Annotated in this window: 52 protein-coding genes (2 of these 52 cut by a window edge); 40 read left to right on the plus strand and 12 right to left on the minus strand. The window is 51.2% G+C overall.

Annotation, left to right across the window (positions count from 1 at the left end):
- The 10 genes from ebgA to ACFQZT_RS10480 form a co-directional block, all read left to right on the plus strand.
- Positions 1 to 2,904, plus strand: the 3' portion of a protein-coding gene (gene ebgA / locus ACFQZT_RS10435; protein WP_379299351.1) for a beta-galactosidase subunit alpha. It extends 237 nt beyond the left edge of the window; 2,904 of the gene's 3,141 nt are visible here — the last part of the coding sequence; its start codon lies off the left edge, out of view; it ends in the stop codon at positions 2,902 to 2,904.
- Positions 2,901 to 3,683: an SDR family NAD(P)-dependent oxidoreductase gene (locus tag ACFQZT_RS10440; protein WP_379299353.1), complete on the plus strand. Its 783-nt coding sequence runs from the start codon at positions 2,901 to 2,903 to the stop codon at positions 3,681 to 3,683. Before ebgA ends, ACFQZT_RS10440 begins: the two co-directional genes overlap by 4 nt.
- 28 nt (positions 3,684 to 3,711) lie before the next feature.
- On the plus strand, positions 3,712 to 5,133 hold the full coding sequence (gene gcvPA / locus ACFQZT_RS10445; RefSeq protein ID WP_379299355.1) for an aminomethyl-transferring glycine dehydrogenase subunit GcvPA: 1,422 nt from the start codon (positions 3,712 to 3,714) through the stop codon (positions 5,131 to 5,133).
- Entirely contained in the window at positions 5,130 to 6,689 is a 1,560-nt protein-coding gene (gene gcvPB, locus ACFQZT_RS10450) for an aminomethyl-transferring glycine dehydrogenase subunit GcvPB (protein ID WP_379299357.1), read from the plus strand. Before gcvPA ends, gcvPB begins: the two co-directional genes overlap by 4 nt.
- Before the next feature lie 446 nt (positions 6,690 to 7,135).
- Positions 7,136 to 8,170, plus strand: coding sequence for an agmatine deiminase family protein (locus ACFQZT_RS10455; RefSeq protein WP_379299359.1), 1,035 nt, complete (start codon positions 7,136 to 7,138; stop codon positions 8,168 to 8,170).
- A 283-nt stretch (positions 8,171 to 8,453) separates the two neighbouring features.
- Complete coding sequence (locus tag ACFQZT_RS10460; RefSeq protein WP_379299361.1) at positions 8,454 to 8,876, plus strand: hypothetical protein; 423 nt, start codon at positions 8,454 to 8,456, stop codon at positions 8,874 to 8,876.
- Positions 8,877 to 8,888: 12 nt separating this feature from the next.
- On the plus strand, positions 8,889 to 9,764 hold the full coding sequence (gene aguB / locus ACFQZT_RS10465) for an N-carbamoylputrescine amidase (RefSeq protein WP_379299363.1): 876 nt from the start codon (positions 8,889 to 8,891) through the stop codon (positions 9,762 to 9,764).
- A gap of 85 nt (positions 9,765 to 9,849) precedes the next feature.
- Positions 9,850 to 10,470, plus strand: coding sequence for a LysE family translocator (locus ACFQZT_RS10470; RefSeq protein ID WP_379299365.1), 621 nt, complete (start codon positions 9,850 to 9,852; stop codon positions 10,468 to 10,470).
- 94 nt (positions 10,471 to 10,564) lie between these two features.
- Positions 10,565 to 11,170: a LysE/ArgO family amino acid transporter gene (locus tag ACFQZT_RS10475; protein ID WP_379299367.1), complete on the plus strand. Its 606-nt coding sequence runs from the start codon at positions 10,565 to 10,567 to the stop codon at positions 11,168 to 11,170.
- 54 nt (positions 11,171 to 11,224) lie between these two features.
- Positions 11,225 to 11,656 (plus strand): YkvA family protein, encoded by a 432-nt coding sequence (locus ACFQZT_RS10480; RefSeq protein WP_379299369.1) that lies wholly within the window; start codon positions 11,225 to 11,227, stop codon positions 11,654 to 11,656.
- Positions 11,657 to 11,667: 11 nt separating this feature from the next.
- Here the strand turns inward: ACFQZT_RS10480 and ACFQZT_RS10485 are convergent, their stop codons facing one another.
- Positions 11,668 to 12,534: a LysR family transcriptional regulator gene (locus ACFQZT_RS10485; RefSeq protein ID WP_379299371.1), complete on the minus strand. Its 867-nt coding sequence runs from the start codon at positions 12,532 to 12,534 to the stop codon at positions 11,668 to 11,670.
- A 154-nt stretch (positions 12,535 to 12,688) separates the two neighbouring features.
- Here ACFQZT_RS10485 and ACFQZT_RS10490 point away from each other — a divergent pair, with 154 nt between their 5' ends.
- From ACFQZT_RS10490 to ACFQZT_RS10500, 3 genes are all read left to right on the plus strand, one after another.
- A complete protein-coding gene (locus ACFQZT_RS10490) occupies positions 12,689 to 13,780 on the plus strand; it encodes an oxidoreductase (protein WP_379299373.1) in 1,092 nt (363 codons plus the stop codon).
- Positions 13,781 to 14,195: 415 nt separating this feature from the next.
- Positions 14,196 to 15,104 carry an alpha/beta fold hydrolase gene (locus tag ACFQZT_RS10495; RefSeq protein ID WP_379299375.1) on the plus strand — a complete coding sequence of 303 codons (909 nt, stop codon included), beginning with the start codon at positions 14,196 to 14,198 and terminating at the stop codon, positions 15,102 to 15,104.
- Entirely contained in the window at positions 15,101 to 15,751 is a 651-nt protein-coding gene (locus ACFQZT_RS10500) for a TetR/AcrR family transcriptional regulator (protein WP_379299377.1), read from the plus strand. The genes ACFQZT_RS10495 and ACFQZT_RS10500 overlap by 4 nt, the downstream gene beginning before the upstream one ends.
- 100 nt (positions 15,752 to 15,851) lie before the next feature.
- Here the strand turns inward: ACFQZT_RS10500 and ACFQZT_RS10505 are convergent, their stop codons facing one another.
- Positions 15,852 to 16,922, minus strand: a complete 1,071-nt coding sequence (locus tag ACFQZT_RS10505) for a branched-chain amino acid aminotransferase (protein WP_379299379.1) — start codon at positions 16,920 to 16,922, stop codon at positions 15,852 to 15,854.
- A 133-nt stretch (positions 16,923 to 17,055) separates the two neighbouring features.
- Between ACFQZT_RS10505 and ACFQZT_RS10510 the strand changes: the two genes are divergently transcribed.
- Positions 17,056 to 17,925: a LysR family transcriptional regulator gene (locus tag ACFQZT_RS10510; protein ID WP_379299381.1), complete on the plus strand. Its 870-nt coding sequence runs from the start codon at positions 17,056 to 17,058 to the stop codon at positions 17,923 to 17,925.
- A 96-nt stretch (positions 17,926 to 18,021) separates the two neighbouring features.
- Positions 18,022 to 18,189, plus strand: a complete 168-nt coding sequence (locus tag ACFQZT_RS10515) for a hypothetical protein (RefSeq protein ID WP_379299383.1) — start codon at positions 18,022 to 18,024, stop codon at positions 18,187 to 18,189.
- 65 nt (positions 18,190 to 18,254) lie between these two features.
- Here ACFQZT_RS10515 and ACFQZT_RS10520 read toward each other — a convergent pair whose 3' ends face one another.
- The gene (locus ACFQZT_RS10520; protein ID WP_379299385.1) at positions 18,255 to 20,255 is read right to left on the minus strand and encodes a methyl-accepting chemotaxis protein; all 2,001 of its coding nucleotides are present in this window, start codon (positions 20,253 to 20,255) and stop codon (positions 18,255 to 18,257) included.
- 610 nt (positions 20,256 to 20,865) lie between these two features.
- Between ACFQZT_RS10520 and ACFQZT_RS10525 the strand changes: the two genes are divergently transcribed.
- The 5 genes from ACFQZT_RS10525 to ACFQZT_RS10545 all read left to right on the plus strand — a co-directional run bounded on the left by ACFQZT_RS10525 (position 20,866) and on the right by ACFQZT_RS10545 (position 24,236).
- Positions 20,866 to 21,420 carry a CcdC protein domain-containing protein gene (locus ACFQZT_RS10525; protein ID WP_379299387.1) on the plus strand — a complete coding sequence of 185 codons (555 nt, stop codon included), beginning with the start codon at positions 20,866 to 20,868 and terminating at the stop codon, positions 21,418 to 21,420.
- Between the two features lie 14 nt (positions 21,421 to 21,434).
- Complete coding sequence (locus ACFQZT_RS10530) at positions 21,435 to 21,932, plus strand: hypothetical protein (protein WP_379299389.1); 498 nt, start codon at positions 21,435 to 21,437, stop codon at positions 21,930 to 21,932.
- A gap of 63 nt (positions 21,933 to 21,995) precedes the next feature.
- Positions 21,996 to 22,592 (plus strand): TetR/AcrR family transcriptional regulator, encoded by a 597-nt coding sequence (locus tag ACFQZT_RS10535; protein WP_379299391.1) that lies wholly within the window; start codon positions 21,996 to 21,998, stop codon positions 22,590 to 22,592.
- 27 nt (positions 22,593 to 22,619) lie between these two features.
- The gene (locus ACFQZT_RS10540) at positions 22,620 to 23,249 is read left to right on the plus strand and encodes a VC0807 family protein (protein WP_379299393.1); all 630 of its coding nucleotides are present in this window, start codon (positions 22,620 to 22,622) and stop codon (positions 23,247 to 23,249) included.
- Positions 23,250 to 23,282: 33 nt separating this feature from the next.
- On the plus strand, positions 23,283 to 24,236 hold the full coding sequence (locus ACFQZT_RS10545; protein ID WP_379299621.1) for a TRM11 family SAM-dependent methyltransferase: 954 nt from the start codon (positions 23,283 to 23,285) through the stop codon (positions 24,234 to 24,236).
- A 14-nt stretch (positions 24,237 to 24,250) separates the two neighbouring features.
- Here ACFQZT_RS10545 and ACFQZT_RS10550 read toward each other — a convergent pair whose 3' ends face one another.
- Together ACFQZT_RS10550 and ACFQZT_RS10555 are read right to left on the minus strand one after the other, a co-directional pair.
- Positions 24,251 to 24,850 (minus strand): DUF3298 and DUF4163 domain-containing protein, encoded by a 600-nt coding sequence (locus ACFQZT_RS10550; protein ID WP_379299395.1) that lies wholly within the window; start codon positions 24,848 to 24,850, stop codon positions 24,251 to 24,253.
- Positions 24,851 to 25,104: 254 nt separating this feature from the next.
- On the minus strand, positions 25,105 to 25,266 hold the full coding sequence (locus ACFQZT_RS10555) for a hypothetical protein (RefSeq protein WP_379299397.1): 162 nt from the start codon (positions 25,264 to 25,266) through the stop codon (positions 25,105 to 25,107).
- A 294-nt stretch (positions 25,267 to 25,560) separates the two neighbouring features.
- Here ACFQZT_RS10555 and ACFQZT_RS10560 point away from each other — a divergent pair, with 294 nt between their 5' ends.
- Positions 25,561 to 26,133: a pyridoxamine 5'-phosphate oxidase family protein gene (locus ACFQZT_RS10560; RefSeq protein WP_379299399.1), complete on the plus strand. Its 573-nt coding sequence runs from the start codon at positions 25,561 to 25,563 to the stop codon at positions 26,131 to 26,133.
- A gap of 16 nt (positions 26,134 to 26,149) precedes the next feature.
- On the opposite strand, the gene ACFQZT_RS10565 is transcribed toward ACFQZT_RS10560, so the two are convergent.
- The gene (locus tag ACFQZT_RS10565) at positions 26,150 to 26,542 is read right to left on the minus strand and encodes an acyl-CoA thioesterase (protein WP_379299401.1); all 393 of its coding nucleotides are present in this window, start codon (positions 26,540 to 26,542) and stop codon (positions 26,150 to 26,152) included.
- A gap of 374 nt (positions 26,543 to 26,916) precedes the next feature.
- On the minus strand, positions 26,917 to 27,357 hold the full coding sequence (locus ACFQZT_RS10570) for an Lrp/AsnC family transcriptional regulator (RefSeq protein ID WP_379299403.1): 441 nt from the start codon (positions 27,355 to 27,357) through the stop codon (positions 26,917 to 26,919).
- 152 nt (positions 27,358 to 27,509) lie between these two features.
- Here ACFQZT_RS10570 and ACFQZT_RS10575 point away from each other — a divergent pair, with 152 nt between their 5' ends.
- Both ACFQZT_RS10575 and fumC read left to right on the plus strand, forming a co-directional pair.
- A complete protein-coding gene (locus ACFQZT_RS10575; protein ID WP_379299405.1) occupies positions 27,510 to 28,061 on the plus strand; it encodes a cysteine hydrolase family protein in 552 nt (183 codons plus the stop codon).
- Positions 28,062 to 28,456: 395 nt separating this feature from the next.
- Entirely contained in the window at positions 28,457 to 29,857 is a 1,401-nt protein-coding gene (fumC, locus tag ACFQZT_RS10580; RefSeq protein WP_379299407.1) for a class II fumarate hydratase, read from the plus strand.
- Between the two features lie 228 nt (positions 29,858 to 30,085).
- On the opposite strand, the gene ACFQZT_RS10585 is transcribed toward fumC, so the two are convergent.
- Positions 30,086 to 30,814: a hypothetical protein gene (locus ACFQZT_RS10585; protein WP_379299409.1), complete on the minus strand. Its 729-nt coding sequence runs from the start codon at positions 30,812 to 30,814 to the stop codon at positions 30,086 to 30,088.
- Positions 30,815 to 31,004: 190 nt separating this feature from the next.
- On the opposite strand from ACFQZT_RS10585, the gene ACFQZT_RS10590 reads away from it, so the two are divergent.
- The 7 genes from ACFQZT_RS10590 (at position 31,005) to dgoD (ending at position 39,625) form a co-directional block, all read left to right on the plus strand.
- The gene (locus tag ACFQZT_RS10590; RefSeq protein ID WP_379299411.1) at positions 31,005 to 32,348 is read left to right on the plus strand and encodes an ABC transporter substrate-binding protein; all 1,344 of its coding nucleotides are present in this window, start codon (positions 31,005 to 31,007) and stop codon (positions 32,346 to 32,348) included.
- Between the two features lie 248 nt (positions 32,349 to 32,596).
- Positions 32,597 to 33,478, plus strand: a complete 882-nt coding sequence (locus ACFQZT_RS10595; protein WP_379299413.1) for a carbohydrate ABC transporter permease — start codon at positions 32,597 to 32,599, stop codon at positions 33,476 to 33,478.
- The gene (locus ACFQZT_RS10600; RefSeq protein ID WP_379299415.1) at positions 33,475 to 34,290 is read left to right on the plus strand and encodes a carbohydrate ABC transporter permease; all 816 of its coding nucleotides are present in this window, start codon (positions 33,475 to 33,477) and stop codon (positions 34,288 to 34,290) included. Before ACFQZT_RS10595 ends, ACFQZT_RS10600 begins: the two co-directional genes overlap by 4 nt.
- A 111-nt stretch (positions 34,291 to 34,401) precedes the next feature.
- Positions 34,402 to 36,156: a sensor histidine kinase gene (locus tag ACFQZT_RS10605; protein WP_379299417.1), complete on the plus strand. Its 1,755-nt coding sequence runs from the start codon at positions 34,402 to 34,404 to the stop codon at positions 36,154 to 36,156.
- Positions 36,153 to 37,775, plus strand: a complete 1,623-nt coding sequence (locus tag ACFQZT_RS10610) for a response regulator (RefSeq protein WP_379299419.1) — start codon at positions 36,153 to 36,155, stop codon at positions 37,773 to 37,775. Before ACFQZT_RS10605 ends, ACFQZT_RS10610 begins: the two co-directional genes overlap by 4 nt.
- Positions 37,776 to 37,797: 22 nt before the next feature.
- The gene (locus ACFQZT_RS10615; protein ID WP_379299421.1) at positions 37,798 to 38,427 is read left to right on the plus strand and encodes a bifunctional 4-hydroxy-2-oxoglutarate aldolase/2-dehydro-3-deoxy-phosphogluconate aldolase; all 630 of its coding nucleotides are present in this window, start codon (positions 37,798 to 37,800) and stop codon (positions 38,425 to 38,427) included.
- Positions 38,428 to 38,476: 49 nt separating this feature from the next.
- On the plus strand, positions 38,477 to 39,625 hold the full coding sequence (gene dgoD / locus ACFQZT_RS10620; RefSeq protein ID WP_379299423.1) for a galactonate dehydratase: 1,149 nt from the start codon (positions 38,477 to 38,479) through the stop codon (positions 39,623 to 39,625).
- Between the two features lie 397 nt (positions 39,626 to 40,022).
- Here the strand turns inward: dgoD and ACFQZT_RS10625 are convergent, their stop codons facing one another.
- Entirely contained in the window at positions 40,023 to 40,223 is a 201-nt protein-coding gene (locus ACFQZT_RS10625; RefSeq protein ID WP_379299425.1) for a cold-shock protein, read from the minus strand.
- 73 nt (positions 40,224 to 40,296) lie between these two features.
- A complete protein-coding gene (locus ACFQZT_RS10630; protein WP_379299427.1) occupies positions 40,297 to 40,497 on the minus strand; it encodes a cold-shock protein in 201 nt (66 codons plus the stop codon).
- A 207-nt stretch (positions 40,498 to 40,704) separates the two neighbouring features.
- Between ACFQZT_RS10630 and ACFQZT_RS10635 the strand changes: the two genes are divergently transcribed.
- From ACFQZT_RS10635 to ACFQZT_RS10645, 3 genes are all read left to right on the plus strand, one after another.
- A complete protein-coding gene (locus tag ACFQZT_RS10635) occupies positions 40,705 to 41,931 on the plus strand; it encodes an NAD(P)/FAD-dependent oxidoreductase (RefSeq protein ID WP_379299429.1) in 1,227 nt (408 codons plus the stop codon).
- A 146-nt stretch (positions 41,932 to 42,077) separates the two neighbouring features.
- The gene (locus tag ACFQZT_RS10640; protein WP_379299431.1) at positions 42,078 to 42,548 is read left to right on the plus strand and encodes a CBS domain-containing protein; all 471 of its coding nucleotides are present in this window, start codon (positions 42,078 to 42,080) and stop codon (positions 42,546 to 42,548) included.
- A gap of 394 nt (positions 42,549 to 42,942) precedes the next feature.
- Positions 42,943 to 43,218: a hypothetical protein gene (locus ACFQZT_RS10645; protein WP_379299433.1), complete on the plus strand. Its 276-nt coding sequence runs from the start codon at positions 42,943 to 42,945 to the stop codon at positions 43,216 to 43,218.
- Positions 43,219 to 43,282: 64 nt separating this feature from the next.
- Here the strand turns inward: ACFQZT_RS10645 and ACFQZT_RS10650 are convergent, their stop codons facing one another.
- Together ACFQZT_RS10650 and ACFQZT_RS10655 are read right to left on the minus strand one after the other, a co-directional pair.
- On the minus strand, positions 43,283 to 43,600 hold the full coding sequence (locus tag ACFQZT_RS10650) for an LSm family protein (protein ID WP_379299435.1): 318 nt from the start codon (positions 43,598 to 43,600) through the stop codon (positions 43,283 to 43,285).
- A 369-nt stretch (positions 43,601 to 43,969) separates the two neighbouring features.
- The gene (locus ACFQZT_RS10655) at positions 43,970 to 45,535 is read right to left on the minus strand and encodes a copper amine oxidase N-terminal domain-containing protein (protein WP_379299437.1); all 1,566 of its coding nucleotides are present in this window, start codon (positions 45,533 to 45,535) and stop codon (positions 43,970 to 43,972) included.
- A 300-nt stretch (positions 45,536 to 45,835) separates the two neighbouring features.
- Here ACFQZT_RS10655 and ACFQZT_RS10660 point away from each other — a divergent pair, with 300 nt between their 5' ends.
- The 7 genes from ACFQZT_RS10660 to ACFQZT_RS10690 form a co-directional block, all read left to right on the plus strand.
- Positions 45,836 to 46,861: a LacI family DNA-binding transcriptional regulator gene (locus tag ACFQZT_RS10660; protein WP_379299439.1), complete on the plus strand. Its 1,026-nt coding sequence runs from the start codon at positions 45,836 to 45,838 to the stop codon at positions 46,859 to 46,861.
- A gap of 25 nt (positions 46,862 to 46,886) precedes the next feature.
- Positions 46,887 to 47,771, plus strand: coding sequence for a carbohydrate ABC transporter permease (locus ACFQZT_RS10665; protein ID WP_379299441.1), 885 nt, complete (start codon positions 46,887 to 46,889; stop codon positions 47,769 to 47,771).
- Positions 47,761 to 48,591 carry a carbohydrate ABC transporter permease gene (locus ACFQZT_RS10670; RefSeq protein WP_379299444.1) on the plus strand — a complete coding sequence of 277 codons (831 nt, stop codon included), beginning with the start codon at positions 47,761 to 47,763 and terminating at the stop codon, positions 48,589 to 48,591. Before ACFQZT_RS10665 ends, ACFQZT_RS10670 begins: the two co-directional genes overlap by 11 nt.
- Before the next feature lie 107 nt (positions 48,592 to 48,698).
- Positions 48,699 to 50,048 carry an ABC transporter substrate-binding protein gene (locus ACFQZT_RS10675; protein WP_379299446.1) on the plus strand — a complete coding sequence of 450 codons (1,350 nt, stop codon included), beginning with the start codon at positions 48,699 to 48,701 and terminating at the stop codon, positions 50,046 to 50,048.
- A 416-nt stretch (positions 50,049 to 50,464) separates the two neighbouring features.
- Complete coding sequence (locus ACFQZT_RS10680) at positions 50,465 to 54,301, plus strand: glycoside hydrolase family 31 protein (protein WP_379299448.1); 3,837 nt, start codon at positions 50,465 to 50,467, stop codon at positions 54,299 to 54,301.
- Positions 54,298 to 54,900, plus strand: a complete 603-nt coding sequence (locus ACFQZT_RS10685) for a thioesterase II family protein (protein WP_379299450.1) — start codon at positions 54,298 to 54,300, stop codon at positions 54,898 to 54,900. Before ACFQZT_RS10680 ends, ACFQZT_RS10685 begins: the two co-directional genes overlap by 4 nt.
- Before the next feature lie 154 nt (positions 54,901 to 55,054).
- A protein-coding gene (locus ACFQZT_RS10690; protein ID WP_379299452.1) for a TIM-barrel domain-containing protein crosses the window boundary here: on the plus strand, positions 55,055 to 57,671 show its 5' portion. Its footprint extends 665 nt past the window's final position; only the first 2,617 of its 3,282 coding nucleotides appear in the window; it begins with the start codon at positions 55,055 to 55,057; its stop codon lies beyond the right edge, outside the window.

Below are 57,671 nucleotides of genomic sequence, written 5' to 3' on the forward strand. Positions count from 1 at the left end.
GGCTGGGACAAAATAGAGGTGCCGGGCATGTGGCAGCTGCAAGGCTACGGCAAACCGCACTATACGGATTTGTTATATCCGTTCCCGGTCGATCCGCCGCATGTCCCTTCGGACAATCCGACGGGCTGCTATCGGAAAACTTTTCATATTCCACAGCTTTGGGACGGCAGGCAAATCGTGCTCCGTTTCGAGGGCGTGGATAGCGCATTTCATCTTTGGGTGAACGGGCAGGAGGTCGGCTACAGTCAAGGCAGCCGGCTGCCGTCCGAATTCGACATCACGCCATTTGTGCGAACCGGTTCGAATGTCCTCGCCGTGCGCGTCGTTCAATGGTCGGACGGCAGCTACATGGAAGATCAGGATATGTGGTGGCTGAGCGGCATTTTTCGCGATGTGAGCTTGTTTGCCAGACCGCTCGTGCAGATTCGAGATTATGCGGTGCGGACGGATTTGTCCGAAGCTTATACGCAAGGAAAGTTAACGGTCAAAGCTTGCATCGCTAATTTGCTTGACGGAGAGGCTAGCAGCTACAAGGTGAAAGCGCAATTACTCGATGCAAACGGTGTGGCCGAGATCGGTGCTGTTCAGGAAAGCCATGTGACGGTATCCCGGGGAACCGAGCAAGTTGTGGAGCTTTGCCTGGACGTGGCTGCGCCAAAACTTTGGTCCGCGGAAGACCCTCAGCTGTACGGGTTGCTGCTCACGCTTACCGATGCCGACGGGCGCGAAGTTGAGATCATTCCGCAGCGCATCGGGTTCCGCCAGATCGAGCTGAGGGACGGCAACTTTTATGTGAATGGCGTGGCAATCATGCTGAACGGGGTAAATCGGCACGACCATCACCCGGAGCTTGGGCGCATTACGCCTTACGAGACGATGCTGCAGGATGTGCTCCTGATGAAGCGGCATAATATCAACGCAGTGCGGACGGCGCATTATCCGAACGATCCGAGATTTTACGATTTGTGCGATGTGTACGGCTTGTACGTGATGGATGAGACGGATCTTGAGACGCACGGTTTTGAACCGCTCGGCAACATTAGCCGCATCAGCGACGATCCGGCGTGGAAGGAAGCGTATGTAGACCGTGTGGAGCGGATGGTGGAGCGGGACAAAAATCATGCCTGCATCCTCTTCTGGTCGCTCGGCAACGAGTCCGGCTTCGGCTGCAATTTCATGGCAATGGCCGATTGGTGCAGGGCGAACGATCCGACGCGGCTCATTCACTATGAAGAAGACAGGGAATTGAAAGCAGTCGATATCAGCAGCACGATGTATTCTTCGGTCGAGAAGCTGACCGCCATTGCCGAGGAAGAGGGTTACAAGCTGCCGCACGTCATTTGCGAATATGCGCATGCGATGGGCAACGGTCCGGGTGGCTTAACGGAGTATCAACAGACATTCCGCAAGTATAAACGATTGCAAGGCGGCTTCGTCTGGGAATGGATCGATCACGGATTGAAGCAGGTTAGCGAAAACGGCAAGACGTTTTATGCGTACGGCGGAGATTTCGGCGACGTGCCGAACAACTCGAATTTCTGTCTGGATGGTCTAATTTTCCCTGACAGGACTCCTTCACCAGGATTACTCGAGTACAAAAAAGTGATAGAACCTGTCCAGGTGACAGATGTTGATCTGAGCCAAGGTTTACTTGAAATAACGAACTTATACGATTTTATTTCACTTAATGAGTTTGAATTATTCTGGTCCGTATACGGGGACGGCAAGCTGCTGGACAGCGGTTCACAGCCATTGCCGCACATTCCGGCGCAGGGTAAAGCGGAGATTAAGCTGCCGCTTGCGAACGGGGCGCAGTATGGCGCAGCGTTTGGGGACTGCCAGCTGACGCTTAGCTTTTGCCTGAACAAGGACGTAATCTGGGCGAAAAAAGGGCATGAAGTGGCGACGGCGCAATATCAATTGCCGGCCGTGCAGCCCCGGGCGCACTTGAAAGGTCAGAGTGAGGCGGCGAGCCTAGAGCCGTTGACATGCACAGCGGATGGACAACGGTTAAGCATTGTCGGGCCGCAGTTTGAGCTCAATTTCAACTTGCTGCAGGGGACAATCCAGACCTGGCGCTACGAAGGAACGGATGTGATCGTGGCAGGTAAAGGTCCGAAGCTAAGCTTCTGGAGGGCGCCGATCGACAACGATATGTACATCGTCGAGGAGTGGCGTAAAGCTCATCTCGACCGGATGCAGCATCGGGTGGAACGAGTGGAATGGGAGCAAGCCGATTCATCATCCGTCACCGTCCGTACGACTGTAAGGATCGCTCCGCCTGTTCATGATTACGGTTTCCGCTGCACGTATGTTTACACGGTTTCCAGTGATGGAGAGGTCCGCATCGACGTTAAAGGCGAGCCGGTCGGTCCGGGCAAACTGCCGCGCATGCTGCCGAGAATCGGCCTCCGCATGGAGCTGCCGGGCAGTCAGGACCGCGTGAACTGGTATGGTAGAGGACCCGGCGAATGCTACAGCGACAGTAAGCGGGCGAATCTGATCGGACTATACCAAGCTTCCGTCGATGAGCTGTACACGCCATACATCTATCCGCAAGACAACGGCAACCGGACGGATGTCGATTGGGTGTCACTTACGAACGTTCGCGGCATCGGGCTGCTCGCGGTCGGTCAGCCGCAGCTTGAGTTTTCGGCATTACGGTTTACGCCGGAGGAGCTTGAACGCGCCAAGCACCATACGGAGCTGGTGCCAGGAGAGACGATCACACTGCATCTGGATTACAGACAAAATGGCTTAGGCAGCAACAGCTGCGGTCCGGCTCAGCTTCCGCCGTATGAGTTAAAAGCTGAACCGTTCCAATTCAGCTTCGCCCTGACGCCTTATCATAAAGAACTGATTTCACCAACAGCACTAGCGAAAAAAGGAGCGACGACACAATGAACCAAACATGGGATGCACTCAATTTGGCAGGAAAAGTAGCGGCTGTAACGGGAGGCGCTTCGGGTATCGGTCTGGCGACAGCCACTATGCTCGCTGAGTTCGGCGCGAATGTCATGCTGCTGGACATTAATGAGACCCAAGGGCAAACCGCAGCTTCAACCATCGTGACAAACGGCGGGAAGGCGTCATTTTACAAGTGCAATGTGACGTCGGGAGAAGATTGCAAGCGTGTCGCTGAAGCTATTATGCGTGACCATGGCCGCATCGATATTTTGTTCAATAACGCGGGGGTCATCCGCAGGAAAACGGTCGTTGAGCTGGAGGAAAAGGACTGGGATCTTGTTGTCGATGTCTCGTTAAAGGGAGCGTACCTGCTCTCAAAATATATCATTCCGTTTATGGCGCAAGGCGGCGGCGGAAGCATCGTCAACACCGGTTCCGGCTGGGGGCTTAAAGGCGGCGACAAGGCAGCCGCTTACTGCGCGGCCAAAGCGGGCGTCGTCAATTTGACGAAGGCGATGGCAATCGATCACGGTCCGGACAACATCCGCGTGAACTGCGTCTGCCCGGGCGACACGGACACTCCGCTGCTGCGGGAAGAAGCGAAACAGCTCGGTCAAGAGGAAGGCTCGTTCCTCGTTTCATCAGCATCGGGTCGCCCGCTGGAGCGTCTCGGAACACCGCGCGATATCGCAGGTGCTGTGCTGTTCCTGGCCAGCGACTTGTCCGCGTGGGTGACGGGAAGCGTATTGGTCGTGGATGGCGGCGGATTAGCTTAATACACATTTTAATCGGAGGTGACGATAAATGAGCAAGAGCGATAACAAACAAGCACATCCTTATATTCCAAACACGGTACCGGACGTTCAACGGCAAATGCTGGACGAAATCGGCGTGCAGCGTATCGAGGATTTATACGATATTATTCCCGATTCTTTGAAATTGAACCGCATGATGGATCTGCCGCCGGCATTGGGCGAATTCGAGCTTCAGCGCTATGTGGAAGGCATGCTGGCCAAAAACAAAAGCTCCAAAGAAGTCGTCAGCTTTCTCGGCGCAGGCTGTTGGCCGCATTTTATCCCGGCGGTGTGCGATGAGATTAATCAGCGTTCCGAATTCGTGACGGCGTATGCGGGGGAACCTTACGAAGATCACGGTCGGTTTCAGGCGCTGTTTGAGTACCAAAGCTTGGTCGCGGAGCTGATCGATATGGACGTCGTCAACGTTCCGACCTTCGACTGGCCGCAGGCGGCTTCGACTTCCCTACGGATGGCGGGGCGCATCACGGGGCGGAAGCAGGTACTGCTGCCTCGCAACATCGATGCCGACAAACTGATGGTCATCGCTAACTACATCACACCTGATTTATCTTACAGCTTCGTCGATTTTGCCGGCGAGACAGGCGAGCTGGACTTAGCCGACCTGCAAAGCAAGTTGAATGAAGACGTCGCAGCTGTCTATTTTGAAAATCCAACCTTCCTTGGCGTCATCGAGTCGCAAGGTCAGCAGATCGCAGACCTTGCTCATCGTGTAGGTGCGTTGTGCGTGGTCGGCGTCGATCCGAGCTCCCTTGGCGTGCTTAAGCCTCCTAGCCAATACGGCGCGGATATCGTCTGCGGCGAGCTGCAGCCGCTCGGCATGCATATGAACTATGGCGGCGGTCAAGCCGGATTCATTGCGACGCGGGACGAAGAGAAGTTCGTCATGGAGTACCCATCCCGTTTGTTCGGTATTGCGCCGACGATCGTAGAGGGCGAATATGGCTTCGGAGACGTAGCGTATGACCGTACATCCTTTGCTTTGCGTGAAAAAGGAAAAGAATCCGTCGGCACGCAAACTGCGCTTTGGGGGATCACGGCGGGCGTTTACCTCGCATTGCTAGGGCCATACGGCATGGAGGAGCTTGGCCAGACTATCATGCAAAAGTCACAATACGCGGCCAAGCTGCTCTCGGAAATTGACGGAGTCAGCGTGCGTTTCCAGTCTCCGTTCTTTAAAGAATTCGTCGTCGATTTCACGGCGACCGGGAAGAAAGTCGAAGACATTCATCTTGCGATGCTTGCGCTCGGCGTGCAAGGCGGTAAAGATTTATCAGCCGACTTCCCAGAGCTTGGTGAGTGTGCCCTATATTGCGTGACGGAAGTCCATGCACAGGAAGAGATTGAGCGGTTAGCCCGCGCGATTTCCGTGTGTGTGACAGGTTCGGCAGAAGGAGTGATGTCCAGATGAAACGCATTCGCAGAGAAAGCAAAGTGAGAAATTTCCATCAAGCTAAATGGGATGAGCCGGTCATTTTTGAGTTGCATAAAGAAGGGGAACGCGGCGTTCAGGTGCCAAAGGCCGAAGCGGCTGTCAGCGCGGCTGTAGGCGACGGTGTATCATCGATTCCCGCATCTATGCGCAGAACCGAGCGGCCTAAGCTGCCGGAGATCGGCCAGGCGAAGGTACTTCGCCACTATTTGCGGCTTTCGCAGGAAACGATGGGTTCCGACTTCAACGTGGAAATCGGGCAGGGTACCTGCACGATGAAATACATTCCGCGCATCAATGAAATGATGATCCGCACGCCGAAGCTCACGGAGTTGCACCCTTTGCAGGATGTAAGCAGCGTCCAGGGGATTCTGGAAGTGTTCTATAAGCTGGATCTCGCTATGCGCGAGATTTCCGGCATGGATAAATTCACGTTCCAGCCGAGCAGCGGTACGCAAGCGTTGTTAGCTATGGCTTCGATTGTTCGCAATTATCATGATTCGCGCGGTGAGGGAGATCAACGGGACGAAATCATCACGACGATCTTCTCCCACCCGTCTCAAGCGGCAACCGCAGCGGTAAAGGGATACAAAATCATCACTCTTTACCCGGACGCGGACGGTTTCCCGGATATCGAAGCGCTTAAGAAGGTTGTTTCCAACCGCACGGCTGGTTTTGTGGTGGCTAACCCGGAAGATACCGGGATTTTCAATCCGAAAATCAAGGAATTCACAGATATCGTGCACGCTGCTGGGGGCATTTGCTATTACGACCAGGCGAACGCGAATGGATTGCTAGGCGTGACACGCGCCAAAGAAGCCGGTTTCGACATGTGTTTCTTCAACCTGCATAAAACATTCGCAGCGCCTCATATGTGCGGCGGTCCGGCGACAGGCGCGCTGGGCGTTGTGAGCGAACTGATTCCTTTTATGCCGGGTCCGATTGTAGAGCATGAAAACGGCGAGTATGTGTTGAAACGGACCGGTGGCAACAGCATCGGCAAAGTGCGTATTTTCCATGGAGTTGCACAAACGGTACTAAGGGCTTATGCATGGATTCGTGCTCTCGGAGCCGAAGGCTTGTTGGAAGTGGCGCAGACGGCCGTGCTCAACAACAACTATTTGTATCATAAAATTTTGCAAATTCGCGGCGCATCAGCCCCGTATGTGAAGGGTAACCGCCTGGAGCAGGTACGCTACAGCTGGGAGCAGATGGCTCGAGAAACCGGCGTGACGACCGAAGACGTGACCCACCGCATGTGCGATTTCGGGCTCCACTACTGGACCAGCCATCATCCATATATCGTACCGCAGCCGTTTACTTTGGAGCCGACGGAGTCGTACTCGAAGGAAGACCTCGACGAATACATCAACGCGTTAGCGCAAATTTCGAAGGAAGCCTACGAGACACCGGAAGTGGTGAAAAATGCGCCGACCCGCAGCACCGTGCACCGCATCGACCATTCCAGTTTCGACGATCCGAAGGAATGGTGCATCACCTGGCGGGCGTATCTCAAGAAAACGCAGGCTGAATAAGGAAAATGCGCATGCATGGCACGGCCTTCGCCCATTTAGCGGGAAAACCTCCCTTTAATTTGTTTGGCGACAAGGTGTTACAACGATTTAGCTGGAATTTCTCCTATTAATTTAGGCCGACTTTATTGGAATTGAGAAGAACGATTCATTTTAGCGGTAGCTATTCCATGTAAATGCAACTATCAGGCCGCGGAGCTAGTATTTAGAGGTAGGTTTTCCTGTTAAGTGATTAGGTAGGTAAACGTGCTCGCGCATAAACGTATAGAAAGCACCGGTCTCTGACTATCAGAAGCTGGTGCTTTCTTCATGCCTGGCTGCCTGTTATTACATTCGCAAATTGCATTGAGACTGAGCGGCTTTTAGTATATGATGAAATACGGTGCTCGCAAAGGCAAAGCGATTGGCGTGAGCCCCCTCAAATATATAAATAAAGTGAGATGGATGAGATGAATGCAAAGGATTTACAATATAAAATGCCAGCAGAATGGACAACTCACGAGCGTACCTTCGTTTCCTGGCCGGTACAAGCGTCGATGGTTTATCCGGAAGATCACGCGGTAGTAACGAAAGGCTATGCGGATTTGGTCAAAGCGATCGCCGAATTCGAACCGGTGACGGTCATCGTTAACCCGGCAGATGCGGAGCAGGTTAAGGCTCTTTTTACAGAAGGGGACGTTACCTTTCTGACGATCGAGCATAACGATGCCTGGTTCAGGGACAACGGACCGACTTTTGTGCTGAATGAACAGCAAGAAATTGCCGGCGTAAACTGGAAATTCAACGCTTGGGGCGGTAAATATGCTCCTTGGAATCTGGATGACGAAGTGGCTCCGCAAGTACTCGAACACTACGGTGTTAAGCGTCTAGACGCGCCATTGGTTATGGAAGGCGGCTCCATTCATGTGGACGGAGAAGGCACGCTTCTGACGACAGAAGAATGCTTGCTTAACACAAACCGCAATCCTGAGCTAAGCCGCGAGCAAATCGAAGAACATGTGAAAAACTTCGTAAACGTGGAGAAAATCATCTGGCTGAACAAAGGTCTCGATGGCGACGAAACGGACGGTCACGTCGATAACATCGCTTGCTTTGCAGCGCCGGGCAAGGTGATCATTCAGGTTTGCAACGATCCGGCGGACGAGAACTATGCCATCACGCAAGAGAATTTGGACATTCTGCGCAGCGCAACGGATGCCAAAGGTCGAGCTTTCGAGATTATTCAAATCGAGCAGCCGCCTAAAACTTTCTTCGGCGAACAGCGTTTGACGCTGAGCTATTTGAACTTTTATTTCGTAAATGGCGGCATCATTTTACCGGTGTTTGGCGGCACGGCGGAAGAGACCGATCGCAAGGCGGAGCAGGTACTGAGCGCAGCATTCCCGGATCGCCGCATCCGCAAGATCGACGGTATGTCGATCATCAAAGAGGGCGGCAACGTCCACTGCACGACGCAGCAAATGCCTGCAAGCAAACGGGCGTAAGCGATCTGTAGCTGTAGCGCCCTTTTGGGGCGCTACGGGCAAGAATCGGCGCGAGCCTGCGCTTGAAAGTGCCGAAAAGGCCGTTACAGGCGAGAAGTCAAGCGGGGGATTTCGAGCTGTAGCGCCCTTATGGGGCGCTATGGGCAAGAATCGGCGCGAGCCTGCGCCCGAAAGTGCCGAAAAGGCCGTTACAGGGGAGAAATCCGCTCAAGCGGGGGATTTCGATCCGTAGCGCCTTTTTGGGGCGCTACGGGCAAGAATCGGCACGAGCCTGCGCCTGAAAGTGCCAAAAAGGCCGTTACAGGCGAGAAATCCACACTCAAGTGGGGGATTTCGATCTGTAGCGCCCTTTTGGGGCGCTACGGGCAAGAATCGGCGCGAGCCGGCGCCCGAAAGTGCCGAAAAGGCCGTTACAGGCTCGGAATCCACGCTCAAGCGGGGGATTTCGATCCGTAGCGCCCTTTTGGGGCGCTACGGGCAGAATCGGCGCGAGCCTGTGCTTGAAAGTGCCGAAAAGGCCGTTACAGGCGAGAAATCCACGCTCAAGCGGGGGATTTCGATCTGTAGCGCCCTTTTGGGGCGCTATGGGCAAGAATCGGCGCGAGCCGGCGCCCGAAAGTACCAAAAAGGCAGTTACAGGCGAGAAATCCGCGCTCAAGCGAGGGATCATCAGGATGTAAATTTTACTTTATACGATAAATGTTAAGAGGTGATTGAAGTGAGAAAGGTGAAAGTGGCAGCCACCCAAATGAGCTGCACCGACAACATTGAAGAAAACATCCGCAAAGCCGAGTCCCTGGTTCGCCAAGCGGCCGCGGAGGGCGCGCAGATTATCCTGATTCAGGAGCTGTTCGAAACGCCGTACTTCTGCCAAAAGGAGAAGTCGGACTACTATCACTACGCAACAGAGCTGGAAAATAATAAAGCAGTCAATCATTTCCGCCAAATCGCCAAAGAGCTGCAAGTTGTTCTGCCGATCAGCTTTTATGAGAAAAAGAACTACGCCCGCTACAACTCGCTCGCGGTTATCGATGCTGACGGCGAAGTGCTCGGCCTTTATCGCAAAAGCCATATCCCGGACGGTCCCGGGTATGAAGAAAAGTTCTATTTTAACCCCGGCGATACCGGGTTCAAAGTCTGGAAAACCCGTTACGCGAAAATTGGCGTAGGCGTATGTTGGGACCAATGGTACCCGGAAGCGGCGCGCTGCATGGCACTCATGGGTGCGGAGCTGCTGTTCTACCCGACAGCGATCGGCTCCGAGCCGCAGGACGGCTCGATCGACTCCAAAGATCACTGGCAAATGTGCATGCTCGGCCACGCCGCGGCGAACTTGATGCCGGTTATCGCATCTAACCGTGTCGGCACGGAAACGGATGACGATTCCCGCATCGATTTCTACGGTTCCTCTTTCATTGCCGGCCCGCAGGGCAACAAGATTGTGGAAGCGAATCGTACCGAAGAAACGACGCTCGTTGCCGAGTTTGACCTCGATCAGCTCGAAGTACAGCGCATCGAGTGGGGCATTTTCCGCGATCGTCGTCCTGATCTGTACAAAAGAATTGCCACTTACGACGGCGATTTGGTACTATAATCAATAATGTGAGAAGGCAGGCTGCCCCTTAACGAGGTATCCTGCCTTTTTTGCAACTGGGTGTCAGAAAGGGGATTCATTCGTGATGTGGATGCCTATATGGAAAGGGATTTTGCTAGGGTTTTCGATCGCTGCACCGGTTGGGCCTATTGGCGTTCTCTGCATACGAAGAACGATTGCGCATGGCAGACTTCATGGTTTTTTGTCGGGTTTGGGAGCGGCATCAGCGGATGCTTTTTATGGTTTCATAGCGGGGTTCGGTCTTACGCTTATTACGAATTTTCTTCTTGGGCAAAAAGCGTTGCTGCAGACCGTTGGGGGCTTATTCCTACTCTATCTCGGTATTCAAACCTATCGATCTAACCCCGCTACGGGACCGGCAAAAGCACAGGGTGAAACTCTTTTCAGATCATACGCTTCAACATTGATGCTTACGATCACCAATCCCATGACGATCATGTCTTTTCTTGGGGCTTTCGCTGGGCTCGGCATTGGTAGCACGCAAACAGGCATCTTATCGGCAACAGCGCTAGTTGCAGGCGTATTTGTTGGTTCCGCTCTATGGTGGTTGGTTCTAAGTTTGATAGTGGGCATGTTTAGAGAACGACTCCATATCTCTGCTTTTAAATGGATTAACCGGCTCTCGGGTGTTATCGTTTCTATTTTCGGTGTAATATCATTGATTGATGTGCTCAAAGGCTTGTAGGCGAAGGCCAGCAACTAGAACGGGTTAAAAAAATGGATCATGCTAAGGCAAACAAGGCTCGCCAAAATACGAACAATCGAACTAAGGAGAAATTATGTTATCTGCAATTATTCATGCATTTATACTGGCAATTGGACTCATCATACCACTAGGTGTGCAGAATTTTTTTGTGTTTTCGCAGGGAGCAGTTAGGGAAAAATGGATCTATGTGCTCCCGATCGTACTGACCGCATCGCTTTGCGATACGGCTCTAATCTTAGTTGCTGTTCTCGGACTCTCGGTTGTTGTGTTGAGTTTTGTTTGGATGAAGACGCTTCTAGTCATTGGCGGTACTGTTTTTCTGTTGTACATGGGGTTTATGTCCTGGAAAACGAAGCCGGAAGGGAACAAACAAGTACCGCAGCACACGCATACCGGTAAGCTGATTACGTTCACGATGATGATTTCGATCCTGAATCCGCATGCCATTCTCGACACGGTCGGTGTGATCGGAACGAGCTCATTAAGCTACTCAGATTATGATAAAGTCGCGTTTACCGTAACTTGCATAGCGGTTTCTTGGATGTGGTTCTTCTTATTAGCGCTGGCCGGACGCCTGGTGGGGGTCAAGGATAAGAACGGCAAGCTTATTCCTTATCTGAATAAAATATCGGCGGTGGTTATGTGGGCCGCGGCGATTTACTTGGTAACGACACTGTAAAGCGAAATCCACTGACCTCTCGAAGCAAATGACTTCCTGAATGGAGTGATGAAAATGGATGCATCCAAGTATGAAAAGCATTTTTCGAACAACGGCTTCTGGGACAAGTTAAAAAAGGGCGCCAAAGACGCCGGCATCAAGGTCATCTACTCAGGCTTGCTCCTGTTCTATGCACTAGAAAGCAAGAAAACGCCGCTCAAAGCCAAGGTGCAGATCTACGGCGCGCTTGGCTATCTAATTTTGCCATTTGATCTTGTTCCTGATCTTCTACCCGTTGTAGGCTACGTGGATGATTTAGGTGCGCTTGCCCTAGCGCTCGGTGCGGTAGCGAAGAGTATTGATGATGACGTGAAGCGGAAAGCGAAGGACAAGCTGCGGGAGTTTTTTGGCGAAGAAGCGGTCAATAGCCCGGATGTGATCGACATTGAGGCTCAGCTTGTGGAAAAAGAGGACGCTCCTGGGAGCGGCGAGCATTTGAAAGACTAAGGAGCGCTCAGTCATATTCCCGCCGCTCTGACGCATTGCGCGAATGCGGCGAACGCTTTGCTGTGGAACTGCTCTTTCCGGTAAACGAGCCGCGTTGTTGCGTATCGGTACCGATCCGGAACCGGATGGGTGCCCAGTCGCTTATCATCTTCGGGAACGGCAGATTGGGGCAAAAGCGCGTAACCGAGCCCCGAGCGCACGCAATTCAGCATCGTTTCCAATGTGCTGATCTCAATTATGTTGGCTGGCGGCGCCCCCTCGCTGTGAAGCCATTCTTCGATGGCAGACCGAAATGGGCAGCCTTTCGGGAACACGACCCACGATGCAGTTGCCACGCTCGGGGGGATTTGAGGCTCATTATCGCTGCCGGCCGTTAGCAGGACTGCTTCATCCTGAATCTCATGGGCGATTTGAAGCATTGAAAGATCGAATTCTCCAGTGAAGAAAGCGCCGTCTAGCTGGCGGTTCAGCAGTTTCTCATAATTTTGGGGCGATGTTCCCGTCACGAGCGATAGCGAAACTTCGGGATATTTATTTTGAAACTCGGAGAGCGCATGGATAAAAGGCCCCGAAGAAGTTATCGTCTCCACAACCCCGATCGCAAGCGACCCGCTCGGATAGTCCGGTTCCTTCATGGCCATGACAGCCTCCTCGGTCAAATGAAGAATGTCCGAAGCATACTTGCGGAAAGCAAGCCCTTTCTCCGTTGGGATTACGCCCTTCGGATGTCTTTGGAAAAGTTGAACCCCAAGCTCCGACTCCAGCTTGCGAATCCGCGTCGTGACGTTCGACTGCACATAGTCCAGTCTCTCTGCCGCACGAGATACGCTGCCTTCCTCCATGACTGCCATAAACACTTTAAGATCTGTTAACTCCATGAGGATCTCCGCCTTAGGTATCAATAATTTTGATGTGATCATCGATACCAATCATTTTACAGTATAACATTGACGGATTACAATCATCTCAAGAAAAACCGAGCAAGCGATGAAGAGTCGCGTAACGTACGGTAAACTTGAGGAGGCATTAAATATGAGCAAATACCCTAATCTTTTATCAGCGTTTCAATTAGGTTCCCTGCAGTTATCCAATCGGGCGGTGCTATCGCCTATGACCCGTACGAGCGCAGAATCTTCCGGATTGGCGAATGACCGCATGGTCCGCTATTACACGCGATTTGCAAAGGGCGGGTTTGGTCTCATCATTACGGAAGGCATCTATCCGAATGCAGTTAACAGCCGAAGTTACGGGAACCAGCCGGGAATTGCGAATGATGCCCAGGCTGACGCGTGGCGGCCCGTTATTCAAGCGGTGCATCGTGAAGGAGGCAAGATCGTCGCGCAGCTGATGCACGCGGGTGCGCTCGTCCAGCACGACGGATTTACGCCAATCGCGCCTTCAGCTGTGAAGCCGGTAGGGGCGATGCTGGAAGAACACGGTGGAAGCGGCGAGTTCGCGGTGCCCAGAGAGATGACGCTTGGCGAGATCCGGCAAACGATCGATTGTTTCGCCCAGGCCGCTCTCCGCGCCAAGCAAGCCGGTTTTGACGGTGTTGAAGTGCATGCCGCAAACGGTTATTTATTGGATCAATTCATCACGGACTACACGAATCGCAGAACGGATGAATACGGCGGCTCTACCGAGCGCCGCATCCGCATAGTGGCGGAGGTGCTGGGAGCCATTCGTGCCGCCGTAGGTTCGGATTACACGGTGGGTGTCCGCATGTCGCAAGGCAAAGTGAACGATTTCCACCACAAGTGGGCACAAGGAGAGGCCGATGCCAAAGTCATTTTCGAACAATTGGCTGCCGCTTCGCCGAGCTACATCCATACAACCGAATACAAGGCGCTTAGCCCTGCATTCGCGGAGGGCGGACCGACCCTTGCTGAACTTGCCAAACGGTACAGCGGTCTTCCCGTTATTGCTAATGGCAAGTTGGGCGAACCGGAAGCAGCGGAGCGACTCCTAATGTCGGGCGATGCCGATTTGGTCGCGATCGGAACAAGTGCGTTGGTCAATCCGGACTGGGTTCATAAAGTGAAGGCAGGCCAAACGCTAAACCCTTTCGACCATCAATTCCTGCACCCCATTGCGACACTGCGGGATGAAGAACTTGTTGTGTGAAATGAGTCTAGGGACTAATGAGCCAGACGTTCCTCCCTTGGACAACATCCAACTTTCGCTGGCGCGCGGGAACTCTCCCGCCCAGCGATGTAAAACATCGTTGCGGCAACGCTACGATGTTGATCCTACCCCTGCAACGGTGGAAACCATCGTTGCAGTTCGCCTTTATACGCTGGCGCGCGGGAACACCCCCGCACAGCGATGTAAAACATCGTTGCGGCTACGCTACGATGTTGATCCTCCCCCTGCAACGATGGAAACCATCGTTGCAGTTCGCCTTTCTTCGCTGGCGCGCGGGAACTCCCCCGCACAGCGATGTAAAACATCGTTTGACAAACGAACGATCGTTAGTATAATAGAAACTAACATCCGTTAGTCATAGTGTAATGGCTAATGAGCGTTCGGAGGTATTTCTATGAGAAGCTTGTATCGGAAACCGGCAGGCGAAGCCCTGCTGAATCAGGCATATAACGCCACCTTATCGGCGTGGAAGGTGCCTTATGAAAGCGTACAAGTGCCCACAACATTCGGGCAGACCCATGTTCTCGTCGCAGGCCCTGCCGATGGCGAACCGCTCGTGCTGCTGCATGGCTACGGCTTCAGCTCGACAAGCTGGATCGATAACATTGAGTCGCTAAGCGCTCAATATCGCGTATATGCTGTAGATTTTATCGGCGATATGAATCGCAGTGTCGCAAAGGGCGTCATCCATACCAAAGAGCAATGCGCGGATTGGTTTGCTCAGGTGATGGAAGGGTTAGGCGTCGCCAGCGCACATGTCATGGGGCTCTCTTACGGCGCTTTCGTCGGGATGATTGTAAGCCGTCTGCTGCCTGACCGAATCCGGAGCCTCATCTCGATTAGCCCCGGCGGAGCGATACAGCCGCAGCGCAAGGGCTTTTTCCTTCGCTGCATGATGGCCGGGATGCTGCCAAGTAGGGCGAGAATTAATCGGCTCATGGACTACATGAAGGCTTTGGGCAATGAGGTTAACCCAATAGTTCGCGAGCAATTTGTGATCGCTTTGCAAAATTGTTTGCCTCAAGTCAGGCTGCATGCCGGCTATATGTCAGATGACGAGCTCCGCGCTATCAAATGCCCGGTACTTCTGCTGCTCGGAGAGTACGAGGTGCAGTATAATCCCGAAAAAGGCCTCCAGCGGGCGAAGCAGCTTATTGCCAATTTGCAGGGCGACATCATCGCCGGCACAGGCCACGGGCTTTCATTGGAGCGGCCCGACCTTGTGAATCCTCTTGTGCTTAAGTTTTTACAACAGCATGAGGGAAGTCGCAGGAACGAATCCATAAAGGAGCACGCGGTATGAACGGGCAAAGCGTTTTTTTAGACTTACATGCAAGTCCCATCGCCAATACGAATAAAATCAAAATTCTCGAAACAGCGATCGATCTTTTTTCCCGCAAAGGTTACTCCGGCGTCTCCATCCGCGAGATTACGCGGGAGGTAGGAATAAAGGAAAGCTCGCTTTACAATCACTTTGCGAGTAAAGAGGAGCTGCTTAGCGTCATTTTCCTCAACTTTCGAAGAGCGATTGAAGAAATACTGCTGTCCCCGGAAATGCTGAAGGGGGCTCTGAAGCAGATGACAGCGGAGCAATTTTTGCACCAAGGAGTCAAAAATTTCAAGGCGCATATCGATGATCCGATTAACGCGCGCATTTGGCGCATCGTCACGATTGAGCAGTATCGCGACCCCTTGGCACGTTCGATTCTCGTGGAAGATATTATTCGGAGGACGCTAAGCTTTTTGGAGAACGCCTTCTCCATCATGATTGAGCGGGGGATGATCAAGCCTCACGATCCCAAGCTGCTTGCTGCTGAATATCAGTACCCGCTGTTTGGTATGATCACGGAGTACAACTTACACAAATATTTAGACCAAGACACCAGCGCGATTGAGCAGAGCATGGCGGATCACATCGAGTTCTTTCTTAGCCTTGTTCGCATAATGTGAAGCGGTCCTTCGCAATACTCGTTCCATCTTGGCATGAAAAACGCCCCCGGATTCTTAGTCTCCGAGGGCTTTTGTGTAGCTTTGACCATATTTATATATTTTAACAAGGGACCATCCAACCATGAGAATCTGCAAGACGGCCGCTTTGAATGCCGGTGATCGTATCATACAGCTTCTGGGTCAGCTCCCCGCTGTGGCCTCCTTGAACGAGCATCTGCTTATCTTCCCAAAGCAAGCTGCCTATTGGAGTGATGACAGCTGCCGTACCAGTGCCGAAAGCCTCCTGCAGCGTGCCGTCCTCGTAGGCCTGAACAATTTCCGTTATCGAAATTTTCCGTTCAGTTACCGGAACTCCCCAATCGCCCAGCAATCGAATGATGCTGTCTCTTGTAACCCCGGCCAGGATGCTCCCGCTCAGATCAGGAGTAATCACTTCCCCGCCAATGCGGAAAAAGACGTTCATGCTGCCCACTTCTTCCAAATACGTTTTCTGGATGGCATCCAGCCAGAGCACTTGCGCATAGCCTTTTTCCTTTGCAATCGCTTGCGCCTTGAGGCTTCCTGCATAATTGCCGGAAGTTTTGGCGCCGCCGGTACCGCCTTGAACCGCTCGGGCATAGTGGTTTTCCACTAGAATGTTGATCGGCTGAAGCCCTTCTTCATAGTAAGCCTCTACAGGCGACAGAATGACGACGAACAGGTATCTTGAAGAACTCCGCACGCCCAGGACCGCTTCTGTCGCGATAACGAAGGGACGAATGTAAAGCGATGCGCCTTTTTTACGGGGCACCCAATTCGCATCCACCTGTACAAGGGTTCGAATCGCTTCCACGATGAACGTTTCGTCGATCGGAGGCATTTGCAGCCGCTCACTGGAACGGTTCAGCCGCTTCGCATTTTGGTCCGGACGGAAGAGCCTAATCTCGCCGTTCTCACTGTAAAAAGCCTTTAAACCCTCAAACACAGCCTGCCCATAATGGAAAACCATCGCCGCCGGGTCCAAGGAGATCGGAGCATAAGGAACAATGCGGGGATCGTGCCAGCCTTTCTCTTCCTCATAATCCAACAGCAGCATATGATCGGTAAAATAACGTCCAAAGCCAAGACCTTGTTCTGCTGTCGGCATGGCTTTTCCTTGCTCATTGCGCTCAATCCGAATCGTCCCGTACATCGTATTCATCCCCCTGATTGGAAAAAAGTTGAAAGTGATTATTCTAACTATATGCAAAGAATAATCATTGATCAATTGCGAATTAACAATTAAGATCATAGTTAATATCTATGGGTGGAGAGGGCGAAAAGGGATGGAGCATCGTTTGCTGGAGTACTTTTTGGCGGTGTGTGAAGAATTGCATTTTACGAAGGCGGCAGAAAAACTTGGTATTAGCCAGCCTACCCTCAGTCAGCAGATTCGTCTATTGGAGCATCGGCTCGGCACGCCGCTTTTCCAGCGAATCGGCAAGAAAGTATTCGTTACCGAAGCGGGGCAGATCCTGAACAAGCACAGCAGGAACATGTTTCACGAGCTCGATCAGGCGCAGGCCGCCATTAATGAGATCCGAGGCATGCAGCGCGGACGCCTGCGTATCGGTTGTTCCGGCAATCATCTGCTGACTGCAACCATACTTGCTTTTCATGCGCAATATCCAAAAATTGAACTGTCCGTCACCGAACTCGCCACGGAAGAAACCAAAGAGCAGTTGCTGAGCAATCAGCTCGATCTCGGTGTTGTTTTCCTGCCGGATGAAGACGAGCACCTTCAAAGCATTCCTTTGTATACCGAGCGTCTCCAACTTGTTGTTTCCGACCGGCACCCGCTTGCCGAATCCGAGGGGATCCAGCTCAGGGATCTGGATAAACTTCCGGTCGCGATGCTCCAGAAAAAATTTTATGTCAGGCAAATGATCGACGACTGCATGGAACAAATCGGCATCCCCATACAGCCAGTTTTGGAGATGTCCACGCTGGATTCGCTGCTGCAAATGGCCAGGAACCATTTGGGCGGAGCCGTTTTGCCGGAATCCTATGTAAAAAGCGCCAGCGCAAATGGCATACGCAGCATTTCTCTCATTGACCCCGTTCCAGAAAAAGAAGTCGGCATCGTTTTTCGCAAAGACATGTTTATGTGCTCGACAACCGATACGTTTATTAAGGAACTTATGCGGCATTTTTAAATCATTTGTTGAAGCTCTCCGCAACGCCCTCAATCGTGAGCAAAATAACGAAACCTATACATAGAAACTGCTGCGATCATGATTGAGGGGGCTTAAATGGTGGGCAACATGGATGAAAGCAAGATCACGCACGGAGATATTGACCGGATGATTGCCGAAATCGAAAAAGGCCGGAGAGAATTGCATCATATCAGCAGGTCTTGTCGCGATATTAGGGAGGATTTGTTTCGGTTATCGCAAGATTTGGATGAGAAGTTTCTTTAACTGGTAAAATAATAACGCCTCGCCGGGACCCGGACGAGGCGTTTTTACTTGTACGAGTTAGGTTCCTATTTCAACTTGAACCGATTGATCTGCTCTTGGAGCTCGACTGCCATCACGCTGAGCGATTCGGAAGAGGAGCTAATCTCTTCCATCGACTGAAGCTGTCCGCTGGCCGATTTGGCGATAACCTGCAAACTATCTAGTGCATGCTTCACAACGAGAACGGTTTCCTGGGAGGAAGCGGCGACCTCTTCCGTACCCGCGGATATTTCCTGGGACGCCGCCGACACTTCCTGGATCTGGTCGTTTACCGATTGAATCGAGGCCAGAATCGACTGGAATGCTTGCCCGGCGGTCTCGACAAGCACGGCGCCTTTTTCGACCTCCGCGAGTCCGCCCTGCATGGAACCGGAGGCTTCTTTCGTGGCTGCGATCGTTTCGCCGATAATGGCAGTGATGTTCACGGTTGCGCTGCTTGTCTGCTCAGCCAGCTTCTTGACTTCGCTAGCGACGACCGAGAAACCTCGGCCGTGCTCGCCGGCTCTTGCCGCTTCAATGGAAGCGTTCAAGGCGAGTAAATTGGTTTGTGCGGCAATTTCCGAAATAAAGCCGGCGATTTGACGGATTTGTTCGGATTTCTCCTCCAGGCCGCGTACAAGACCGGCCGTATGCTCCACTGCGTGGCTGACCTCTCGCATCTGAGTCATCGCTTGTTGGATATCGCCGTTTCCGCGTCCTACTACTTGAACGACGCTTTGCGCCGTTTCCGATACATGGGTGGACGATTCGGCAATTTTTTGCACGCCGGACGCCATTTCACCCATCGCGGTAGAGATTTGCTCCGAAGCTTGATAATTCGCTTCAGCACCGGTTACAACCTGCTGGACCGAGGAGGTGATATGCTCCGAGGCCCTTGTAGACTCGTTTGCGATTGCAGTAAGCTGCTCGGATGAGGCGGCGGTATGCGAGACCGCTTCCGAAAGCCTGCTGATCATCTCGGAGAAGGAATCGAGCATGGTATTGATGTTCTTCCGCAGCGACGCGATTTCGTCCTCACCCCGATTGCTCAATCTGCCGGATAAATCGCCTTTCCCTACTTGCTGCATAAGGGATGTAATCGTCATAATCGGGCGAAGCATCATCCTAGTGAGGAACATTGCCAGGCCAATGACAAGTAGAGCGGCAATCGCCAGCATGATGGCGGAATTGTACTTAAGCTTACTCACCTTCTGGTAGATTTCCGCTTGTTCCCCTGAAAGAACAAGCTTCCAGCCAGTGGCCTCGATCGTTTGAAAAGCAGCCGATTTTAATGTGCCGTCCGGCTCTTTGTATAAAATGTAACCACTTTTATCGGCGAAAACGGTTTTTTTGTAGAGATCCATTTTTTCGGCTGTGGAGGATTCCTCCAGCTTTTGCCCCGTTTTCTTGGGGTGAACCAGATAGGTGCCGCCAGGTGAAAGCAAATAGCCGTAACCTGTTTCCCCGAATTTGATTCGGTTAATGATCGACAGCATTGACTCTGGTGACAGGAAGGACTGTACAATACCTTGAAAATCGCCCTTGGCATCGACGAGAGGTACATCGATGATAATAATATTTTTACCGCTGGAGCCTTCCTTGATGATATCGGAGACGGCTACCTTTTTGCTGGCTACAGCACGTTTGAAATTATCAAAGTTGCTTGCGTCGAGCTGTTGGCCAGCCGTATCCGTTGACTTGCCCTGCGGGTCGATATAAGCAAAACGGAACACCTCAGGGTCACTCTCAGCCATAATTTTCAAAATGGGGAGAACGGTGTCAGCCTTACCGCTCAGCAATTCGGGATGCGCTTTGACAACGGATTGGATGGATGCAATTTTGCCGTTCAGCCAAGCATTAATCTCGCCTGCAGTTAGTTCGGCAATACGGGATTGCTGTTCTTTCGTTTCGGTCTCAACGACGGATGAGGACTGCGAGGTAAGGATGGACATGGCGACCAACAAGGGGATCAGAGAGACAGCCAGCAGCAGCAGCGACATCTTCACTTTCAGTGACTTGGCCCCCAATAGGTTTCTTAAAATGGTCATGTAAAGCGTTCGTCCTTTCTGTAGCGATTCATTTTAATGTGTTAGGGTTGATTTACGACATAGTTCGACAATTATCCTGCAAATTTCGACACATGGGCATTCATTGAAAGAGCGAAGAAATTTCTTTTTTCTTGGTGAACGTGGCAGTTGGGTCGAGACTGTGGCAGTTAAGGCGGAAAAAGCGACTTAAAGCAGGCAGTGGCATGGACATCAGCGGTGAAGGGTGGATTTAGCACGGAAAAACCGTCTTAACGTGGCAGTTGGGCCGGAGCTGAGGTAGTTAAGGCGGAAAAACCGACTTAAAGCAGGCAGTGGCATGGACATCAGCGGTGAAGGATGGAGTTAACACGGAAAAACCGTCTTAACGTGGCAGTTGGGCCGAGACTGGGATCGTTAAGGCGGAAAAACCGACTTTAAGCAGCGAGCCAGCTGGGAAGGCTAATTGCCCCCTGAATGACCTATGCGAGGCCGGTTTGTAAGAAGGCTTTTTAAGGGATGAAAATTTATTTGAAAACCGCTTGACATACCGACCGACGGTCTGTATTATAAAGACATAAACAAACCGACCGACGGTCTGAACAACAAAATCAAAAAGGAGAAGTGAAAAACAATGACACAACAGCAATGGGATTTAATCGGATATGGGGTATGGGCGCTCATCATATGGGTGACGCTGAAGCAGTTCATGCAGACACGCAAAGAAGTCAAAGGCAGCGGCCTGCGCCTCTTGTTCGGAGATTGGCTGATGTTCGCCGCACTGCCTTGGATTTTCTACTGTGTAGGTTCGAGAGCGACGTTAGAGCAAGTGGGTTGGACAGTTGGCTTAGGATTGGCGCTGGCGATTCCTTACATCGTTACCTCGAAGTTCGAAGTCAAAACGGACGGTAAAGTATTTTTCAAGAAAAATATCTTGTTCTACATCTTCTTATTCGGTTTCCCATACGCACGCTACCTGGTTCGCGATAACGTGTTCCACACGCATCCGATCCTGACGGCCGCACACCGTCCTGACATTGAATTGATGCTGGCTTTGTACATTTCCGTGCTCATTATTTACACGTTCGCATGGCGTTTTTACATGTATACGGCTTACAAAAAAACAGTGAAGCAACTAACTGAAACCACACCCGGCGGGCAAGCAGCACTACCAAACACCCAATCTTAAGGAGTGAAACGTTTATGCCAAATTTGTTTCTTTGCGCAGTCATCTTGATTCTTGTCATCCGCAATCAATTAAAAGCGAAACCGCTGAAGAGAAGCCTGTTCACCCTTCCGCTGCTCCTGCTGTTCTATGCGATCTATGTGGCGGCTCAAGCTAATGTACAGACGGGCGAAGCCATCTCATTGGCACTGGGGGCTTTGCTGGGCGGAGGCGTGGGTCTCATACAAGGACGTCTGGCCAGAGTATATGTGGATAACTCAACTTGGTGGGTGGAAGGTTCATGGGCTAGTTTGGCGGTGTGGCTGATCTCGATTCCTCTGCGTTTTGTGGTCCGTTACGGTTTTGTGGAGCTTGGGGGCATTCCTGTGGTCCTCACGGGAGATCAGGCCTATGTGCCATTCCTGTTCTCCATTGCCGGTATCTTACTGGGAAAAGTGCTGATGCTAACGTTCCGTTACCCTGGACCGATGCAGGCGGCAGCTTCCGGGGAGTTCAGACGCCGCAGGGTTCATTAGACACTTGACCCGACCGACCGTTGGTATACAATAGAAGAAGCAATTTGCATAGGAGGGACACCCATGACAATCGATGCAAACCAACGCAGCGCAAGCTTTCAACTTATTTTGGAGACGACCGAACAGCTGATCAAAGAAAAAGGGTGCCGTCAGACGACACTTCAAGATATTATAGATCGTACAGGGTTATCCAAAGGGGCTATTTACCATTATGTATCCGGCAAGGATGAATTGTTCGGGTTGATTTTAAAATCCAAAGCGGAGCTGCTGAATGATCAGTTCCAAGCGGCCGTAGCCGGGACCGTCGGTCCGGATGCGGCTCCTCCTATTCAGAGCATATCGCGAGGGATGATCGCGAACACGGATAAGGAAGATGTTTCGAACAAAATTTTTACCTATTTGCTCAGCCAGAACGACAATCCGAAGGTCGCTGCGATGATGAAGGATTTATACGACTTCTCTTTGCGTATGGCTACCAACTGGATTGAAATCGGTCAAAAGGCCGGGGCCATTCCGCAGACCGTGGATGCAGGTCAGGCAGCAGCGATTTTTATGACGTTTACGTATGGAATCAGGGTGCAAAATGTGATCGCCAGAGAGCCGCAGCAAGCGCTGCAGCTGGATGATATTTTTCGGTTTATTTTCCGTTCGCTTCAGTAGAAAAAGATATGGGGGAGACCAGTGTCGATGCTAGTAAGCCATGCGCAGCGATCCAAGATTTTGAGAAGCATCATCATGACGATAGTCATTAATGGTGTTGTGCCTGTGGTACTCTATGTGCTGCTTCGCCATGTGATGCCAAGTTTGACGGCGCTTGTGATCGCTACGCTTGTGCCTTTGCTGGAAAATGCCGTGCACATTTGGAAAAGGCGCAGCATAGACACTTTCGGTCTACTGATGCTTAGCTCTTTTGTGCTGGGGGCGGGGCTTGCTCTGCTTGGCGGCAGTGAGCGGCTTGTGCTCGTCCGGGAATCGATCGTTACGGCGGCGGTTGGATGCTGGTTTCTCATATCGCTTCTGTTTCGCAAGCCTTTGATTTACCAAATGGCGCAGCGTTTTGTCGGTGACGAGAAAGCGGCTGTATATGAGCAAAAATGGGAGGAACCCTATACGAGATTCGTGTTCCGGCTCATGACCGCGGTTTGGGGAATGATGCTGCTGCTGGAAGCTGCGGTGCGGGTGGTGTTGGCTTACCAGTTGTCTACGGCTCAATTTTTGGCATTATCACATGTTATTTCGTACGGAGTGATTGCTTTGACGATTGGGTGGACGATTGCTTATCAAAAGCATGCCAAGCGGAAGGCCGCACGGCTCTAGAGAGAGTAAGTACAAAGAGAGTTAGAGGGTTAGATCGTGACGTATATATACACCTACGCCTGCCATGAAGATGAGCAGGCTTTATGTGAGTTAGAGCTGCGCACGCTATTAGGCGCAGAAGTCCGTGCGCGCTACGTAGAGAGCGCGCGTTGCATTGAGCCGAGCCGCAGCCCGTTCCTGAAGCTGCGGCTGGACGTGTTGTTCGAGGCCGGCAGCCTGCAGGAGCTGGCCGAGATGGCGGCAACGTTGACCGTGCGCGGGGCAACGTTCAAGGTTGTGTTCGCGGAGACGGAGGCTGCGGTCAGCTATGACCGCCAGCGGGAGATCGAACGCGAAATAGGCCGGCATCTCCGCGGCAAAGCCGAGATGCGACGGCCGGAGCAGTGGTTCGCCGTAACGGAGCTGCGAGGCCGGTGGTTGTTCGGCGACTGCAGCTACGGCGAAGCCGTGTGGCTTCAGCATCAGCAGAAGCCGCAGAACTACTCCACCGCCCTGAGTACGCGCGTAGCGCGGGCGGTGGTGAACATCGCCGTGCCCGAGGTGGCGGGCACGCGGGTCATTGACCCGTGCTGCGGCATCGGCACGGTGCTGGTGGAAGCGATGTCGATGGGCATCGACATCGTCGGCTGCGACGTGAACCCGCTGGCGGTGCGCGGCGCGCGGGTGAACCTGAACCACTTCGGCATGCCGAATGTGGTGAGCCTCGCGGACATGCGAAGTCTGGGCGAGCAGGGGATGGAGTCGCCGGCCAGCCTGGAGGGCCGCTTTGACGCGCTCATCCTCGACATGCCGTACAACCTCTGCTCGAAGCTGCCAGAAGACGAGCAGCTTCAGATGCTGGAGAGCGCCCGGCGTCTGGCGGCGCGCGCGGTGATCATCACGACCGAGCAGATTGATCCGCTCGTGGCAAAGGCCGGATTTCGCATCGCCGAACGCTGCGTCGTCCGCAAAGGCAAATTCAGCAGACAAGTTCTCGTCTGTTTGTAAACACGTGAGCTGGATCAATACAGCATCTTGCCCAGCGGCCCATTTTCGTCGATGATGTCCTGAATGTCGTACACGGAAATCGGGAAGTAAAGGAACCCGTACACATAGGCAGCAAGCTCATACACCTGGAAGTAGATGACTAGCGCTTTGTCGGCGATGTAGTAATCCTGATCGGGGCGGATTGCGGTGAAATCCACTAGCAAAGGAATATTTCTTGCTTTAATCTGTGCTTGGATAATAGCTGTAAGTCTGGCTACATAGTTGCTGCCTGGCTTAAATAAATCTTTCAGCGCATAGGATTTCCCTGTTTCCGTGTTAAACGTCAACGATTTCTGGATCGTTAATCCATGAGCGCCTCCCGAAAACGCATAGTTCACCAAAGACAAGCTGAGGATATTGCGTTCATTCGTTTTGAGCTCGTAATAAGCGCTTACGTCGGTCATTGGATTTTGCGGATATCCTTGATCGTGAAGCATTTGATTAACTGTGTGAACGATGGTGGTATTGATCGCGTGTTGAACGGAAAAAGGATTCAAGTGCACGACAGCGGGATATAACAAATCGAGCTTATCTCGCTTTATCGAATACGTTTGTATACTAACGGGTTGATCCATGTTTTATCATCCATCCCTTAGTTTTGCTACAATTTATTCGAAAGATGGGCGGATGGTTCATGGCTCCTATTCGCTATGAGAAAAACGTCTATCGACGTCCTTTCGAAGATGAGCGACCGCGTTTAGCGGAAGTTTTTATCGCCAATAGGAAAGTTTGTTAAGCACTTTAGCGCTTTAACGAAGTTAAACTTTCCTATGTGGTAAAAAAGAAACGGCAAGAGCATTAAAGCTCCTGCCGTTTTTTTTGGCTCTGTTTATTGCTGTGCCGTTGAATTGTCAGCTTGGGATGAAGTGTTAGCTTCATTTAGCTGGGAGGACAATTGTTCCACCTGCTCTTTGGATTTGCTGTCATTCGCATTCGCTTGGGCTGCGTTAATGCCATGACTGATCACATCATTATTTTCGTTTGTTGACATGTGAAATCACCTCTTCCATAGAGTTTTATTAGCAATAGCTGTGTTTTTCGAAAAGCTATGTAACGAACAAAGTATGCCACGAAAATGACGATTTCATACGCGCAATTTTACTTTATATGGAAACTTTGGTTTCGGCTAAACGTCTATAGAAGCTAAGGGACTCAAGTGAAAGGAGTATAAGGAAATCGATAGGGAAAACCTATAAACCGAATAGGATTCATCTACTTCACAAATAGAGGCGAAACGGTTCATAATAGAAGAAAATGGAAGCTGTGAAAAGGTGAGGTGAGTTCGATGGGGAAAGTGTTTGAAGCGATGCTCCCTGAGCATGAAGCATTTATTGTGAAGCAGCATATGTTCTTTGTCGGTTCGGCTCCGCTGGATGCGGAGGGGCATGTGAATCTATCGCCGAAAGGTCACGACGTGCTGCGCATTTTATCTCCGACCGAGGTGGCTTACTTGGATTTGACGGGAAGCGGCAATGAAACGAGCGCGCATCTTGAAGAAAACGGGAGAATTACGCTCATGTTCACTGCATTTGAGGGCCCGCCCATGATCCTTCGGTTGTATGGGGAGGGGCGTGTTATATTACCAGGAACCTCCGAGTGGGAGGAACTGGCTCCGCGCTTTACACTGCTTCCGGGAGCTCGCCAAATCATCGTTGTTAACGTACATGTGGTCAAAACCTCATGCGGATACAGCGTTCCGTACTACGCTTATGAGGGTGAGCGGGAAACGCTGCAGAAATGGGCGATCCAAAAGGGCGAGCAAGGACTGGATGAATACCATCGGGAAAAGAACATGGTGAGTATGGACGGCCTGGTGACAACGATCGGTCAAAAGTTATCCACAGATACTATGTCATAGCTAGCTTAACAACCGCTCATTCAAAATGCTTCCGCAGCTCAGCAGGCACTTCACGGCTCTTGCGAGTGCGGCTGTCCATCGTCACGCTGGTGACAAGGGCGTCCGCGCAGAGCTCGCCGCGCTCGTTGATAATTTCCTGCTTCAGTACATAGCTGGAACGACCGATTTTTTCAGGCTGGCAGGTGACGGTTAATTTATCGCCTTGCATGCACTCTTTTTTATAATTGATATTGATGTTGACCGTCACGGTTTGAATGCCCATTTGGCTGAAAGCATCGTAGGGCAGTTCAGACTGTTCGTACCATTCTTCGCGGCCCCATTCAAGGTATTCCAAGTATTTGGCGTTATTGACATGCCCGTTCACATCGATTTCGGTGGATCGGACGATAATGTCGAGGTTGGATTTCATGGGCTGTAGACTCCTTTATAATGAGGATTTATCTTGGAACCTGATATTCGTGTGTGTTGGCTGATACTGTTCTCGGGAGCCCGCCACAATAACCTTGGATTGTTTTTACTGTAAGGTCCGATTTGGGTGTTACAGAGAGCGGGGGCGTGAGAAACTATACTGTAGCACCCTTTTGGGCTCTTACGCCTAGGTAAATGATCGAAAATAAGGGAAATCGCAGTTGTAACTCCCTTTTAGGACGCTACAGAGGCAGCAAACAGCATATCTCTGACTGTAAGGCCCTTTTGGACAGCTACTGGCGCCGTCCATGTCATAATGCTGTTCAGTGGCAACATTTCACCCGGATCGACCTCCGCTGCGTGTGCCGCCAACGATTAGGCAAGTATAGCCTCAGGGATCAGCGGTCTATGCTCAACGGGAGAGGATAACACAATGAGTGTTGTCGGTTTCCCGTAAGCCATTGATGCGTCGATGAACGCTTCGAGCGTAAGGACCGATGCGGTCGTGATTTTGGTCAAATAGCTGAATGCCCCGGTAATGCGATGGGTCTCTACGACGTCGGGGTAGATCTTCACGAACTCCACATATTTTTTGCAGTGTTCGGTTTCCATCAGGATGTACGCGGTTACGCGTTTTTCTAATTTGTCCGGCGCCACGACAGCGCGATAAGCGACGATCACGCCCGCATCCTCCAGTTTGCGCACGCGTTCGGTGACGGCAGGTGAGGTGAGGCCGATGATTTTGCCAAGTTCGGTCATGCTGAGCCGGGCATTTTCTTGTAAATGTTCGATGATTTTTTTGTCGATTTCATCCATACCGATCAGTCCTTTGGATATTAAAGTAATGGGTCTATTATATCTGAATTTTCAAAGAAAAAACTAGTCAACGCTTTCATCATCCCATGTAAGAAGAGCGAATAGACCGATATAATAAGCGATATCCATTATGAGAGGCAGTTGAGTGTAGGATGATGGCATTGATTGTAATCGACGTACAGAAAGCTTTTGAGGATCCGGCATGGGGATCCAGAAATAATCCTCAGGCCGAGGGGCAGATCGCTTTCCTGTTGGAGTCATGGAGAAAGCGGGAGATGCCTATCATCTATGTCAGGCATGTTAGTCGGGAACGTTTTGCTAGAGGCACGGTGGGCTTCGAGTTTAAAACGGAGGCTATGCCGCTCCCAGGGGAAACGGTGTTAGAAAAAACGGTGAACAGTGCGTTTATCGGCACGGATTTAGAGCAACGGCTGCGTGAGCTCTCTTGTGATACGGTCGTGATCGTAGGGCTAACCACGAATCATTGCGTGGAAACAACAACGCGGATGGCGGGCAATCTGGGATTCACGGCATATCTCGTCTCCGATGCGACGGCAACGTTTGACCGTGTTGGTCCCGATGGGTATGTGCATAAGGCGGAGGAGATTCATCGAATGACGCTTGCCAATCTCCATGAGGAGTTCGCGACGATTGTGACTACCCGTGAGCTGATGGAGCGCCTGACCGATCCTGAAGTATTGTAGCTGTTTTTCAGTCGAAGAAGCTGCCTCGTTCATTATGTATAGGAAACAGGTTCAACTGATATTAACGGGAAAACCTACTTATAAATGGGTTCTAATTCGCTGTTCGGGCACATTTAGAAGGAAAAAATGCCGCTAAATGAACCGTAATTCGAGGATTTCAAGATAAAAACTGATATTACCGCCAGAAATTCCAGCTAATTCTCCCACAACCATATTTTCAATATAATTAAAGGTATGTTTCCTGTTAATTGTGCCCGGTTACCGTTCACCATAAGGAGGTATCAGCCCGTTCTCCCCGAACTGGAGAATCGATGATAGATCCCCATAAGATGGGAATGCTATGTCGGGACAGAAATTCAGAAGAATGTTTACTCAGCTGAAAAGAGGTGCTGAATATGACCATGGAGCAAGATCAAGGATACCGCGTGGAACGTGACACGATGGGGGAAATCAGAGTACCTGTGGATAAGTTGTGGGGCGCTCAGACACAGCGAAGCTACGAGAATTTCAAGATAGGCACCGAGCGGATGCCGCTCAGGCTGATCCAAGCGTTTGCGCTGTTGAAAAAGGCCGCTGCACAAGTAAATCGCGAGCTTGGCGGGTTGACGCCGGAGAAGGCGGAAGCCATCATGCAGGCGGCTGACGAGATCGTGGAGGGGCGCTGGAACGACGAGTTCCCGCTCGTCGTCTGGCAGACGGGCAGCGGGACGCAGTCGAACATGAACGTTAATGAGGTCATCGCCCATCGCGGCAATGAGCTGCTCCAGGGGGATGGCTCCCAGCGCATCCATCCCAACGATGACGTGAATCGTTCGCAGAGCTCGAACGATACGTTCCCGACGGCGATGCATGTCGCAGGCGTCATCGCCGTAGAGGAAGAGCTGCTGCCGGCGCTGGCGCTGCTGCAGGAGACGATGCGCGGCAAGATGGAGGCCTATGCCGACATCGTCAAGATCGGCCGCACCCACCTGCAGGACGCCACCCCGCTGACGCTGGGGCAGGAGATCAGCGGCTGGTGGGCGATGCTGGAGCAGGCCGGGCGCATGGTGCGCGCCAGCGTGGAGGCGATGCGTGAGCTGGCCATCGGCGGCACCGCGGTCGGCACAGGGCTGAACGCGCATCCCGAGTTCGGCGCGCGCGTCGCCGAGGCGCTCACGCGCGAGACGGGTACGCGCTTCGTCTCGGCGGCAAACAAATTTCATGCGCTGACCAGCCATGATCAGATCGTATACACGCACGGCGCGCTGAAGGCGCTGGCGGCGAACTTGATGAAGATCGCCAACGACGTGCGTTGGCTGGCGAGCGGTCCCCGCTGTGGAATTGGGGAAATCACGATTCCGGAGAACGAGCCCGGCAGCTCGATCATGCCGGGCAAGGTCAATCCGACCCAGAGCGAGGCGATGACGATGGTCGTCTGCCAAGTGATGGGCAACGATGCGGCCATCGGTTTTGCCGCGAGTCAGGGCAACTTTGAGCTGAACGTGTTCAAGCCCGTTATCATTCATAACTTCCTGCAGTCCGTGCGGCTGCTGGCGGATGCGATGCGCTCGTTCAACGACAACTGCCTCGTAGGCATGGAACCGAACCGCGAAGTGATTCAGCGCAACCTCGAGCAGTCGCTTATGCTGGTGACGGCACTTAACCCGCACATTGGGTATGAAAAAGCGGCAAGCATCGCCAAGCAGGCTCACAAGGAAGGGCTGACGTTGAAAGAGTCTGCGTTACGCAGCGGTTATTTGACTGCTGAGCAGTTCGATAGTTACGTACGTCCGGAAGAGATGGTGCATCCGAAATAACGATCCGTGCGGACTAAACAGAAGAAGATAACCTGTACGAACCCATTGGGGTAAGTGCAGGTTTTTTCGCGTTAAAAGGGAACCTTTTTCGCGTCCGGGGAGACTCCGACTTTCGGATGCATGTGGCAAAAGGAGTGTCGGGCGTTTGGAAAATTACTTTTCTGGGAAGTGTAAACCCGTAGAAATTGGCGTAATTGAGCGCGCATCGTCTCGGAAGCTAACAAGTTATTAGCCTTGCTGACCCACAAAGAAGAAGAGAAATCCTCCTGCTGCTATGAGAAGTACCCAACTCAGGGTTGCCCTAAGACTTGGCGCGGGCCCGCTGCGCAGTACCTGGATACCAAGCGGAACGAGGGCTACACAAAGCCCAATCGCAGCAGCTATTGAGAACGAAGTTGTTCCTTTAAGGACGCCCAAGGGAAGTGCAGCCATTAGCCCCAATACTATAGCCCGAATGAATCCGAGCGTTCCTGAACGGTAAGCGCCTATAGCAAGGACGATCCATCCTAGCATGATGGCAAGATTGAGTGTACTGAAAATGTGGAACGCTCCGTAGGAGTCGGCAACGGCTTTCGCTGCAAGCTCCACGCCTTGCGAACGAACCAGCTGAAATGCCAGGTGATCGATGCCGGCATGAAACGTGCGGGCAAACAGCCCAAAGATGGCGAACATGCCGCCCCAAAAGGCCCACCCGGGCCTTTTGGCGTTGATCATCCTTACGAGTGTAAGGATGGCAGGCCACATCAGCACATTGCCTGCTGCAAAAGCGCTGTAAGAGGCAGCTATTAGATTCGGGTGATCTTTGTAAGCCGTCAGCTGCTCTGGGAAGAAAAAATGAAACGGCAGTCGTAGGACGACTCCGATGAAGATCAGCGTCGGACCTAAGATCAGCGTGATTCCACCGATCCAACGGCCTGGGAACCACGGATCCTCTTTTCTCATGACATTTTCATTCATAGACTTTCACCTCGCAATGGATATGGAAACATTTATGAGACGTAAATGACTCGTGTTATCCATTCAACCCATTTCCTTCACGCCTAGTTATCCATGTTTAATCTTAGTTATATCAAGATACCCTAAGAATCAAGTACTCTTAGTAATGTAAGCACATACATTTCAGAGCACTTGGGAGGTCATAGATCAGATGAAGAAATCATTGAAACAATGGGTTGGCGTAGGCACAACGGTCATCATGGCCGCAACGATGGTTGCAGGCTGCGGCAGCACCACGAATACAGCGCAAGACACAAGCAAGCCGAGCGCAGCGGCAACCGCTAACGCGAAACCGTTCGCAGGCAAGACGATCTCGCTCGTTACTGCGAACCATCCTTGGGCGGATGCGATTAAGCCATTGCTGCCAGACTTCGAGAAAGAAACGGGCATTAAGGTGAATGTCGAGAGCTTTTTCGAGGATCAGCTTACACAAAAGCTGACCGTACAATTCACTTCCGGTTCTGCAACGCCTGACGTATTCATGTATCGCCCGCTGCAAGAGGGCAAGCTGTTCTTCAAAAACGGTTGGGTTCAACCGCTTGACGACTACACGAAAAAAGACGCGAACTACGACTTTAACGACTTCGCCAAATCGGCGATCGGCTCTACGACGGTAGATGCGAAGTTGGCCGGTATCCCGATTATTACGGAGCAAGAGATTTTGTACTACCGCAAAGATTTGCTGCAAAAAGCCGGCATCGCTGTGCCAAAAACGCTGGATGAACTTCAAGCGGCCGTGAAAAAGCTGCACGATCCGAAAAATGAAATGTACGGTTTCGTGGCTAGGGGACAACGTTCACCACTGGTAACTCAAGTTTCTTCCTTCTTATACTCGGAAGGCGCTGACTTCACGACTGGCGATAAAGCAACCATTAATACGCCTGAAGCGGTTAAAGCTTTCACAACTTATGGAACATTACTCAAGGATTACGCGCCTCCAGGCGTACTGAATATGTCTTGGCCGCAAGCCTTCGGTATTTTCGCTCAAGGGAAAGTCGCTTTCTTAACGGATGCGAACTCACTCTATCAGAACGCTACCGACCCAGCGAAGTCCCAAGTTGCCGATAAAGTCGGATTTGCCGTATTCCCTGGCGGAAAAGCAGGATCCAAGCCTTACAGCATCACATCATGGGGTCTGGCGATGAACGCCAAATCGGGCAATAAAGACGCTACTTGGGAATTCATCAAGTGGGCGACAAGCAAAGATATCGTGCTGAAAACCCAGCAAAAAGGCAACCCTGGCGCCCGCGTTTCTGTTTGGGATAAACCGGAAGGTACAACAGGCTTCCCGGCTGAGCTTGTTCCGATTATTAAAGAAAGCTCCAAAGCCGGCGTTGACCACGACCGTCCGACCGTCATCAGCGTAGGCGAAGCTCGTGACGCAGTAGGCGAAATCGTACAAAAGCTGATGACAGGCGAAACGAACATCCAGCCTGTTGCCGACAAAGCCAACCAAGCGCTGCAAACGATCATGGACAAAGACAAAACGAAATAGTCCACTTTGATAACGAAGTTATTCAGGATGTTATATCGACTTCGAATCTTGAACGAAATCCGGGAAGTCCGGTACTCACGTAGCACATCACTACGCTCCGTTCCTCCTTCACCGGATTTCGTCCAACCTTCTCGGTTCTGAAAGTGGACTTTATAAAACACATATCAAATTCTCCGATCAAAAGGGTCATCATATGGCCCTTTTGATCACATATGGGGATTTCATTCATCAGGAAGGGGGAATGCAGTGTGCAATACAGTTGGTTTAACCGCAACTTAAAATGGATTTATACGCTTCCGGCCGTCTTCTTCGTCCTCATCATGATGCTGTTTCCAATCATCTACACGGTTCGGATCAGCTTCTACGAGTGGAGCATGTCGGCGACAACGCCGCCTGCGTGGGTTGGCTTGGGAAATTATATCGCTTTATTGAAAGATGCACGTTTCTGGCATGCAGCCGGCTCTACGTTTTACTTTACGATCATGGCTCTGGCGCTGGAAGTGATTTTGGGCATTGCAATCGCCCTGCTGCTTTCCAGAGAATTCAGAGGGAAAAATCTGGTGAAGACCGTGTTCCTGCTTCCCATGGTAGCGACTCCGGTCGCAATGGGTCTGGTTTGGATGCTGATCTACGAGCCTACCATTGGTGTAGCCAATATGATGCTCAAAGCGATGGGACTTCAGCCTTTGCTGTGGCTGGCCTCGCCGAATCAAGTAATTCCGTCCCTCGTGATCGTAGACGTCTGGGAATGGACGCCGATGATCGCCCTCATCATCATGGCAGGATTAGCTACGCTTCCAACAGATCCTTATGAAGCTGCGGATGTGGATGGCGCTAGCGCTTGGAGGAAATTCGTCTCTATTACACTGCCGCTCTTAAGACCTACGATCATCGTGGCTGCGATGCTGCGTCTGATCGACGTGCTGAAGACATTCGATATCATCTACGCGACTACGCAAGGCGGACCGAACTTCGCTTCGGAGACGCTCAATCTTTACGGTTACGTGCAAGGCTTTCAGTACTTTAAGCTGGGCTCGGCTTCATCCTTGCTTGTCATTTTCTTCGCCCTGGTGATGGGCTTAACGTTATTCATGATCTGGATGCGCAAACGATTGGAGGGAGCGTCATGAAAAAGAATAAAGGCAAAAGCATCCTCCAGACGCTGCTCACGTTCCTAGTTCTCATTGTCTTTGCTTTTCCGTTCATATGGATGCTGCTAGCTTCTTTCAAGACGCAGGCGCAGATTTTGTCTACGGGGCAGCTCTTTATTTTCAAGCCTACTTTTCACAATTACGTTAGCGTATTTAAGGAGTATAACTTCCTGAAGTTTATTTGGAACAGTTTTCTTGTCGCTTTTGGTTCGACGCTTCTTTCCTTGATTCTCGGCCTGCCGGCCGCGTATGCGATTGCAAGGCATCACCTTCAAAAATTAGGGCTGCTTATCCTGGTTGCGAGAATTATCCCGGGAATTACGTTCCTGATTCCTTGGTTTATCCTGTTCTCCAAAATTCATTTGGTGGACACGTATACAGCACTCATTTTGAGCCATATGCTTGTCGGGCTTCCGTTCATTATCTGGATTATGATTTCGTTCTTTGAGGCGCTGCCGACCGAGATTGAAGAGTCTGCGCTCATTGACGGATGTACGCATCATCAAGTGTTTCTGCGCATTATTTTGCCGATTTCCGGTCCGGGCGTCATCACGTCATCGCTGCTTTCCTTTATTTTTTCGTGGAACAATTTTATGTTCTCGGTCATTCTGGCAGGGGACAAAACCAAAACATTACCGATTGCCGTCTTTAATTTCATGTCTTATTCCGAAATCAATTGGGGCGCTCTGATGGCAGCCGCATGTATCATCACTTTGCCTGTCCTGCTCATCGCGTTGGTATCTCAACGCTATGTCGTCAGCGGACTTGCCGCAGGTGCTGTAAAAGGCTAATCATGGAAAGACTATACTGCGGGAACGAACGCCTTTCTTTTGAAAGGCTTCTCTCGTATAGTTAGGTTCTAGGTTAGTCAGTCCAGCGGAAGCGTGGAAGGTGATCAGCACATGCCCTATAAATTGAACATATTCAGCAAAATCCTGATTTTGCTGGTTTTGCTGCTTATTCCGATCGTCGTGCTATATAGTTTCACGAATCGAATTACGAACCATGTGGTGCAGGACCAGATTCAATCCTCGAATTTGAACCAGCTCTCTTTTTTCCTGAATCAATTGGATTCCAATGTGGAGCGTCTCGCGATGTCACCGGTCATTCTCGGCAGCGATCCTTACATCAGAGAATTCATCGATCGAAGCGGGTCGCCGGATTACGACACCTTGAAGGAGCAGTCGCGCATCATCGAGAAACTCAGCTTGCAGAGTGTGGCGGGTGGTTGGGTCAACGAGTTGACCATCGCCGTTCCGAAGGAGAACAAAGTGTTATCCTCCAGTATTTTTGTTAATGGTACGGATAAATGGCCTTGGAGCAGTCCTGTTCATCGGACATGGTCTTATGAAGCGCAAAGCATCGGCAACAATGGAGCATCGTTTGTCCGGGACATTAGCGAGCCCGTCCGGGCGGAGTATATGAACCAGGCCAGAGTGCTTTATCAAGTCAGATTTAGCGTTCAAAATATTATCCAGCTGCTGGATGTTTACAAACAGGATAAGCGAAGCGATCCTTTTTTGTTGGACAGTCAATCGGGACTGATAGCGAATAGCACGTCTACGCCTTCGATTACTAAAGCAATTCGTGAACAAATGGCAGGCATCCGTTTAGCTGGATCCGGACAAGTTCAATTTGAAATCGATAAACAACAGTATTTGATCAGCTATGTGAAATCGGAGCAGTTGGGCTGGTATTTGGTGGACTATGTGCCTGTTCAGAAAATATTGTCTCCGATTACGATGTCGCGCAACTTGTTTTACGTCTCTATTGGTCTTCTGCTCGTCATGAGTGTACTGGCTTCATTCTTGCTGTACCGCAATGTGCAGATTCCGATTGTGAAAATGATTCAAAGCGTGCAAAAAGTGAAGCGGGGCGACCTGTCGGCACGGATCGAGTACAAGGCCAAGAATGAATTTGATTTCTTGATTCAGCGTTTTAATGAAATGGCACAGCAAATTCAAGTGCTGGTTGAAGATGTGTATGCGGAAAAAATACGCTCGCGCGAAGCGACGCTGAAGCAATTGCAGTCGCAAATTCACCCCCATTTTTTATATAATTCGCTGTTCTTTATTATCAATTCGGCGGAGATGGAAGATAAGGAATCGGTCGTGGCGATGGCGCAAAACTTGGCCGAGTTTTACCGGTATACAACCCGGGTCGAAAACCAGATGGTACGGCTCAAAGAGGAAGTGGACCTGGTCGGTCACTATTTGAACATCCAAACCTTGCGCATTCACAGGCTCACTTATGAGATTGCCGTGCCCGAGGTCATGATGGAGGAACGCATTCCACGGCTCATCCTGCAGCCACTGGTGGAGAATGCCATCATTCACGGCATCGAGCGCAGTCTGCAAGGCGACCGGATTACCATTACAGGCGAGCAGGATGCGGAATTTAATCGGCTTATCGTGGAAGACAACGGCGGAGGGATCTCGGATGAGGAGCTGGAAAAGCTGCATAAGCAGCTAGAGGCGTCTATGTCGGATGAGGTTGGCTGCGGTACATGGAATGTCCATCATCGCTTGTACTACCAATTTGGCGCGGGCTCAGGTTTGACCTTCCATAGAGGGTCATCCGGCGGTATGCGGGCTGTTCTAACTTGGAACCGTCATGTACAGACGAGCGGACCGGTTATGGAGGAAAGAAAAGCATGATTCAACTATTGATCGTCGATGATGAGGTTCACGTGGTGGAGCGTCTTTTTTCTACGATACAGTGGGGAACTGTCGGCGTTGAACAGGTATATAAAGCTTATTCGGGTATGGAAGCGCTGGAATTGCTCGAACAGATCTCCATTGACATCGTGATCACAGACATTCAAATGCCAGGCATATCCGGACTGCAACTGATCGATGAAATCAACCGCAGATGGCCGAAGACCAAGTGCATACTTTTGTCAGGCTACTCGGATTTCAACTATGCCAAAGAGGCGATCCTTCAGGGTACGGAGGACTATCTGCTGAAGCCTGTTACAGAAGAAGACCTGCTGACCACGGTTAGACGCGTGAAGGATAAGCTGCAGCGCGAGTGGGAGGAAGTCGTTTCCAGACAGCGCTTGACCTATACCTTGAAGGAGAATTTGCCGCTGCTACGGGGGAATTTATTGAACGATATCCTTCAGGGGCGCAAAATGTCAGAGTCCACACTGCGGGATAAAATGCACATGCTGGAGCTGATGGATTACCATGGGCATGCGTTTGCCATTATGATGGTCCGGCTCGAGTCTGAATTTCTCGAATACGATATCGGCCGGTTGTCCTTAATGGAATATGCCATCGGCAATATGGTAGAGGAATTGTTTGGGGAACAATTCGACAGCTGGCATGCGAAAGATGCTCACGATTATTTGGTTTTCGTCATGAAGGGGAAAGGGCGGCAGGAAGCGCCCGATAAGGATGAAACGGCTTGGCTTGAGAGGACGGCTTCCGTTCTGCAGTCAGCTGTGAATAACTATTTAAAAGGGAAAATCTCTATTCTGGTCAGCAACTGGGGCCGATTCCCGGACGATATGAATGCTCTTTATAACCGGTCGTTAAGCGCCTTCCGCAAAAGGATCGGCAATGAGCACGAATTGTTCATGCGGCTTGGCGATGAACCGGCGCAGGCTGAACTTACGGCGTTACAACGGCTGTATGAGCCGCCTACGCTCAATCATCTGCTGGAAGCTGCGCGCTGGGAGGATACCGAAGAGAAACTGAGCGTTATTTTCGATGAAATGGAAGACAAATATTCGGAGTCGCAGGAACATTTGCTGGAAGTGTATTTTTCGGTAGCATCCGCTTTTGCTTACATCGCTCATAAAAATGGCCGGCAGCTCCATCAGTTGATCGGCACGGATTACGACCGAATGACGGAAGGCATTCCTTTCCGTACAGTGAACCAGTTAAGGGAATGGTCGCTTCGCGCTCTGCAGCGCATGAAAGAGGATATGGACCAGGAGCGGAAGGACAGCAGGGTGTCGCTGATCAACGAGATCCGCTCTTTTATCGAGCAGCATCTGTCCAGTGATGTTTCCTTGCAGTCCATAGCGGATCATGTATATTTACATCCTGTTTATGTGTCCAAAATTTACAAGTTAGAGACCGGCGACAACTTAAGCGACTACGTGAATCGTCTACGGATGGATAAAGCAGCGTATCTATTAAAACATAGCCAGGATAAAATCTATGAAATCGCTACGCAGCTCGGTTATCAGCGGCCCCATTCGTTTAACCATGCATTTAAGAAGCATTACGGCATGACGCCGCAGGAATATCGAGATCAATACTCGTAACGATGAGGGGAGACGGCTTAAGGTGCAAGAGCTGATTCAGCAAGTGAAGAAGTCGAAAGTCATTGTCATCATTCGCGGCATTGAGCCGTCGCAGGCAGAGCCGCTCTTCGCAGCGCTGGATGCGGGCGGGATCCAATTCGCGGAAGTCACGCTGAATACGCCGAATGCGCTGCATATCATTCATGAGATGCGGGGCAAGTATGACGGGCGTATGACGATCGGCGCAGGGACCGTGCTCAATGCGCGGATGGCGGAGGAGGCGGTGGGGGCCGGCGCGCAGTTTCTCATATCGCCAAATGTGGATCAGGGCATGATTCGATTCGCCGTGGATCGAGACGTGCTGCCGTTGCCTGGAGCGATGACGCCTACGGAAATTGTGCAAGCCGTTCAGTGGGGAGCACCTATGGTAAAGCTGTTCCCGTGCTCAAGCCTGGGTCCGGGCTATGTAAAGGAGCTTCGCGGCCCGCTCGGTCATGTAGATATGATGGCAGTAGGCGGCATCACCAAGGATAATGCGGCTTCCTATCTGGAAGCGGGCGCGGTGGGCGTTGGCGTGGGCGGAAGCCTGGTCTCGCTTCGAGACATTCGGGAAGGCAATTATGCGGCCATTACGGCGTACGCTAAGGAGCTTAATGCTGCTGTCGGAGTCTGACGGTGCGAGGGGTTAAACCATACTTATAGCATGAGAGGGGAAACTTAGGATGAAGATAACGAAGCTGGAATTGTTCAAAGTGCCGCCGAGATGGCTATTTTTGAAAGTGGAGACCGATGAAGGCATTACCGGTTGGGGAGAGCCGGTCGTAGAAGGTAAAGCGGACACCGTTGCGGCTGCTGTCATGGAGATGAGCGAGCATATCATCGGCACCGATCCGATGCGCATCGAGGATCTGTTTCAAGTGCTGTACCGCGGTGGATTCTATCGCGGGGGGCCGATTCTATCCAGCGCGATATCCGGCATCGAGCAGGCGCTCTGGGACATCAAGGGCAAGTTCTACAACGCGCCCGTGTATGATCTGTTAGGCGGCGCGTGCCGCGAGCGGACGCGCGTGTACTCGTGGATCGGCGGCGACCGCCCGAGTGACGTAGGCCAGGCGGCCAAGCAGCAGGTCGCGGCCGGCTTTACCGCGGTGAAGATGAACGCCACCGAGGAAATGCACTACATCGACTCCATCGGCAAAGTCGACGCTGCGATTGCACGCATCGCCGCTGTGCGCGAAGCCGTGGGCAAAGAAGTGGGCATCGGCATCGATTTCCACGGCCGCGTGCATAAGTCCATGGCGAAGATTATCGCCAAGGAGCTGGAGCCGTACCGGCCGATGTTCATCGAGGAGCCTGTACTGCCCGAAAATAATGAAGCGCTTAAAGAGATCGCGCGCTACACCTCTTGTCCGATCGCTACGGGCGAGCGGATGTATACCCGTTGGGGCTTCAAAGAACTGCTCGCCCAAGGGATCGTGGACATTATCCAGCCGGACCTTTCCCACGCGGGAGGCATCCTGGAGACACGTAAAATCGCCGCAATGGCTGAAGCTTACGATATCGCTGTAGCTCCGCATTGTCCATTAGGACCCATTGCGTTGGCAGCCTGCCTGCAGCTAGACACATGCTCCCCGAATGCCTTCATTCAGGAGCAAAGCCTGGGCATTCATTACAATCAAGGCAGCGATCTGCTTGATTACTTGGTGGACCCTTCCGTATTCAAATACGAGGACGGCTTTGTCCGCAACCTCACCGCCCCGGGTCTCGGCATCGAAGTGAACGAAGCGAAGGTCCGCGAGATGGCCGCGATCGGGCATAATTGGAAGAATCCCGTTTGGCGCCAAGCGGACGGCACCGTCGCAGAGTGGTAGGGTGGTATTTCTAAGTTACGCAGGTTAATGAGGCACCTTTCCGCGGAAGACGCGGAGGTCGGCGGCTGTAAAGGCCCTTATGGGCCTTTGGGCGCGTACTTCGCGCCATTTCGCAACTGTAGCGCCCCAAACGGGCGCTACAGCTCGCCTTTCCGCGGAAGACGCGGAGATCGGCGGCTGTAAAGGCCCTTTTTTGGGCCTTTCAGCGCGTACTTCGCGACTTTTCGCATCTGTAGCGCCCCAAAAGGCCGCTACAGCTCGCTTTTCCTCGAAAGGCCTGAACGGCATTTGCCTGGCGGCAAATGAAAGACAACTCAAAAAGCCCCTGTCCCGTTGCATAAAGCAACGAAACAGGGGCTTTTCACCTACTCACGCGGCCTGCAGCCGCGCTTGTTGTTCATCTTCTGCTGCTTGTGTTCGTCAAGGCAGGGAGCATCTTCATGTCCTTAACCATCGCCGAATTACAAATCGGACATACCGGACTTTCATCGAAAGAGAAGTTATCCCTCATCCAGCATGAGCACTGATCGGTACTGCACGTCCAGATGCTTGTTTCTTCTTCTTGGACTGGCTCCAATGTTTTTTTAGAAAAATACAAACGAACGCCTCCTTGTCGAAAGTAGACTTGGGCTCGCAAGCAGCTTGATGCTTATTGCTATGTGGTGAAAGAGCTACAGCCTGACTACATTTTCAGCTTGTGGCCCACGGTTACCTTGAACGATATCGAATTGAACACGCTCGCCTTCATCCAAGCTTTTGAAGCCTTCACCTGTAATAGCGCTGAAATGGACGAATACGTCTTTACCGCCTTCAACCTCGATAAAACCAAACCCTTTTTCAGCATTAAACCACTTGACCGTACCTGTTTCCATGTATACAAAAACCTCCAAAAATAATTTGTGCGCACGCCGCCAAATCGTATCGATCGGGACAGCTTGTTAACGCAGCTTTGATAATATATCCAAAATCCCCAGAGCTTATTCCACTTTTAACTAAAAGTTCACAAAGCCGAATCGTGTCACAGAAAGGGTGGGCGTTTCGTCTTACGAGTATCATAGGGTTGAAAGGGGAAAAAGCTCATGAAACAACGGATGGTAGTTGTAGGCGGGGGATATGCCGGTCTCAATATGGTGAACTCCTTAAAAAAACAGTTTGCAGGCGAGAAAGGCGTTCAAATCACCTTGATCGATAAAGAGGTCTACCACCTCAGGAAGGTGCTGCTTTTCCAAAGAGCGGTAGAGGAAGCGCAGCTAAAAGTGCCGCTTTCCGCGTATTTTGACGATACGGTCGAAGTCATTCAGTCTGAGCTGTCAGCTGTAGATCCGCGACAGAAGCATATCACGATCCGGCACCCGGATGGCCAAAGCGAAGCGCTTTATTATGATCGGCTCATTCTATGCTTGGGCAGCAAGGTCGTGTCGGCAGCACCGGGGCAAGGGGGAATATCCTTGACCGATACGGACAGCGGTGATCGAATACGACTTCGTTTGGAGCAAAATGTTCACGATGCCCGCCTCGCGTCTGATGAGTCGGAGCGTCGACGGCTCTTGTCGGCAGCGGTTGTCGGTGGCGGTATCACCGGCATCGAAACCGCCAGCGAGCTCGTGCACGGGCTGCGCCGGAAGGCAGCAGCGGCGGGGCTCGACCCGGCGCTAGTCACGGTGACGCTGATTAACTCGCAGCCGCGACTGCTGGAGGCGGCTCCGCCGCACGTCAGCCAGCGGCTGGAGAGGGAGCTCGGCGAACTCGGCGTCCATATCATGCACAGCGCAAGGGCTGAAGCATATCGTGAAGCCGAGGGCGTTCTGCTGCTGCACGGCGGCGATAGCCTAACGGCCGGCGCTTGCGTCTGGACGCTGGGCCTGCGTCCGAATCCGCTGGTACAGCAGCTGGGTTTGCCGGTTGTAGGCAACGGCAAGCTGCAAATTGACGCCCGCTATCATGTTAAAGGCAGCGAGGGCATCTATGCCATCGGCGATTGTGCTCATGTGCTGGATCACGTGACGGGTAAACCGGATGGCATGACCTGTAAGGAAGCTATTCCGCAAGCGATGCGGCTGGCCAAGATTCTTAAAGATGAGCTGGCCGGAATCAAAGGCCCTGCGCATGCTTCGTATATCAATCTGTTTTGCATCGGTCTCGGCCCGGATAAAGGTTTCGTCTGGATTCAGAAGTGGGGTATGAATATCATGCTGACCGGCAAACTTGGCCGGTATATCCGCAGGTTAACGTGGGATATAGCCAGCCTGATGAACCGTAAATCAGCGGATCAGCTCCTCGTGAAAGCTGGGCAAAAACAGGCGTAAGCTAGCAGAAAAGACCATTGACGTAATATTGGGAATTGTCTTACAATTTAATCATAGTGCTAGTTTAAAAAGTCCGCTTTCAGCACAAGAGATCGGACTTTTTAAGCAACCTCTGTAAGCGTTTTTTTGAAATGGGGGATGGTGCAATGAATGCGTCGGACATCATGGTTTCCCAAGTGATCAAAGTGTTGGAAGGGGATACAATTCGAACTGTTCTGGAAAAGTTCGTGACGCATCGAATCGGCGGCATGCCCGTGGTCAATCACTGTAACCAAATTAAAGGGTACATCAGTGACGGCGATATTATGCGAGCGGTCGGGTCCCAGACGAAAGTCGTGATCACCTCGCCTTTTTTTGCCTCCACATGGCAGGATACACAGACGATGGAAGACAAGTGTCGGGAAGTCATGACAGCGAACGTAATGGATTTTGCTACGAAGAAGGTTGTTACCGTTAATGAATGTATGCTTGCTGACGAGGTTGCTACGATACTTGGGCGAAGACATTTGAAAAAGGTCGTTGTAGAGAAAAATGGCGGATACTTGGCCGGTATTATTAGCCGCGGGGACATGATGCGTTTCTTAAATGATCAATATTTGCATAAAAGACTTAGCTAACCAGTTTCCTGTGTGAAGTAATGTCACTCGGTTCGGGGGCTCTTCAGGGAAGCTAAATCCTAACTACGAACACAGTATATGCAAATATATTGTGGTTGTCAGTTGGGATTTTTTTGTTCCGTCCACAGAGGGTATAGCACCATGAAAGCTGCAAAGCGTACAACAACAAACAGCAAGTGCGTAGCTGCAGCTGTAGAAATGTTTTTCATCGTAACAGACATGTGGGGAGGTTCCAATCGCGTCTCTAACGATTTTTTTCATCTTTGCAGAAGAGAAGATGGCCGATTGACTAAGACAAAGATAGGATCGTTACCAAAAGTACGGCTTTAGATAAGTGCCTGGCCATCGGCCACCTTTTTCTTATTTCTCGACGATCTAATCAGGGGAGATAACCATGGGCTCGATTTTAATCAAGGAGACCGATATCGGGTCTCTGGAAATCGGCAAAATGGCGAATTTATTCCTGGTTCGCGTGGATGAGATCGATTGCAGTGGCACGCATAAAGATCCGAAGTCGCTGCTTAGCACTATCGGGTTAAAACGTCCTGTCAATTACACCATTGTAAACGGCAGGTCTGTTGTTGAGAATGGCAAGCTGGCCGGGTTAGATGAAAAAGAATTGTTCGTCGAATGCCAGCAGTCTTTCGAACGCTTTATTGCACACACGTAAAAAGCTCGCTCCTCTAAGGTTAAATAAATAACCACTAGAGAGCGAGCTTTTCCTTTCCTCACATCTAAGCAAGCAATGCAATTACAAGCAATTCAAACAACACGAGCGTCATGATTTGGTTGTAAGCCGCAGGTGTGTAAATCGGGCGGTATTGCCCACCGTGATGATGGCCGTGAGAAGACACTTGCAAGTAGATGTGGTGTGCGTCCACGTCAACCAATACGCCTTCATGCGTGTATCCGTCCAGGGTCGTAACGCGGATGGTATAACCGATATGCGGCTTTAACGAGCCCCAAATCTGGTCCCTTTTTTGCTTCAGCATCGGCATCCATGATGGATCCTCTTGATAAATGACGTGATGGTGAGTCGGGTTCGTATACATAGGGTTTGCTCCTTTTTCGCAGCTGCTGCAAGGGGAACAGCAGGGCGTTTGCCTAGTTTTACTACCAGACTATGCAGCCGTCAGAAAAAGGTGCCCGCTTGCGCGAAAGCAAACGGGCTGAAATTTATGGTAAGATCACGCTTCGGTGCTGATGTTGCATTAACGGGAAAATATCCAGTTAATTTTGGACCGGGCGCAAGAAGGAGCCGAATAACTGGAATTCCTACCGTTAATTCTGGCCTTTTTGATTGAGTTTAACGAAATCAGCCGAATTAGCACCATATTTTCCAGTTAAATGCCCAAAATCTAGGGAAATCTCAAGACTAGAGGTATGTTTTCCATGTAATTACCGGCGAACCACGCGTTTCGCTAATCCCGCTTAATGGTAACGACACGCGTATCGTTATCGAACTCAACCTTGCTGCCGAGATTCTCGGCAATGAAGCGAACGGGTACGAAAGTCGAGCTGTTATGAAGCGTAGCCGCGCTTTCCAATTGCGAAGCAGAACCGTTCACGCTGGCATTTTTGTCGTCGAGTGTGAGTACGATCGTTGTTCCCGTTAACGCGTCTTTAATCGTAACTTGCTTCAGGTCGCCGTTCCATTTGACATCAGCGCCAAGCTGCTCGGAGATAAACCGGACCGGAACCATCGTCACTCCATCCGCATTGATGAACGGGTGCGGTGTATCGGAGTCATCGGCGGCGGCTTCCTCGCTCAGTTGAAGCTGAATCTGTCTTTTGGTCACGCGCATATCCTCTTTCAAGAGCTTGTAGAGCGCGGAGCTTTTATCCAATTGGCCAAGCAACGAATAGAGGGAGGAAGGTTTGATGCCGAAGTTCAGTACACCCCCGGAAACGTCGATGAGATCCGCCTTAACAGGTTTATTGATGTTCCATATTTCATTGGTGAGAGTTAATTTAAGGGCGGAAACTCCGTTATCTGATTTAGCAACCGGCATGTAAAGCTCGAGGTTTTCTTTGCGCAGCTGCTTATCCGCATCAATGAAATAATCAGCCTTCAGTGTTGTTTTACTATTTATCAAGGCTTGCAGCTGAGGACTTGCGGCAGAAGCTTGCGCTTGTGCGCCTTGATCCAAACTTGCTGAAACTTGCTCCAATGCTTGGTGAACCGTAGAAAAGATGAATTTGACGGCCAACGGTTTGTTTTTCAAGAGCGAAGTGAACACGGATGCTTCCCCGTCTGTCTGAGCGTTAATGACAGGGAGGAGCGCATCATATAACTGGTCAATCAACTCTTTTAGCCCGGCTTCATCGGCAAGTATGCTTCCCAAAAGCGATTTGAGCAGGCTGGCCAATTCGGTGCCATCCAGTTCGACATGGGCCTTTTGCAAAGCGAGAGTCTCGCCGTTTACTTGTTCGGATACGCTTGTAACGGTGATGTTTTTGGGATTGGCGGCATTTTTTAAAAGGAATTTCACCAAAGCGGGCTGCACGGAATTAATGACATGACCGAATTCATTTTGTATGCTTTCAGGCAGCAGGGATACGGCACCTACAGCGCGGCTTACTGTTTCCGTCACCGGATCGTATACGATGGGTTTTGGAGCACCGTCGATTTTTATGATGAGTTTGGTGCCATCGACGTTCAATTTGAAGGGAATGGAGCCTTTGCTATATGTAAGAGCGCCGTCAGCAGAAAAATGCTGTGCGTCTTCCATGTTCGCGTTGTTAATTGCGATCTTCACACTGCTCATCGTGTCAATAAACGTTTTCTCGTCGGCAGTTAATGAGCTTGTATCCTTAGGGATGAGTTCTAGTTGCAGCGTTCCTTTGGAGGCCGCCGAGGTGATGCTTGCATGGTTCTGGATCGCTTGGGCAATGTCCAAGCCTTGAACAGCTTGGCAGCCCGTCAAGGCCAAGAGGAGGACAACCAATGCGGTGGAGATCCACCAGGTCAATCTTTTTTTCTGCATGTTCGAATCTACTCCTTAAATGTTAATAGAATGAGAAAGCGCACTGAAAGATTATACGCACATAGCCAGAGAACGATTCTCTGATTGCTTGATACAAATTGTATCACAGAGGATTCGAATTGGCACTATGCTCAAAACGATTTCTATGTGGGTTCTAAATTGTAGAGAGAATCATAATTTTAGTTAAACGATTAAACTGATAAATGAATTTTATCTCAAAAAGATAGCGTTATCATCTTGTAAAAAGTGATATTAGCCCTTATAATCTAGTTAAACGTATAACTAACCGAGGTATAACACATGAAAAAACCAACAATTAAAGATGTGGCCAAAGCCGCAGGCGTCTCCACGGCAGCTGTCTCTTATGCGCTGAATGGCCGAACCGACAAGGTGTCGGGTGATACGATCGAACGCATCAAGCAGATCATTGAAAACATAAATTACATTCCGGATTTCTCGGCCAGAAGCCTCGTCAAAAACCAATCGAAACTCATTGGCATCGTGATTCCGCAGACCGAATCGCATAAGCAGCTTATTCTTGAAAACCCTTTCTACAGCGAAATCATCAGCGGCATTGAGGGAAAGCTGCGCGAGCATGGTTACCATCTGCTGCTTTCCGGCGTTAACCAAGGTGAGAGCTATCTGGATTTATCGGTTCAGCGCAACCTGGACGGCGCGATCATGATGGGGATTTACCCGGAGCAGTTTTATGACGGCTTCAAAAAGATCAATATCCCTATCGTACTCATCGACAGCTACATCAATGACAGTTATTTCAAGCGTATTGGCATCGACGATGAATATGGGGGCTACCTGGCGACAAAATATTTGATCGACAAAGGGCATTCCAATATTGGTCTGATTACCGGAGCGATTCGCAGGGACGGCGTCGTTGAGAAACGGTTTCTCGGCTACAAGCGGGCGATCCGCGAAGCGAACTTTTTTTACAATCCGGACTATGTGTTTGAGGAATCGATGAGCTACGAACATGGTATGGCGGCAGGCAAACTGATCGCTGACAAATTCCCCGAGATCACTGCGGTGTTCGCAACGGGCGATATGGTTGCATTTGGCGCGATTCGAAGCTTTATGGACAGGGGTAAAAGAGTGCCTGAAGATATTTCAGTCATCGGATTCGACGACATTTCCATGTCCAAAATGTTCATCCCTCCGTTAACCACGATTCGTCAAAGCATTACCGAAAAGGGCGCCATCGCTGCCGAACATCTCATCAACATGATTCAAGGCGGCGGAGAACAGGAAGCGAATGAGATTATGCTGCCGCTTACGATTATGGAGAGAGCAACAGTTAAGACCAAGGATTAACCTTCAGGCAGAAAAGGAGAACGACATGGTCGGACAAAAGAGACTATCGAGAATTGCCGTCATTATTGGATTCTTATTCCCTAGCTTAGCGGGTCTGCTTCTATTCCAGCTCATCCCGATGCTGTCATCGGCTGCGATCAGCTTCACGGACTGGGATCTGCTGACCCCGGCGAAGTTCGTTGGGCTGAACAATTACAGCGAAGCTTTAAGTGACGAGAAAACGCTTACTTCTTTGCTAAACATTCTTCAGTTCATCGTAGGTTATATTCCCTCCGTGCTGGCATTCGGCTTGTTGTTTGCCGTGCTGTTGAATCGGAAGCTGAGAGGCGTCAAGCTGTATAGGATTTTCATCTTTGTGCCAGTCATCACCTCATGGGTAGCCGTATCGATCGTATGGAGATGGCTGCTCAATGGGCAGAACGGACTCATTAATTATTTGTTATCGCTAATCGGCATTGAAGGTCCGGTATGGCTGCAGGATTTCGTATGGGCGATGCCATCCATTATCGCGGTGAGCGTTTGGAAGGATATCGGGTATGTAACCGTCATTTTGCTTGCAGGCTTGCAGGACATATCCGACGACTACTATGAAGCGGCAACGATCGATGGGGCTGGCGGGTTTCAGCAGTTTTTCCGCGTAACGCTTCCGCTGCTCACGCCGAGCATCTTCTTTGTACTTGTCATATCACTGATTAATGGCTTCCAATTGTTCGATCAGGTGCTGGTTATGACGAACGGCGGTCCGGCCGGCCGAACGAGTACGCTGGTTCAACAAATTTATGGAAATGCTTTTCAGAGCTATAAAATGGGCTTTGCATCCGCACAGTCATGGATCTTATTCGTTATTATTTTTGTGGTGACGATTGTTCAACAACAGCTGCAGAAAAGGTGGGTGACGTATGACAGATAAATACACCGTGTACCGCAACCTGCTGTCGCACATCATTTTGCTGGTCGCTGCTGTGGTACTTATGTTTCCTTTCGTCTGGATGCTGTCGGGTTCTTTCAAGGATAGTTTAGAGGTCGTAAGGATGCCTCCGAACCTGATTCCAGACACGTTCAAATTCAGTAATTATGTCGAGATCACGAAGTATTTTCCGATCTACCGGTTCTTGGGCAATAGCGTGGGTGTAGCAGTGGTTACGACAGTGGCACAGATCGTTGTATGTGCGATGGCAGCCTTTGTTTTTGCCAAAATTCCTTTTCGAGGCAGAGAGACGCTGTTTGTCCTCTACTTGATTACGATGATGATTCCGATGCAGGTGACGATGACGCCGCTTTTTATCGTATTCCAGAAGCTGCACCTGACCAATACTTATCTGGGACTTATCTTGCCCGGCATCTTCAGCGCCTACGGCACGTTCCTGCTGCGGCAGCACATCATGACGATCCCGGACCCGCTGATTGAGGCGGCGCGAATGGATGGAGCTTCTTATGTTCGAGTGTTTATGAGCATTATTCTCCCGCTTAGCAAACCGGCGATTGCGACGTTGGCGATCTTTGCCTTTATGGCCTCGTGGAACAATTTCTTGTGGCCGTTGATCATCACGAGCGACAAGGATCTAATGACGCTTCCGATAGGATTAAGCAAGCTGCAAGGGAGATGGGCGACAGAGTGGAACATTTTGATGGCGGGTAATGTGATCAGCTTTATTCCGATTTTTGTCGTGTTCTTGTTTGCTTCGAGGTACTTCATTAAGGGAATGACGATGAGCGGTGTGAAAGGTTAACTTGAAAGGGGTGATGGAGAAGCTTTAGGGCGGGCAAGGCATGCTGGGCACAGGGGATTCGAAAATCCGGATATTCCAAGAAAATCCATGAGAAGAGAGGGTTACACATGGTTACAAAGAGATCAGGTTGGGTCGTGGCGTTAGGCGTAGTTGTTTCTATAGCGGCAACAGGATGCGGTTCAAGTGCAAAGCCCGAGGCGACATCGACGGCGGCTCCGAAGCAGGAACCGACTGCGGCGGCAACGGCACAAGCGGAGACGAAGAAAGATCCGGTTACATTGAAGTTCATGCAGTATACCGCAAGCGGCTCCCAAGAGCAAACGCTCGGCGATATGGTCAAGGCGTTCGAAGCGGCGAATCCTGGCGTGTTGGTCAAGGTGGATATCGTCGACTATAACAACTACTACACGAAGCTCAATACGCAGCTTGCATCGGGGGATGCACCTGACGTATTCGAGGTCGGGTACGAAAACTTCGTCTCTTATGCCGCTAAAAACACACTAAAAGACTTGACGCCGATCATTGCGAAGGACACGACGTTCAAGCCGGAAATCTACAAAGGACTCGCCTATGACTCTTTCAAGTATAACAGTAAACAATACGGGGTTGTAGAGTCATTTTCAGACGTAGTTCTTTTCTATAATAAGGACCTATTTGACAAAAAGCAAGTCGGCTATCCGAAGGCCGATTGGACTTGGAAAGAGGAGCTGGATGCGGCTCAAAAGCTAACGGATGCCAAAAGCGGTGTCTGGGGGACTTACTCGCCAATCCAATTCTATGAGTTCTATAAAACGATCGCTCAAAACGGCGGCGGCATTTGGAGCGCTGACGGCAAGCCTACCGTGAATAGCAAAGAAAATATTGAAGCCTTGAACTGGATGTTGGATAAAGCCAGAAAGTATAAAGTATCGCCAGCGCTGAACGATGATACGTTCAACCAACCTGATGCCGACCTGAATGCGTTCAAAGCGGGTAAAATCGCGATGCTCCGCGCCGGTATCTGGAACTTCGGCCGCTTCGCCGATGCCCCGTTCAAATGGGACATTGCGTTAGAGCCGGGCAACACGAAAAAAGCGCATCATTTCTTTGCTGACGGCCTCGTCGTATCGGATAAAACGAAAAATGCGGAAGCGGCGTGGAAGTTTATCAAATTCATGTCCTCCGACCCGTCTGTAGTCAGCAAGCGGATTGAAAAAGGCTGGAGCGTTCCGGCTGTATCCGATGAAAAAGTCATGGAAGCTTACTTCAAACAAACGCCTCCGGAGTCGAAGAAAATCGTGCTCGAGGCATTGAACACACTCGTACTTACGCCGGTTGGCCCGATTCCGGACAAATGGAACGACTTGACGAAAGCGATCGGCGACGAGCTGGATAAAGCGAAGCTGAAGCAAGATTATACAGCGGAAAAAGCACTCAATGAAGCGCAGGCTAAAATTGAGAAGCTGGTGAGTAAATAAAGGGCGGAATTCGAGCGGATGTGCGGCGGTGATCGGACTGAAAACCGAAATACAGGCAAGTGAATAGCGAGCAGGCGTAAAGTCGGCACAAGGAAAGGGCATTGTTGAGGCACTGCCCTTTTTCTTGTCCGAATGATCGCGTGATGAAGCTGGGGCAAGCGAGGCGAGGGTTAACACTGATTTTCCGTGTTAACTTGGTCGGTGAGCCTGGAAAAGGATAGTTAACGCTGAAAAACAAGCTTAACTTGATTGGAACAAGGCTGAAGCAGGGTTGATCACGGGTTTAACACTGATTTTCCGCGTTAGCTCGGTAGATGTGCCACCAGTTGGATGGTTAACGCTGAAAAACGAGCTTAATTATTAATGGGATGAATATTTTTATACGAGATTGAATTTGGATGGAGCAGGGAGGATTTATGGTGAATACGCAAGGTGTTCGAGATTCGCATGTAGATTATGAGATTGAAGGATTATCGGGTGAAGTGACCATCAGGGGGCAGAGGGCGAATCTGCGGGATATGGCATTTCTGTGTTACGCGCTTGTACAACGGGGCGATGCGGAGCGGGCTTTGGCGTTGCTTCGTCATTTAATCGGTTGTTTCGGAAAAGGGCAGGGTGATCTTACCGATGCTGCGCTGGCGTTATGGGCCGCCGGCGAGTATATCAAGGCAACCGGCGATCACGACTTTCGAGATGAGAGAAAGGTGTTCATTGAAGGAACGGTACACCTGATTGCTTCGAATTGGCAGAAGCCGCAACCTCACTGGCTGCAGGGCGATAGCCATGGTATTTATCTCAGTCATCTGGCTATGTATTACGCAGGCATTCAGTCAAATGCGCAGCATGGTGAATTGGGCGAGAAGTTGTTGAAATCGATCCGTGAGCTTGTTTTTGCAAAATTTATCAAAGACGGCCGGGTTGTCAGCGCGCTCGGAGACACGGCGATTCATGGCGATATTATTGCAGCGGCTATTCCGTTTGGTATGCTTGGTATCGAGGACCGCATACTTATCGAGGCTTTGTATAAGCTTGAAGAAATGCTTGTTGGCAAAGGTGTCAGACTCTCGACGGCTGATACTTACTACGGCGGTTGTGAACGACCTGATTTAACCTGCCTGTTGGCGCTGTACTATGCCAAAAAGGGAGACACAGCGAGGGCGAAAGAACTGCTCACGCATGTGGAAGCGTTATTGAAGGAGCACGAAGTTCTGTATGAGGTGGATGCGGATACGGCGAAGGAGCCGTTGATGTTAGCGTACTGGCGGGAGCGAGTGCTGGGGCAAGGAAAAGATGGAGGACAAGGACAGGAGCAAGTACAGGGACGAAGACAGGTACAAGTACAGGGAAAGGACGATGGACAAGGACAGACACTAGGGCAGGTAAAGGGACAAGGACAAGATGAAAGGCAGGACCTGCCGTCCGCCAGCGCATTAGGCGCGGTGCTGCTGGAGCTGGCGCAGGCTGCGCTTGCGGCCGGGGGCACAAGCGTCGCGAGCTCGAACGGCGTCGCGCTCGTGCACATGCCCACGGGTTACGACGATCCGTACGTAACCCTGCCGTACGAGCGGTTCCCCCGCCACCCCGAAGCGGGGGATGCGGTGCTCGTGCGACTGCTGACTCAGCCTTTTCAGGCGAGTCAGGTCGTCACGGTGCAGGCCGCCGTCAATGGCATGCCGGCGGGGCAGCCCGTGTCAGCCGCCGTGAAAGTCACGGCCGACGGCGAAAAAGTCTGGGAAGCGCAGCTGGGCCCCTACCTCGCCGGAGACGAGGTCAGCTATGCCTTCGCGCTTCAGAGCGGGAGCAAGTCGGTGGCTTCGCCGACTTACCGCTTTAAAGTCCGGTCATGGACGGCGCTGGAGCGCGTCCATGCGATGTACGCGACGACGGACGGCTTCGTCGTCGAACTAAACGGTGCGGATGCATCCCGCACCGTATCCATGGCCTTCCGCGCCGACGCCAGCGGCGCGGTAAAGCTGACGTTCGCCGCAGCGGGCGAACGGATTCAATCGGCGCCGGCGCAGCAGGCGGCGCTGCCGGTGGGACGCGCACGGCTGGAAGCCGGCGTGCGCGAAGGCAAGCTCGCGCTCTCCCTGCGCAGCGCGGAGGGCGTGCTTGTCGAGGGCTTCGCTGCCGAAGGGAAGCCGCTGATCGAAGCGTTAACGGATGGCTCGGGTATGATCCATAAGCTTCGTCTGAACTTAAAAGCGAAGCCGGAGCATCGCTGGTTCGGCATGGGGGAACGCTTTTCCCATTATGAATACTCGGGTCAGGAAGTGGATCAATATGTGTACAACCAATACCGGGATCAAGGGCTCAAGACGTATATGCCGGTTCCTTTTGCCATCAGCTCGGGCGGATATTCGATTTTTGTGGACACGGCTTTATACTCCACATTCCGTTTTCATACACGGTTATCCGATCTCGTTGAAATAGAAGCGGATCTTTCGCCGTCCACACAACAACTGACCGCGTATTTGTTCGCAGGCGAGCCGCTGGAGATGATCGGGCAATTCACGGATATTTCGGGTAAGCCCGTGCTTCCGCCGAAGTGGGCGTTCGGTCCCTGGATGTCAAGCAATAACTGGGACTCGCAGGCTGAGGTTAAGAAACAAGCGGAGCTTACGGCCAAGTATCAAATTCCTTCTACCGTCCTTGTCATCGAGCAGTGGAGCGACGAGGCGACGTTTTATATTTTCAACGATGCTCAATATGAGGTTAAAGACGGCGGTCAGTCGTTCCGTTACGACGACTTTCAATTTCCGGAGTGGGGCCGCTGGCCGAATCCGAAGTCGATGGTGGAAGAACTGCACGATCAGGGATTGAAGGTGCTGTTATGGCAAATTCCGATTCATAAATTTATGTACGGCGTCGCTCACGGGCAGCGCGATCAGGACGAGGCGACATTGCTTGAGAATGGCTATTGTGTAAAAACAGCGGATGGCGAGCCCTATACGCTCCCGTATAACTGGTTCAAAGACTGTCATATTATTGACTTTACGCATCCGGAAGCCAAAAAGTGGTGGTTCGCTAAGCGCCAATATCTTGTCGATGAGATCAAGGTAGACGGCTTCAAAACGGATGGGGGCGAGTTCGTCTTCGGTCACGATCTGCAGTTTCATGATGGCTCTACAGGGCGTGAAATGCGTAATTTGTACCCGAATTTATACGTGGGCAGTTACTACGATTTTGTCCAGCAGCATGCCACGGATGGCGGCATTACATTTAGCCGTGCTGGTTATACGGGAGCTCAGAAGTACCCGCTGCATTGGGCGGGCGACGAGCGCTCGACGTTCCAGGCGTTTCGTTCCTCGATGATTGCCGGGCTGTCCAGCAGCATGTCGGGGATTCCGTTCTGGGGCTGGGATTTGGGCGGTTTTCATGGCGACATTCCATCAGCGGAGCTGTTCGTGAGATCGGCGCAAATGGCGGCATTTTGCCCCGTGATGCAGTATCATGCCGAGACCAAAGGTGAGTTTAATCAGGATCGGACGCCGTGGAACATTGCGGAGCGTACGGGGCAACCAGCGGTCATTGAGTTATACAAAAAATACGCTGATATCCGGATGAATCTCCTGCCGTACATTTACGATCAAGCGATTCGTGCGAGCCGGACAGGGCTGCCGATGATGCGCGCCATGTCGCTGCAGTATCCAGCTGATCCGCATTGTACTGAAATCATAAGCGAGTACATGTTCGGTGAAAGCTTGCTGGTCGCGCCTGTGACGGAAGAAGGTCACGGTGCGAAAGAGGTATATTTTCCAGAGGGAGAATGGCTCTCGTTATTCGGTCACGACACCGTGCAAGGTCCTCGCTTGATGAAAGTCGCTGCGGGCCTCGACCATATCCCTGTTTATGTGAAACAGAATAGCATCGTGGCGCTCAATCTGGCTGAGGATTACACGCTAGGCGGACATGTAGGCAATCGGGTGGATGGATATGAGCAATTATGCTTCAAAATGTATGTCAAAACGGAGCTGCAGGCGGAATTTGAGGACGATTTGGGTAATCATGTGAAGATTTCAGCCAAAAGAGAGGATGAAATTCTCCATTTGTATTGGTCTGGCAGGCTGCAGCAGAACATAACTTTCATCGTGCACCAAACAGGGTCCGTATCTACCGTCTCATCCGAGCGTGCGGAATGGGTGCATGTAGCTGATGTAGGCCAACTGCAGCCTGGCTCTTATGCACAAAGGAATAGCGATTTGTTCATTACGATTCAAGAGCAGGCGGGAAGCTTGGTGATTGCGGGGTGATTTTGTTTGGTTTCCCGCATTGTGGCATATGGACGGAGTCCTACATGGCTTGGAGCCAAAGACTCCCCTCTCTATTTAGGTTTCAATGCATTGATCTAAGAGGAGAAGGGTTGTCCATGCGGGAGGTATCTTCTGCGATGTGGGATCAGGCGGTGATAGCGGCTTGTGAGTATGTAAAAAGGCATATGCAGCCCGGTGAGACTTTCGCTTTTATAGGTCATTGCTGGGGCAGCTTACTGGCTTTCGAGGTGAGCCACCGATTGAAAGCGGATGGTATGGAGGGGCCGGCGCATTTATTTTTGTCCGGATGCAGCGCTCCTCATTTGCTCCGCCCCCGCGCCCAGTTTGTGAAGAACTGCCATCCTGTAATGGAGTATCGGTTGCCATCATGCCGGGAACCGCTTCATGCCAGATTCAGTGTTTTTGCCGGGCGGCAGGATGAGGTTGCCCTTGCTGATCAGCTTGCGGAATGGAGCCGATACACGACTCGCATCTGCGATGTTCATGTTTACGATGGCGAACATGATTATTGGCGGCAAGATTCCATTAGGTGGTTCCAACTTGTGCAAACCATTGTGGAAAGAGAATATATGTGTTGAAATACGGCGGCCTCGCAACCGATAGGCGGGTCCGGGGCGCCGATTATGGAAAGGGGTGATGCCTGGAAAGACGATCACATGGAGCAGGAAGATGCGAACGCCGGCCATTTCATCCATGTTTTAGCAATCAAATTTGAATGGAAGGGGAAATTTCATGTATGCACGTAAAGTGGTATCGCCAACCAAATTCATCATCTCTTTGTTGCTTTGTTTTTTTATGCTAGTTCCTAACATTTATGCGATTGACGGTGTGTATCATGCGCCTTATGGCATTGACGATCTTTACGACATTCAGGCCACTGAGCGGAGTCCAAGAGATCCTGTTGCAGGCGATACGGTGTATATCAAAATTACGACGTGGCCGATTGAGCCCGGACAGACAGCCTGGGTAACCTGGACGAAAAACGGCGTTAGCCAGCCTGCTGTCGGAGCCGCCTTTAAATACAACAGCGGCAACAATACGTATTGGGAAGCGAACCTGGGCAGCTTTGCCAAAGGCGATGTTGTTTCTTATACGGTACGCGGCAATAAAGACGGAGCGAACGAAAAGACGAGCGGACCGTTCACTTTTACGGTAACCGATTGGGAATCGGTAAGCAGTATCAGCTCAGTCACGAATAATACAAACCGGGTAGTGCTGAATGCGGTGCCGAATACGGGAACGATGACGCCGAAAATCAACATTTCTTTCACGGCGGACGACGTGTTCCGTGTGCAGGTATCCCCAACGGGGACAGGGACGCTTAGCAGCGGACTTAGCAACTACACGGTATCAGACACGGCATCGACGACTTGGATTTCTACCTCTAAGTTGAAGTTGAAGGTGGATAAGAATCCTTTTAAATTGAGTGTTTATAAGCCTGATGGGACGACGCTGATTGCCCGGCAATATGACAGCACAACGAATCGCAATCTGGCTTGGCTCACCAACGGCAGTACGATCATCAACAAAATGGAGGATCATTTCTATTCGCCTGCCTCCGAGGAGTTTTTCGGCTTCGGCGAGCACTACAATAACTTCCGCAAACGCGGAACGGATGTAGATACTTACGTTTATAACCAGTATAAAAACCAAAACGACCGTACGTATATGGCTATACCTTTCATGCTCAACAGCAATGGTTACGGAATTTTCTTGAATTCTACGTATTATTCCAAATTCCGTTTGGCGACGGAGCGCACGGATATGTACAGCTTTACGGCTGATACAGGGGGTAGTGCAACCTCGACGCTGGATTATTATTTCATCTATGGTAATGACTTGAAGGGTGTTGTCGGTAATTATGCCAATATTACCGGCAAACCGACCGCGCTGCCGAAATGGGCTTTCGGCTTGTGGATGTCGGCCAATGAATGGGACCGTCAAACCAAGGTCTCGACGGCGATCAGCAACGCAACGACGAACAACATTCCTGCGACCGCAGTCGTTCTCGAGCAGTGGAGCGACGAGAACACGTTCTACATTTTCAACGATGCGCAGTATACGCCGAAGACTGGGAGCAGCGCGTTTGCTTATACGGATTTCACCTTCCCGACAACGGGCAGATGGACCAATCCGAAGCAGATGGCGGACAACGTGCATAACAACGGGATGAAGCTTGTCTTGTGGCAGGTTCCGATCCAGAAGTGGACGTCAACGGCCTATCAGCAGAAGGATAACGACGAAGCTTATATGATCTCACAAAATTATGCCGTGGGTAACGGCAGCGGCGGTCAGTACCGCATTCCGAGCGGTCAATGGTTCGAGAACAGCCTGCTGCTTGATTTTACGAACGCGAGCGCGAAAAACTGGTGGATGTCCAAACGCGCCTATTTGTTTGACGGCGTCGGCATCGACGGTTTCAAAACCGACGGTGGCGAAATGGTTTGGGGCCGCTGGAACACGTTCTCAAACGGCAAAAAGGGCGACGAAATGCGCAACCAGTACCCGAACGAGTACGTGAAGGCGTACAACGAATACGCGCGGTCGAAAAAATCCGATGCCGTCTCGTTCAGCCGTTCCGGCACGCAAGGCGCGCAAGCGAACCAGATCTTCTGGTCCGGCGATATGGAGTCGACATTTGGCGCCTTCCAACAGGCCGTAGCGGCAGGGCTGACTGCCGGAATGTCCGGCGTTCCTTATTGGAGCTGGGATTTAGCGGGCTTCACGGGATCGTATCCATCGGCTGAACTGTACAAACGGGCCACCGAGATGGCCGCATTCGCTCCGGTGATGCAGTTCCACTCAGAGGCCAACGGCAGCTCCGGCATCAATGAGGAACGCTCGCCGTGGAACGCACAGGCCCGTACCGGCGATAATACGATCATCAGTCATTTTGCCAAGTATACGAATACCCGCATGAATTTGCTCCCTTACATTTACAGCGAGGCGAAAAAGTCGAGCGACACCGGCGTACCGATGATGCGCGCCATGGCACTTGAGTATCCGACCGACAGCAATACGTACGGATTGACGCAGCAGTATATGTTCGGCGGCAATCTGCTGGTCGCTCCGGTCATGAACCAGGGTGAAACGAATAAAAGCATTTACCTCCCGCAAGGAGATTGGATCGATTTCTGGTACGGCGCACAGCGCCCGGGCGGCCGCACCATCAGCTATAATGCAGGCGTTGACGACCTTCCTGTTTTTGTGAAGTCCGGTAGCATTCTTCCGATGAATCTGAACGCCCAATATCAGGTTGGCGGTACGATTGGCAACAGCTTAACTAGCTACAACAATCTGACCTTCCGCATTTATCCGCTGGGCACAACAAGCTACGACTGGAATGATG

This window comes from Paenibacillus sp. GCM10027628, from assembly GCF_042676385.1.
GTDB lineage: Bacteria > Bacillota > Bacilli > Paenibacillales > NBRC-103111 > Paenibacillus_E.

Bases quoted from the DNA above. Each gene is read 5' to 3' on its own strand.
- ACFQZT_RS10440 (WP_379299353.1), top strand. From the start codon at position 2,901: ATGAACCAAACATGGGATGCACTCAATTTGGCAGGAAAAGTAGCGGCT.
- gcvPA (WP_379299355.1), top strand. From the start codon at position 3,712: ATGAGCAAGAGCGATAACAAACAAGCACATCCTTATATTCCAAACACG.
- gcvPB (WP_379299357.1), top strand. From the start codon at position 5,130: ATGAAACGCATTCGCAGAGAAAGCAAAGTGAGAAATTTCCATCAAGCT.
- ACFQZT_RS10455 (WP_379299359.1), top strand. From the start codon at position 7,136: ATGAATGCAAAGGATTTACAATATAAAATGCCAGCAGAATGGACAACT.
- ACFQZT_RS10470 (WP_379299365.1), top strand. From the start codon at position 9,850: ATGTGGATGCCTATATGGAAAGGGATTTTGCTAGGGTTTTCGATCGCT.
- ACFQZT_RS10475 (WP_379299367.1), top strand. From the start codon at position 10,565: ATGTTATCTGCAATTATTCATGCATTTATACTGGCAATTGGACTCATC.
- ACFQZT_RS10480 (WP_379299369.1), top strand. From the start codon at position 11,225: ATGGATGCATCCAAGTATGAAAAGCATTTTTCGAACAACGGCTTCTGG.
- ACFQZT_RS10485 (WP_379299371.1), bottom strand. From the start codon at position 12,534: ATGGAGTTAACAGATCTTAAAGTGTTTATGGCAGTCATGGAGGAAGGC.
- ACFQZT_RS10490 (WP_379299373.1), top strand. From the start codon at position 12,689: ATGAGCAAATACCCTAATCTTTTATCAGCGTTTCAATTAGGTTCCCTG.
- ACFQZT_RS10495 (WP_379299375.1), top strand. From the start codon at position 14,196: ATGAGAAGCTTGTATCGGAAACCGGCAGGCGAAGCCCTGCTGAATCAG.
- ACFQZT_RS10500 (WP_379299377.1), top strand. From the start codon at position 15,101: ATGAACGGGCAAAGCGTTTTTTTAGACTTACATGCAAGTCCCATCGCC.
- ACFQZT_RS10505 (WP_379299379.1), bottom strand. From the start codon at position 16,922: ATGTACGGGACGATTCGGATTGAGCGCAATGAGCAAGGAAAAGCCATG.
- ACFQZT_RS10510 (WP_379299381.1), top strand. From the start codon at position 17,056: ATGGAGCATCGTTTGCTGGAGTACTTTTTGGCGGTGTGTGAAGAATTG.
- ACFQZT_RS10515 (WP_379299383.1), top strand. From the start codon at position 18,022: ATGGTGGGCAACATGGATGAAAGCAAGATCACGCACGGAGATATTGAC.
- ACFQZT_RS10520 (WP_379299385.1), bottom strand. From the start codon at position 20,255: ATGACCATTTTAAGAAACCTATTGGGGGCCAAGTCACTGAAAGTGAAG.
- ACFQZT_RS10525 (WP_379299387.1), top strand. From the start codon at position 20,866: ATGACACAACAGCAATGGGATTTAATCGGATATGGGGTATGGGCGCTC.
- ACFQZT_RS10530 (WP_379299389.1), top strand. From the start codon at position 21,435: ATGCCAAATTTGTTTCTTTGCGCAGTCATCTTGATTCTTGTCATCCGC.
- ACFQZT_RS10535 (WP_379299391.1), top strand. From the start codon at position 21,996: ATGACAATCGATGCAAACCAACGCAGCGCAAGCTTTCAACTTATTTTG.
- ACFQZT_RS10540 (WP_379299393.1), top strand. From the start codon at position 22,620: ATGCTAGTAAGCCATGCGCAGCGATCCAAGATTTTGAGAAGCATCATC.
- ACFQZT_RS10550 (WP_379299395.1), bottom strand. From the start codon at position 24,850: ATGGATCAACCCGTTAGTATACAAACGTATTCGATAAAGCGAGATAAG.
- ACFQZT_RS10555 (WP_379299397.1), bottom strand. From the start codon at position 25,266: ATGTCAACAAACGAAAATAATGATGTGATCAGTCATGGCATTAACGCA.
- ACFQZT_RS10560 (WP_379299399.1), top strand. From the start codon at position 25,561: ATGGGGAAAGTGTTTGAAGCGATGCTCCCTGAGCATGAAGCATTTATT.
- ACFQZT_RS10565 (WP_379299401.1), bottom strand. From the start codon at position 26,542: ATGAAATCCAACCTCGACATTATCGTCCGATCCACCGAAATCGATGTG.
- ACFQZT_RS10570 (WP_379299403.1), bottom strand. From the start codon at position 27,357: ATGGATGAAATCGACAAAAAAATCATCGAACATTTACAAGAAAATGCC.
- ACFQZT_RS10575 (WP_379299405.1), top strand. From the start codon at position 27,510: ATGATGGCATTGATTGTAATCGACGTACAGAAAGCTTTTGAGGATCCG.
- fumC (WP_379299407.1), top strand. From the start codon at position 28,457: ATGACCATGGAGCAAGATCAAGGATACCGCGTGGAACGTGACACGATG.
- ACFQZT_RS10585 (WP_379299409.1), bottom strand. From the start codon at position 30,814: ATGAATGAAAATGTCATGAGAAAAGAGGATCCGTGGTTCCCAGGCCGT.
- ACFQZT_RS10590 (WP_379299411.1), top strand. From the start codon at position 31,005: ATGAAGAAATCATTGAAACAATGGGTTGGCGTAGGCACAACGGTCATC.
- ACFQZT_RS10600 (WP_379299415.1), top strand. From the start codon at position 33,475: ATGAAAAAGAATAAAGGCAAAAGCATCCTCCAGACGCTGCTCACGTTC.
- ACFQZT_RS10605 (WP_379299417.1), top strand. From the start codon at position 34,402: ATGCCCTATAAATTGAACATATTCAGCAAAATCCTGATTTTGCTGGTT.
- ACFQZT_RS10610 (WP_379299419.1), top strand. From the start codon at position 36,153: ATGATTCAACTATTGATCGTCGATGATGAGGTTCACGTGGTGGAGCGT.
- dgoD (WP_379299423.1), top strand. From the start codon at position 38,477: ATGAAGATAACGAAGCTGGAATTGTTCAAAGTGCCGCCGAGATGGCTA.
- ACFQZT_RS10630 (WP_379299427.1), bottom strand. From the start codon at position 40,497: ATGGAAACAGGTACGGTCAAGTGGTTTAATGCTGAAAAAGGGTTTGGT.
- ACFQZT_RS10635 (WP_379299429.1), top strand. From the start codon at position 40,705: ATGAAACAACGGATGGTAGTTGTAGGCGGGGGATATGCCGGTCTCAAT.
- ACFQZT_RS10640 (WP_379299431.1), top strand. From the start codon at position 42,078: ATGAATGCGTCGGACATCATGGTTTCCCAAGTGATCAAAGTGTTGGAA.
- ACFQZT_RS10645 (WP_379299433.1), top strand. From the start codon at position 42,943: ATGGGCTCGATTTTAATCAAGGAGACCGATATCGGGTCTCTGGAAATC.
- ACFQZT_RS10650 (WP_379299435.1), bottom strand. From the start codon at position 43,600: ATGTATACGAACCCGACTCACCATCACGTCATTTATCAAGAGGATCCA.
- ACFQZT_RS10655 (WP_379299437.1), bottom strand. From the start codon at position 45,535: ATGCAGAAAAAAAGATTGACCTGGTGGATCTCCACCGCATTGGTTGTC.
- ACFQZT_RS10660 (WP_379299439.1), top strand. From the start codon at position 45,836: ATGAAAAAACCAACAATTAAAGATGTGGCCAAAGCCGCAGGCGTCTCC.
- ACFQZT_RS10665 (WP_379299441.1), top strand. From the start codon at position 46,887: ATGGTCGGACAAAAGAGACTATCGAGAATTGCCGTCATTATTGGATTC.
- ACFQZT_RS10670 (WP_379299444.1), top strand. From the start codon at position 47,761: ATGACAGATAAATACACCGTGTACCGCAACCTGCTGTCGCACATCATT.
- ACFQZT_RS10675 (WP_379299446.1), top strand. From the start codon at position 48,699: ATGGTTACAAAGAGATCAGGTTGGGTCGTGGCGTTAGGCGTAGTTGTT.
- ACFQZT_RS10680 (WP_379299448.1), top strand. From the start codon at position 50,465: ATGGTGAATACGCAAGGTGTTCGAGATTCGCATGTAGATTATGAGATT.